The organism is Sphingopyxis sp. NJF-3, from assembly GCF_053514865.1.
This window is the reverse complement of record NZ_CM130726.1, coordinates 2,607,659-2,664,366: the sequence shown is the minus strand read 5'-3', so window position 1 is coordinate 2,664,366 and position 56,708 is coordinate 2,607,659. Positions and strand designations below refer to the sequence as shown.

50 protein-coding genes, 1 tRNA gene and 1 other RNA gene (2 of these 52 running past the window's edge) are annotated in these 56,708 nt (G+C 67.2%); 29 read left to right on the top strand and 23 right to left on the bottom strand.

Annotation, left to right across the window (positions count from 1 at the left end):
• The 4 genes from ACOTSS_RS12865 to ACOTSS_RS12850 form a co-directional block, all read left to right on the top strand.
• Window positions 1-1,644 carry the 3' portion of a hypothetical protein gene (locus tag ACOTSS_RS12865; RefSeq protein ID WP_448688527.1) on the top strand. Its footprint begins 174 nt before the window's first position, so 1,644 of the gene's 1,818 nt are visible here — the last part of the coding sequence; the start codon falls outside the window, past its left edge; it ends in the stop codon at window positions 1,642-1,644.
• A 13-nt stretch (window positions 1,645-1,657) separates the two neighbouring features.
• Complete coding sequence (locus tag ACOTSS_RS12860) at window positions 1,658-2,587, top strand: tyrosine recombinase (RefSeq protein ID WP_448688526.1); 930 nt, start codon at window positions 1,658-1,660, stop codon at window positions 2,585-2,587.
• 9 nt (window positions 2,588-2,596) lie between these two features.
• The gene (locus ACOTSS_RS12855) at window positions 2,597-3,544 is read left to right on the top strand and encodes an acetyl-CoA carboxylase carboxyltransferase subunit alpha (protein WP_448688525.1); all 948 of its coding nucleotides are present in this window, start codon (window positions 2,597-2,599) and stop codon (window positions 3,542-3,544) included.
• A gap of 106 nt (window positions 3,545-3,650) precedes the next feature.
• Window positions 3,651-5,144: a M48 family metalloprotease gene (locus ACOTSS_RS12850; RefSeq protein WP_448691350.1), complete on the top strand. Its 1,494-nt coding sequence runs from the start codon at window positions 3,651-3,653 to the stop codon at window positions 5,142-5,144.
• Between the two features lie 130 nt (window positions 5,145-5,274).
• On the opposite strand, the gene ACOTSS_RS12845 is transcribed toward ACOTSS_RS12850, so the two are convergent.
• Both ACOTSS_RS12845 and ACOTSS_RS12840 read right to left on the bottom strand, forming a co-directional pair.
• Entirely contained in the window at window positions 5,275-5,439 is a 165-nt protein-coding gene (locus ACOTSS_RS12845; protein ID WP_448688524.1) for a Flp family type IVb pilin, read from the bottom strand.
• Window positions 5,440-5,566: 127 nt separating this feature from the next.
• On the bottom strand, window positions 5,567-5,737 hold the full coding sequence (locus ACOTSS_RS12840) for a Flp family type IVb pilin (RefSeq protein ID WP_448688523.1): 171 nt from the start codon (window positions 5,735-5,737) through the stop codon (window positions 5,567-5,569).
• Between the two features lie 109 nt (window positions 5,738-5,846).
• On the opposite strand from ACOTSS_RS12840, the gene ACOTSS_RS12835 reads away from it, so the two are divergent.
• A complete protein-coding gene (locus tag ACOTSS_RS12835; protein WP_448691349.1) occupies window positions 5,847-6,230 on the top strand; it encodes a (deoxy)nucleoside triphosphate pyrophosphohydrolase in 384 nt (127 codons plus the stop codon).
• Between the two features lies 1 nt (window position 6,231).
• Here the strand turns inward: ACOTSS_RS12835 and ACOTSS_RS12830 are convergent, their stop codons facing one another.
• Window positions 6,232-7,083, bottom strand: coding sequence for a methyltransferase domain-containing protein (locus ACOTSS_RS12830; protein WP_448688522.1), 852 nt, complete (start codon window positions 7,081-7,083; stop codon window positions 6,232-6,234).
• Window positions 7,084-7,158: 75 nt separating this feature from the next.
• Here ACOTSS_RS12830 and ACOTSS_RS12825 point away from each other — a divergent pair, with 75 nt between their 5' ends.
• The 6 genes from ACOTSS_RS12825 (at window position 7,159) to ACOTSS_RS12800 (ending at window position 11,378) form a co-directional block, all read left to right on the top strand.
• Window positions 7,159-7,986, top strand: a complete 828-nt coding sequence (locus ACOTSS_RS12825; RefSeq protein WP_448691348.1) for a double zinc ribbon domain-containing protein — start codon at window positions 7,159-7,161, stop codon at window positions 7,984-7,986.
• Window positions 7,987-7,990: 4 nt separating this feature from the next.
• On the top strand, window positions 7,991-8,251 hold the full coding sequence (gene grxC / locus ACOTSS_RS12820; RefSeq protein ID WP_448688521.1) for a glutaredoxin 3: 261 nt from the start codon (window positions 7,991-7,993) through the stop codon (window positions 8,249-8,251).
• A gap of 1 nt (window position 8,252) precedes the next feature.
• Complete coding sequence (locus ACOTSS_RS12815; RefSeq protein WP_448688520.1) at window positions 8,253-8,723, top strand: DUF1178 family protein; 471 nt, start codon at window positions 8,253-8,255, stop codon at window positions 8,721-8,723.
• Window positions 8,724-8,772: 49 nt separating this feature from the next.
• Window positions 8,773-8,849 (top strand) — tRNA-Arg (locus tag ACOTSS_RS12810).
• 52 nt (window positions 8,850-8,901) lie between these two features.
• Entirely contained in the window at window positions 8,902-9,372 is a 471-nt protein-coding gene (locus ACOTSS_RS12805) for an MgtC/SapB family protein (protein ID WP_448691347.1), read from the top strand.
• A 608-nt stretch (window positions 9,373-9,980) separates the two neighbouring features.
• Complete coding sequence (locus tag ACOTSS_RS12800) at window positions 9,981-11,378, top strand: methyl-accepting chemotaxis protein (protein WP_448688519.1); 1,398 nt, start codon at window positions 9,981-9,983, stop codon at window positions 11,376-11,378.
• A 143-nt stretch (window positions 11,379-11,521) separates the two neighbouring features.
• Here ACOTSS_RS12800 and ACOTSS_RS12795 read toward each other — a convergent pair whose 3' ends face one another.
• The 7 genes from ACOTSS_RS12795 to ACOTSS_RS12765 all read right to left on the bottom strand — a co-directional run bounded on the left by ACOTSS_RS12795 (window position 11,522) and on the right by ACOTSS_RS12765 (window position 18,912).
• Window positions 11,522-12,367 (bottom strand): AAA family ATPase, encoded by an 846-nt coding sequence (locus tag ACOTSS_RS12795; RefSeq protein WP_448688518.1) that lies wholly within the window; start codon window positions 12,365-12,367, stop codon window positions 11,522-11,524.
• A gap of 107 nt (window positions 12,368-12,474) precedes the next feature.
• Window positions 12,475-13,146 carry a DUF6975 family protein gene (locus tag ACOTSS_RS12790; RefSeq protein ID WP_448688517.1) on the bottom strand — a complete coding sequence of 224 codons (672 nt, stop codon included), beginning with the start codon at window positions 13,144-13,146 and terminating at the stop codon, window positions 12,475-12,477.
• Between the two features lie 272 nt (window positions 13,147-13,418).
• Window positions 13,419-13,703 carry a PspC domain-containing protein gene (locus tag ACOTSS_RS12785; RefSeq protein ID WP_448688516.1) on the bottom strand — a complete coding sequence of 95 codons (285 nt, stop codon included), beginning with the start codon at window positions 13,701-13,703 and terminating at the stop codon, window positions 13,419-13,421.
• A gap of 338 nt (window positions 13,704-14,041) precedes the next feature.
• The gene (gene rpoD, locus ACOTSS_RS12780; protein WP_448688515.1) at window positions 14,042-16,051 is read right to left on the bottom strand and encodes an RNA polymerase sigma factor RpoD; all 2,010 of its coding nucleotides are present in this window, start codon (window positions 16,049-16,051) and stop codon (window positions 14,042-14,044) included.
• Between the two features lie 34 nt (window positions 16,052-16,085).
• Window positions 16,086-17,966, bottom strand: coding sequence for a DNA primase (dnaG, locus tag ACOTSS_RS12775; RefSeq protein ID WP_448688514.1), 1,881 nt, complete (start codon window positions 17,964-17,966; stop codon window positions 16,086-16,088).
• Window positions 17,966-18,352, bottom strand: coding sequence for an endonuclease domain-containing protein (locus ACOTSS_RS12770; RefSeq protein ID WP_448688513.1), 387 nt, complete (start codon window positions 18,350-18,352; stop codon window positions 17,966-17,968). The genes dnaG and ACOTSS_RS12770 overlap by 1 nt, the downstream gene beginning before the upstream one ends.
• A gap of 107 nt (window positions 18,353-18,459) precedes the next feature.
• A complete protein-coding gene (locus tag ACOTSS_RS12765) occupies window positions 18,460-18,912 on the bottom strand; it encodes a GatB/YqeY domain-containing protein (protein WP_448688512.1) in 453 nt (150 codons plus the stop codon).
• A gap of 132 nt (window positions 18,913-19,044) precedes the next feature.
• On the opposite strand from ACOTSS_RS12765, the gene carA reads away from it, so the two are divergent.
• The 5 genes from carA to ACOTSS_RS12740 all read left to right on the top strand — a co-directional run bounded on the left by carA (window position 19,045) and on the right by ACOTSS_RS12740 (window position 25,425).
• Entirely contained in the window at window positions 19,045-20,316 is a 1,272-nt protein-coding gene (gene carA, locus ACOTSS_RS12760; RefSeq protein ID WP_448688511.1) for a glutamine-hydrolyzing carbamoyl-phosphate synthase small subunit, read from the top strand.
• Complete coding sequence (locus ACOTSS_RS12755) at window positions 20,313-20,876, top strand: hypothetical protein (protein ID WP_448688510.1); 564 nt, start codon at window positions 20,313-20,315, stop codon at window positions 20,874-20,876. The genes carA and ACOTSS_RS12755 overlap by 4 nt, the downstream gene beginning before the upstream one ends.
• A complete protein-coding gene (gene carB / locus ACOTSS_RS12750) occupies window positions 20,876-24,196 on the top strand; it encodes a carbamoyl-phosphate synthase large subunit (protein ID WP_448688509.1) in 3,321 nt (1,106 codons plus the stop codon). The genes ACOTSS_RS12755 and carB overlap by 1 nt, the downstream gene beginning before the upstream one ends.
• Window positions 24,197-24,292: 96 nt before the next feature.
• The gene (greA, locus tag ACOTSS_RS12745) at window positions 24,293-24,769 is read left to right on the top strand and encodes a transcription elongation factor GreA (RefSeq protein ID WP_095385434.1); all 477 of its coding nucleotides are present in this window, start codon (window positions 24,293-24,295) and stop codon (window positions 24,767-24,769) included.
• Between the two features lie 20 nt (window positions 24,770-24,789).
• On the top strand, window positions 24,790-25,425 hold the full coding sequence (locus tag ACOTSS_RS12740) for a rhomboid family intramembrane serine protease (protein WP_448688508.1): 636 nt from the start codon (window positions 24,790-24,792) through the stop codon (window positions 25,423-25,425).
• A 115-nt stretch (window positions 25,426-25,540) separates the two neighbouring features.
• Here the strand turns inward: ACOTSS_RS12740 and ACOTSS_RS12735 are convergent, their stop codons facing one another.
• The 5 genes from ACOTSS_RS12735 to ACOTSS_RS12715 form a co-directional block, all read right to left on the bottom strand.
• Window positions 25,541-26,086 carry an NUDIX hydrolase gene (locus ACOTSS_RS12735; RefSeq protein ID WP_448688507.1) on the bottom strand — a complete coding sequence of 182 codons (546 nt, stop codon included), beginning with the start codon at window positions 26,084-26,086 and terminating at the stop codon, window positions 25,541-25,543.
• A 109-nt stretch (window positions 26,087-26,195) separates the two neighbouring features.
• On the bottom strand, window positions 26,196-26,876 hold the full coding sequence (locus ACOTSS_RS12730; RefSeq protein ID WP_448688506.1) for a TPM domain-containing protein: 681 nt from the start codon (window positions 26,874-26,876) through the stop codon (window positions 26,196-26,198).
• A gap of 12 nt (window positions 26,877-26,888) precedes the next feature.
• A complete protein-coding gene (locus ACOTSS_RS12725) occupies window positions 26,889-27,707 on the bottom strand; it encodes a TPM domain-containing protein (RefSeq protein ID WP_448688505.1) in 819 nt (272 codons plus the stop codon).
• Window positions 27,704-28,216, bottom strand: a complete 513-nt coding sequence (locus tag ACOTSS_RS12720; RefSeq protein ID WP_448688504.1) for a TPM domain-containing protein — start codon at window positions 28,214-28,216, stop codon at window positions 27,704-27,706. The genes ACOTSS_RS12725 and ACOTSS_RS12720 overlap by 4 nt, the downstream gene beginning before the upstream one ends.
• Before the next feature lie 2 nt (window positions 28,217-28,218).
• Complete coding sequence (locus tag ACOTSS_RS12715) at window positions 28,219-28,815, bottom strand: LemA family protein (RefSeq protein ID WP_448688503.1); 597 nt, start codon at window positions 28,813-28,815, stop codon at window positions 28,219-28,221.
• A gap of 121 nt (window positions 28,816-28,936) precedes the next feature.
• Between ACOTSS_RS12715 and mscL the strand changes: the two genes are divergently transcribed.
• From mscL to ACOTSS_RS12700, 3 genes are all read left to right on the top strand, one after another.
• Window positions 28,937-29,353 (top strand): large conductance mechanosensitive channel protein MscL, encoded by a 417-nt coding sequence (gene mscL / locus ACOTSS_RS12710; RefSeq protein WP_448688502.1) that lies wholly within the window; start codon window positions 28,937-28,939, stop codon window positions 29,351-29,353.
• 38 nt (window positions 29,354-29,391) lie between these two features.
• Window positions 29,392-29,749: a transfer-messenger RNA gene (gene ssrA, locus ACOTSS_RS12705) on the top strand.
• 235 nt (window positions 29,750-29,984) lie between these two features.
• A complete protein-coding gene (locus ACOTSS_RS12700; RefSeq protein WP_448688501.1) occupies window positions 29,985-32,831 on the top strand; it encodes a TonB-dependent receptor in 2,847 nt (948 codons plus the stop codon).
• Between the two features lie 73 nt (window positions 32,832-32,904).
• Here the strand turns inward: ACOTSS_RS12700 and ACOTSS_RS12695 are convergent, their stop codons facing one another.
• On the bottom strand, window positions 32,905-33,177 hold the full coding sequence (locus tag ACOTSS_RS12695; RefSeq protein ID WP_448688500.1) for a hypothetical protein: 273 nt from the start codon (window positions 33,175-33,177) through the stop codon (window positions 32,905-32,907).
• A gap of 57 nt (window positions 33,178-33,234) precedes the next feature.
• Window positions 33,235-34,443 carry a glycosyltransferase family 4 protein gene (locus ACOTSS_RS12690; protein WP_448688499.1) on the bottom strand — a complete coding sequence of 403 codons (1,209 nt, stop codon included), beginning with the start codon at window positions 34,441-34,443 and terminating at the stop codon, window positions 33,235-33,237.
• Between the two features lie 80 nt (window positions 34,444-34,523).
• Between ACOTSS_RS12690 and asnB the strand changes: the two genes are divergently transcribed.
• The 4 genes from asnB to ACOTSS_RS12670 all read left to right on the top strand — a co-directional run bounded on the left by asnB (window position 34,524) and on the right by ACOTSS_RS12670 (window position 42,603).
• Window positions 34,524-36,527: an asparagine synthase (glutamine-hydrolyzing) gene (gene asnB / locus ACOTSS_RS12685; protein ID WP_448688498.1), complete on the top strand. Its 2,004-nt coding sequence runs from the start codon at window positions 34,524-34,526 to the stop codon at window positions 36,525-36,527.
• Between the two features lie 146 nt (window positions 36,528-36,673).
• Window positions 36,674-38,413 (top strand): class I adenylate-forming enzyme family protein, encoded by a 1,740-nt coding sequence (locus ACOTSS_RS12680; protein ID WP_448691346.1) that lies wholly within the window; start codon window positions 36,674-36,676, stop codon window positions 38,411-38,413.
• A gap of 186 nt (window positions 38,414-38,599) precedes the next feature.
• Entirely contained in the window at window positions 38,600-41,584 is a 2,985-nt protein-coding gene (locus ACOTSS_RS12675; protein WP_448688497.1) for a DUF2339 domain-containing protein, read from the top strand.
• Window positions 41,581-42,603 (top strand): formylglycine-generating enzyme family protein, encoded by a 1,023-nt coding sequence (locus ACOTSS_RS12670; protein ID WP_448688496.1) that lies wholly within the window; start codon window positions 41,581-41,583, stop codon window positions 42,601-42,603. The genes ACOTSS_RS12675 and ACOTSS_RS12670 overlap by 4 nt, the downstream gene beginning before the upstream one ends.
• Here the strand turns inward: ACOTSS_RS12670 and hutU are convergent.
• The 4 genes from hutU to hutI are packed head-to-tail and all read right to left on the bottom strand — an operon-like array spanning window position 42,593 to window position 47,773.
• Window positions 42,593-44,251, bottom strand: a complete 1,659-nt coding sequence (hutU, locus tag ACOTSS_RS12665) for a urocanate hydratase (RefSeq protein WP_448688495.1) — start codon at window positions 44,249-44,251, stop codon at window positions 42,593-42,595. The genes ACOTSS_RS12670 and hutU overlap by 11 nt on opposite strands.
• Window positions 44,248-45,051 carry an N-formylglutamate deformylase gene (hutG, locus tag ACOTSS_RS12660; protein ID WP_448688494.1) on the bottom strand — a complete coding sequence of 268 codons (804 nt, stop codon included), beginning with the start codon at window positions 45,049-45,051 and terminating at the stop codon, window positions 44,248-44,250. The genes hutU and hutG overlap by 4 nt, the downstream gene beginning before the upstream one ends.
• The gene (hutH, locus tag ACOTSS_RS12655) at window positions 45,048-46,565 is read right to left on the bottom strand and encodes a histidine ammonia-lyase (protein ID WP_448688493.1); all 1,518 of its coding nucleotides are present in this window, start codon (window positions 46,563-46,565) and stop codon (window positions 45,048-45,050) included. The genes hutG and hutH overlap by 4 nt, the downstream gene beginning before the upstream one ends.
• Window positions 46,562-47,773 (bottom strand): imidazolonepropionase, encoded by a 1,212-nt coding sequence (gene hutI, locus ACOTSS_RS12650; RefSeq protein WP_448688492.1) that lies wholly within the window; start codon window positions 47,771-47,773, stop codon window positions 46,562-46,564. Before hutI ends, hutH begins: the two co-directional genes overlap by 4 nt.
• 202 nt (window positions 47,774-47,975) lie before the next feature.
• Between hutI and ACOTSS_RS12645 the strand changes: the two genes are divergently transcribed.
• The 5 genes from ACOTSS_RS12645 (at window position 47,976) to ACOTSS_RS12625 (ending at window position 53,403) form a co-directional block, all read left to right on the top strand.
• A complete protein-coding gene (locus ACOTSS_RS12645; protein WP_448688491.1) occupies window positions 47,976-49,325 on the top strand; it encodes a formimidoylglutamate deiminase in 1,350 nt (449 codons plus the stop codon).
• Window positions 49,322-50,020: a UTRA domain-containing protein gene (locus tag ACOTSS_RS12640; RefSeq protein WP_448688490.1), complete on the top strand. Its 699-nt coding sequence runs from the start codon at window positions 49,322-49,324 to the stop codon at window positions 50,018-50,020. Before ACOTSS_RS12645 ends, ACOTSS_RS12640 begins: the two co-directional genes overlap by 4 nt.
• A 119-nt stretch (window positions 50,021-50,139) precedes the next feature.
• Window positions 50,140-51,540: an FAD/NAD(P)-binding protein gene (locus tag ACOTSS_RS12635; protein WP_448688489.1), complete on the top strand. Its 1,401-nt coding sequence runs from the start codon at window positions 50,140-50,142 to the stop codon at window positions 51,538-51,540.
• A 298-nt stretch (window positions 51,541-51,838) separates the two neighbouring features.
• Window positions 51,839-52,615, top strand: coding sequence for an SDR family oxidoreductase (locus ACOTSS_RS12630; RefSeq protein ID WP_448688488.1), 777 nt, complete (start codon window positions 51,839-51,841; stop codon window positions 52,613-52,615).
• Window positions 52,612-53,403: an enoyl-CoA hydratase/isomerase family protein gene (locus ACOTSS_RS12625; protein WP_448688487.1), complete on the top strand. Its 792-nt coding sequence runs from the start codon at window positions 52,612-52,614 to the stop codon at window positions 53,401-53,403. The genes ACOTSS_RS12630 and ACOTSS_RS12625 overlap by 4 nt, the downstream gene beginning before the upstream one ends.
• 9 nt (window positions 53,404-53,412) lie before the next feature.
• Here the strand turns inward: ACOTSS_RS12625 and ACOTSS_RS12620 are convergent, their stop codons facing one another.
• Window positions 53,413-54,258, bottom strand: coding sequence for an FAS1-like dehydratase domain-containing protein (locus ACOTSS_RS12620; RefSeq protein ID WP_448688486.1), 846 nt, complete (start codon window positions 54,256-54,258; stop codon window positions 53,413-53,415).
• A gap of 122 nt (window positions 54,259-54,380) precedes the next feature.
• Here ACOTSS_RS12620 and ACOTSS_RS12615 point away from each other — a divergent pair, with 122 nt between their 5' ends.
• The gene (locus ACOTSS_RS12615; RefSeq protein WP_448688485.1) at window positions 54,381-56,216 is read left to right on the top strand and encodes an arylsulfatase; all 1,836 of its coding nucleotides are present in this window, start codon (window positions 54,381-54,383) and stop codon (window positions 56,214-56,216) included.
• Here the strand turns inward: ACOTSS_RS12615 and ACOTSS_RS12610 are convergent.
• Window positions 56,213-56,708, bottom strand: the 3' portion of a protein-coding gene (locus ACOTSS_RS12610) for a TetR/AcrR family transcriptional regulator (RefSeq protein WP_448688484.1). It continues 119 nt past the right edge of the window; the window shows 496 of its 615 coding nt (coding positions 120-615); its start codon lies off the right edge, out of view; the stop codon is at window positions 56,213-56,215. The two genes, ACOTSS_RS12615 and ACOTSS_RS12610, sit on opposite strands and share 4 nt — an antisense overlap.

Here is a 56,708-nt window from a genome sequence, read left to right as displayed (position 1 = left end):
GCCGGCACCCCCGCGGCACCGAAAGGCGCGTCGCCGATCGCGCCGCCCGTCGCCGCGACGCTGCCGGGCACCGATGTCGCCGACGCCGATTCCGAAGAGGGCGAAACGGAAGAGGGCGCCTCGGGCCAGCTCAAATACGACCTGCCGCCCGGAGCGCGGCGCCTGCTGACGCGCATCGGTCCGCTGACGCCCGAAACCGGCGGCCTCGCGCCTGACGCCTTCGGGGCGCGCGGCCAATATGCCGCCGCGATCATGCGCAACACGAGCGGTCGGCTTGCCTCGCGCTGGGGGCAGATATTGCTGCGCCGCGCGCTGGTGTCGGCGATCGACACGCCGGCGACGATCAACGGCGCCGATCTCGCCGCCGACCGCGCGGCGCTCCTCCTGCGCATGGGCGAATCGATCGCGGCGCGCCGGATCGTCCAGTCGGTCGACTATGATCGCGCGAGCCAGCGCCTCGTCGCGGTCGCGCAGCAGGCCTATCTCGCCACCGCCGATCCGGCAGGCCTGTGCCCCTATGTCCCCGCGGGGCTGGCGCATGGCGACGAACAGACGTGGCGGCTGTCAGCGGCGATCTGCGCCGGCCTGTCGGGTGAGGCCGGTCCCGCGGGCTGGGCGATCGGCCGCGTGCGGTCGAGCGGAAAGATCGCCAATTTCGACATATTGCTTGCCGAGCGCGTGCTCGGCGCGACCGGCGCCGGCCGCCGTTCGACGACGATCGAATGGGACAATATCGACCGGCTGACGAACTGGCGCTTCGGCATGGCGACCGCGACGGCGATTCCGGTTCCTGCCGAGCTTCGCGCGTCCGAGCCCGCCTATATGCGCGGCTGGACGGTGCTCGCGCCGATGACCGACATGGCCGATCGCGTCGCGGCGGCACCCGAGGCTGCGGCGCGCGGCGTGCTGTCGGGCGATGCCTATGTATCGCTGCTCAGCGCCGCTGCGAGCGAGGCCGAGCCGCCCGCTGCGCTCGCAGCGCAGACCGAGGCGTTGCGCAGCGCCTTTCGGGCGGCGAATGCCGTCGATCGCTACACGGCGATGGGGAGTTTGTGGAACGGGGCGGGAAGCGCCGCGCAGCGCTATGCGGCGCTGATCGCGACCGCGCGCGCCGCGGCGGCGCTGCCGACCGGCACCGAGGTCGGCGACGATCCGTGGCAGCTTATCGGTTCGATGTTCGCGGGCGGTTATGATCGCAACGCGATGGCGTGGGTGCCAGAGGTCAATGTCGGGACGCGCGCCTGGGGCGTACTCGCCGTCGGGTCGCCGCGTCCGCTCAATGGGACCAGCGCCGGCCGCGTCGGCCGGTTCGCGGACAGTGACGACAGCCCCGACCAGCTTCGGTCGAAATTGCTGCTCGCCGGCCTTGCGGGACTCGGGCGCATCGATGTGGGAGACGCCGCATCGGCGGCGCAGGATATGGGTACCGACCTCGGGCGCCAGACCCGCTGGACACGCGCGATCGACCTCGCCGCCGAGCGCCGCGAGCCGGGCATGGTCGCGCTGCTCGCCGCGACCGGTATGCAGGGCGAATGGGCGAAGATGCCGCCCTATCACCTTTACCATATCGTGCGCGCGCTGCGCGATGTCGGGCTCGAGGCCGAGGCGCGGATGATCGCCGCCGAAGCGCTGGTGCGGGTCTGATCCCGCGCGACCGATGGACGCGACCGACAGCGCGACGATCGAGCGGTTTCTGGAGATGATGGCGGCCGAGCGCGGTGCCGCGCGCAACACGCTCGTCGCCTATCGCCGCGATCTCGACCAGGCGTCGGCGCTCGCGGGCGGGCGCCTCGCCGCGGCAACCCCGGCGGTGCTGCGGAAGATCATGGCCGGTTACGCTTCGCTGGCGGCGAGCAGCGCGGCGCGCAAACTGTCGGCGCTCCGCCAATATTTCGCCTTCCTTCAGGACGAGGGCGAGCGGGGTGACAATCCCGCGCTTGACATCGCGCGCCCGGCGACGCGGCGGCCGCTGCCGCGCATCCTGACCCATGATGACGTCGAAAGGCTGTTCGCGCAGGCGGGGGAGGAAGCCGAAGGCGAGGCGCCCCCCGCGGCCGCGATCCGCCTGCTGCTGCTGCTCGAACTGCTCTACGGTTCGGGGCTGCGCGCGAGTGAACTCGTGTCGCTGCCGCGCCGCGCGATCGCGGGCGAGCGGGCGTTTCTGATCGTACGCGGCAAGGGCGACAAGGAAAGGCTGGTGCCGCTGTCGCAACGCGCTCGCGTCGCGCTCGACCGCTGGCTGCCGCTGCTCGCCGAGGGGTCGGCTTGGCTGTTTCCGTCGGGCAAGGGGCATGTGTCGCGGGTGCGTCTGTTCCAGATGCTGCGCGACCTCGCGGGCCGCGCGGGGGTCAACCCGCAATCGGTCAGCCCGCATGTGCTGCGCCACGCTTTTGCCACCCATCTGCTGGAGGGCGGTGCCGACCTGCGCGCGTTGCAACTGATGCTCGGTCATGCCGACATCGCGACGACCGAAATCTACACCCATGTCGACAGCCGCCGCCTCGTCGAGCTGGTCAACCGCCGCCACCCGCTCGCACGGATGGATGTCGATGCGGCGAGCGTTGACGTCGAAGCGCCATCCGCCTAGCGATTCGGCATGACAGCCTTTCTGGATTTCGAAAAACAGGTCGCCGCGCTCGATCGGCAGATCGCCGAACTGCGTGACATGGGGGACGACCCCACGCTCAACATCGACAATGATATCGCGCGGCTCGAGGCAAAATCCTCGAAAATGCTGCGTGAAATCTATGCGAAGCTGACGCCGTGGCAAAAGACGCAGGTCGCGCGCCACCCCGACCGGCCGCATTTCAAACATTATGTCGCGGGGCTGTTCGACGATTGGATGCCGCTCGCCGGCGACCGCAATTTCGGCGACGACCAGGCGATCCTCGGCGGGCTCGCGCGCTTCCGCGGCCGCCGGGTCATGGTGATCGGGCACGAAAAGGGCGACGATATCCCGTCGCGCATGAAGCATAATTTCGGCATGGCAAAGCCCGAGGGCTACCGGAAGGCGATCCGCCTGATGCAGCTCGCCGACCGCTTCGGGCTGCCGGTGGTGACGCTGGTCGACACCTCGGGCGCCTTTCCCGGCATCCAGGCCGAGGAGCGCGGACAGGCCGAAGCGATCGCACGCTCGACCGAGCAGTGTCTCGCGCTCGGTGTGCCGATGGTCGCCGCGGTGGTCGGCGAGGGCGGATCGGGCGGCGCGATCGCGCTTGCCGCCGCAAACCGGGTGCTGATGTTCGAACATGCCGTCTATTCGGTGATCTCGCCCGAAGGCTGCGCGTCGATCCTCTGGCGCACCTCGGACAAGGCGCCCGAAGCCGCGGCGGCGATGAAGATGTCGGCGGAGGATCTGCTCGCGCTCGGCGTGATCGACCGCATCGTTCCCGAACCGGTCGGCGGCGCCCACCGCGCGCCCGACGTGGCGATCAAGGCGCTCGGCGACGCGATTGCGGCCGAACTCGATGCGCTTTCGGGCCTGCCGCGTGATGCGCTCTTGTCGGCGCGTGAAGAGAAATTCCTTGCGATGGGGCGGGCTTAGGGCGGGAACCCAATCTTATGCGATGGCGTTTTCCAGATATGACTCCTCCCCTGAAGGGAAGGGGAGGGAGTAGAAAAAGGGAGGCGCGCCGATGGCCCGCATGACGATGACTATGGCGCTGGCGATGGTGCTGGCGGGATGTGCGATGGCGGGTGGCGGCGTGAGCGGCCCCGCCGACGCCAAGACCAAGACGATCAAGACCGCGAGCAGCATCACCGCGTCGGAACGCCAGCAGGGCGCCGAGGCGCATCCGCAGCTCTTGCAGGAATTCGGCGGCGCCTATGCGGGACCGCAGGCCGCTTATGTCACCCGCGTCGGACAGAATATCGCCGTCCAGTCGGGGATGTCGAACGCGCGCGGCGATTTCACCGTCACGCTGCTCAATTCGCCGGTGAACAACGCCTTCGCGATCCCCGGCGGCTACATCTATGTCACCCGCCAGTTGATGGCGCTGATGAACGACGAGGCCGAACTCGCCGGCGTGCTCGGACACGAGGTCGGGCACGTCGCCGCGCAGCACAGCAAGAAGCGCCAGTCGGCGGCGACGCGCAACACGATTCTCGGGGTGCTGGGGGCCGTGCTCGGCGGCGCGATCGGCGATAATGGCGGTCTGCTCGGATCGCTCGGCGGCCTGCTGCAGAACAACGCGATGCAGGTCGCCCAGCTCGCGACGCTGGGCTTTTCGCGCAGTCAGGAACTTCAGGCCGACCAGCTCGGCGTCCAGTATCTGAAGAGCGCGGGCTATGATCCGATGGCGCTGTCGACCGTCCTCGCAAGCCTCGCCAATCAGACCAATCTCGAAGCTCGGCTGGCCGGGGGCGACGCCCGCGCGATCCCCGAATGGGCGAGCACCCACCCCGATCCTGCTTCGCGCGTGCGCAACGCCCAGACGCTCGCCAGCCGCGCCGGCACTGGCGGGGTGCGCAACGCCGACGCCTTCATGGCCTCGGTCGACGGCGTCCTCTATGGCGACGACCCGGCGCAGGGGGTGGTCGAGGGACGCCAGTTCCTCCATCCCGACCTCCGCCTCGCCTTCACCGTGCCGAACGGCTACGGGATGCAGAACGGGACGAGCGCGGTCAGCGTCAGCGGCAATGGCGGACAGGCGCAATTTTCGACCGGCCCCTATAATGGCGACATGAATGCCTATATCGCGGCGGTCTTCAAGGCGGTGGGCGGCGACGCCAATCTGACGCCGGGCAATATCCAGCGCACGACGGTGAACGGCATTCCGGCTTATTATTCGACGGCGCGCGCGAACAGCCAGTCGGGGCAGGTCGACGTCACCGTGTTCGCCTATGAATTCGCGCGGAACAGCGCCTTCCATTTCGTCGCGTTGACCAAGGCAGGCGGCGCGGGGACCTTCAACCCGATGTTCACCAGTCTGCGCCGGCTGAGCGCGAGCGAGGCGGCGGCGATCCGGCCGCGCCGGGTGGACGTGGTGACGGTGAAGAGCGGCGACACGGTCGCCAGCCTCGCGCAGCGCATGGCCTATAGCAGCTATCAAGCCGAGCGGTTCCAGGTGCTCAATCGTCTGGCCGCGAACAGCCGCCTGATGCCGGGCCAGAAGGTCAAGCTGGTCGTCTACGCGAACCGTTGATGCGCCGCAGGCAATCGAAAGCCGGCGCAAGCGGGTTTGCAGATACATAATTGCCAATAGAAAAGGGGCGGTGGATGCCACCGCCCCTTTCCTTGTGCCTTGTCTTCCGGAAAACCGGGAGAAAAGTCTCTTACTTTTTGAGGTTGTCCGAGACGTTGTTGAACGTCTTGCTGACGCCCTGGCCAACCGAGGTCATCGCGGTGATGCCGGCGACGGCGATCAGAGCGGCGATCAGGCCATATTCGATGGCGGTCGCGGCCTTGGTGTCGCGAACGAATTTCTTGATGAACTTCATGTCTGGTCTCCTGATAAGTCACTTACCCTGTTGACGGTCTGGTCGTGGTCAACATCGGCGTTCTACGGGGAATTGGTTTTGAATTTCTTAATGCCGCGCCCCGGTTTTCGGGGGATTCGGAGTCCCGTTAAAGGACAGCGCCCGTCGTCGTCGCGACATTGTTCCACATGCCGCTGGTCTTGGTTCCGACGGCCGTGATCGCCACGCTGGCCGCCAGAAAGATCAGGGCCAGGATCAGCCCATATTCGACGGCTGTCGCGGCCCTGGTCGACCGCATCAGCCCTGCCATGATCTCCATTGCTCCGCCCCTGTTGAAGTTATAGTTCCCGAGGTGCCGATCGTCGCACAGGAAGGTTAACAATTTGGCCGCGCTGCCCCTCTCGAAACCCGCAGAAAACTGTCTCATTGTGGTCGCCGTGGCGCTGGTTGACGGTGACGGCCGGCTGCTCGTCCAGCAGCGGCCCGAGGGCAAATCCATGGCCGGATTGTGGGAATTTCCCGGCGGCAAGCTCGAACCCGGCGAAACGCCCGAAGCGGCGCTGGTGCGCGAACTCGGCGAAGAATTGGCGATCGACGTGGAGACAGCCTGCCTCGCTCCCGCCTGCTTCGCGAGCGACGCGCTGGGCGATCGGCACCTGCTGCTGCTGCTTTACGTCTGCCGCAAATGGCGGGGCACGCCGCAAGCCATCCACGCGAGCGCGTTGCGCTGGGTGCGGCCGGTCGAGCTCCACGGACTCGCGATGCCCCCCGCCGACAAGCCGCTGATCGGGCTGCTGGAGGCGTTGCTTTAGCTTATCCGCGCGGTTTGAGCGCCTCACGGAGCGATGCGGTGCCGCTGCCGCGCCGGGCGGGGCGCGGCTGGTCGGGGTGCGGTGCCCAGCCGCTGAAATGGATCAGGCGAAACTGCTCGGCGACGCGTCCGTCGGGATCGGCCTGCGCCGCGAACGCGGCGGCGATCCGCGCCGCCTCCTCGCGCGTCAGCGGCGGCGGCGCTGGGGTAAGGCGGCTCGTCAATCCGGCGGCGCGCAGGTCGCGCACCAGCGCGAACCAATCCCCATAGCGCACCGTCAGCGCCTCGACATCGACCACCGGCATAGTGAAGCCGGTGCGCTGGAGCAGATTGCCCATCGCCGCGAGGTCGATCTGCGGATGCAGCCGCGCGATCGGGCGCACGCCCTCGGCCATCACCGCGCGGCGCTGGCGCTGGAGGCTGCCGTCGCCGACGAAGGCGCCGAGCAGCAGCCCGTCGGGCGCGAGCAGCGCCCGTAGCCGGACGAGCGCGCCAGGTACATCGTTGACGCTGTCGAGCCCGCCCGGCCAGACGATCAGGTCGAAGCTGGCGAAGGGAAAGTCGATCGTATCGGCCTCGCCCCAGATCGCACCGCTGTCCGCCGCGAGGCGCGGTCCTGCTTCGAATATGGTCAATCGGGTGCCGGCGGCGCGCAGATGATCGGCGAGCGCGGCATCGTGCGCGCCGATCAGCAGGGTGCGCGGAAAATCGCGCGTCACCATCGACAGCCGGTCGAGCAATGTCTCGGCGATGATCGGCGCGAGGAAATTGGCCTCGGCGGGCAGGCGGGCGAGCCGGTCGCGCTGGGCGCGGTGGCGCGCGGAGGAGAAGAGGGGGGCGGGGGTTTCCGGCATCGGGCGCTTGTGCCGCCTCGCGCCTTGCTTCACAAGTCCGGCATGGCGACCGAAGGGGAGGAAGCGGGCAGTCGGATGCCGCCCGGCGCGCGGCTGCGACGCGGTCTGCGACAGGCAGGCCGGGCGATCGTCGATTATGCGCTGCCGCCGCGCTGCCCCGCATGCGGAACGATCGTCGGCGCCGACCGGCAATTCTGCCTCGATTGCTGGTCATCGCTCGATTTTCTGGGCGGGCCGGCCTGCGCGCGCTGCTCGATTCCGCTGCCGTCCGCGGTGCCCGGCGGCGATCTCGCATGCGGCGCCTGCCTCGCCGATCCGCCGCCCTTCGACGGCGCGCCCGCCGCGGTCGCCTATGGCCCCGCGGCACGTACCGTCGCGCTGCGGTTGAAATATGGGCGCCGCGTCGGTCACGCGCGACTGATGGCGGGACTGATGTTGCCGCCGCTCCGCGCGCTGATGGGCGAGGATGAAGCGCTGCTCGTCCCGGTGCCGCTCCATCGCTGGCGGCTCTGGTCGCGCGGCTTCAACCAGGCCGCGCTGGTCGCGGATGCGCTGACGCGGCTGAGCGGGGTGCCGCACGATCATGACCTGCTGCTCCGCGTGAAGGCCACGCCGCCGATGCGCGGCAAGGGAAAACGCGAGCGGGCGCGCATCGTCGCGGGCGCCTTCGCGCTCGCGCCCGGCGCGAAGGAAAGGGCGCAGGGTCGTCACCTGATCCTGATCGACGACGTCCACGCGAGCGGCGCGACGCTGCGTGCCGCGGCGCGGGTTCTGCGGCGCAGCGGCGCCGCGCGGGTCTCGGCGCTCTGCTGGGCGCGGGTGGTTCCGGGCGCGGCAACCGGCAACCTATTTGACTTTGCCGCGCTGGATTCCGATATGCAGAACGAAAGGATGACAGGATAGCCGCATGTCGACGATCGAAGTCTATACGAAATTCCTCTGCCCCTATTGCACGCGCGCGAAGGCGCTGCTCGACCGCAAGGGGGCGGAGTATCGCGAGATCGACGTGACGATGGACCGCGCGGGCTTCGACGCGATGGTCGAGCGCGCGAACGGTCGTCGCACCGTTCCGCAGATTTTCATCGACGATCGGCATATCGGCGGCAGCGACGACCTCGCGGCGCTCGACGCGCGCGGCGGGCTCGATCCGTTGCTCGGGCTCGGTTGAGATGATCGTCTTCGACCTCAGTTGCGCGGCCGGCGACCACCGGTTCGAAGCGTGGTTCGCGAGCAGCGATAGCTTCGCCGACCAGCAGGCGCGCGGGCTGATCGCCTGTCCCGTGTGCGGGGATGCCGAGGTGAGCAAGGCGGTGATGGCGCCGCGTGTCGGGGCGAAATCGAACCGGCAGACGGATGGCGCGACCCAGCCCGCGGCGACCACCGAAACGAGCGAGCCGTCGCCCGAGACGGTGCGCAAGCTGCTCGCCGACATCGCGGCCAAGCAAGCGGAAATGCTGCCGCAATCGCGCTGGGTCGGCCGCGATTTCGCCGATGCCGCGCGCGCGATGCACGAGGGCCGGGCGGCGGAGGACCTGATCCACGGTCAGGCCTCGCCCGAGGAGGCGCGGGCGCTGCGCGACGACGGCATTGCGGCGATGCCGCTCCTTGTCCCGATCGTCCCGCCCGATGCCGTGAATTGATCGACGCCGATTGACGCTCGACCGCCCGCCCCGCTACACGAGCCGCGGCGCGCCCGTAGCTCAGCAGGATAGAGCATCGGATTCCTAATCCGGGGGCCGTGGGTTCGAATCCCGCCGGGCGCACCATCGTCTCGTCTTCCCGCTGGAACCCTTTTCCATCCCCGGCGCTATGAGGGCGATGGAACTCAACCCGCCGATATTGGTGCATTGGGTCGATCTCGACCTGCTGTCGCGGCTCGGCGTCGCGGCGCTGCTCGGTTTGCTGCTCGGGCTTGATCGCGAGATTCGCGGTCATGCCGCCGGCTTGCGGACTCATGGGCTCATCTGTTTTTCCGCCGCGATGATGACGGTGTCGGTCGTCGCGCTCTACGGCCAGCTCGGCGGCGGCGACCGGATGGATCCGCTCCGCATCTTCGAGGCGACCGGGGCCTTCATCGGCATCATCGGCGCCGGGCTGATCGTGTTCAGCAAGGGCGAAGTGCACAATCTGACCACCGCTGCGCATCTGTGGCTCGCGGCGGTGATCGGCATCGCGTGCGGCGCGGCGCAGTGGCCGCTGGTGGCGATCGGCTGCGTCATCAGCCTCGTCATGCTGACCCTGCTGCGCATCGCGGAGCGCCGATGGGAGGGGGATGGCGGCGAGCCCTGACGCGCGCTTGGCCAAAAGCGGATTATTTTCAGTATCTAGGGTCAGGACCCCTTCATTCCACGTTCGAGGCGTCGAAATGGCGAAGATATCGGGCCTGGGTGGGTGCAGCGGGTAGCATCGCTACCCGCAAGGCCGCACGGGCCCGATATCTTCGCCATTTCGGCGTCCCTGCGGGATTTGACCGATTTTGCCCAAGGCTTCGTCGAAAAGCCTTGAAATATATCCCATATTCCTACGCCTTTTCTCCTCGCCTTGAGCAAAATCGCTTCAAACCTCGAGCGCGGAATGAAGGGGTCCTGACCCTAGGATTTCAAACGCGACGAGCCGCGGAAATCCAAGCGTTCCCGCTTGCAGCCGCGTCGCGGTCATCTTATAATCGCGGCACTGCGAAGCGGGGGGAAGCGCACCACGGATGCGCTTGAAAATAGCCGCACGCACCGGGTCGCGCGTCGGAAACGGACGTTTGCTTGGGGCTTTCCATCCACGGCATCAAGCGTCGCGCGATTTGCACCGATCTCCTTCTCCGCCGTCCCGGCGCGGACACCCATTGACACCGCATTAACCAATGTCGGGCATAGCCCTGCAATCAACAGGATGTGGGTGCGCCGATGAAACATGATCCGATCCGTCCTGCCGGCCAAATGGTCGACCAGTCGGTCGCAAGCGACTGCGGCGAACTCGCCGTCGGGTGCAGCGACGCGGCGGGCCGTATCAAACGCGCGACCGATCAGATGGATCGCCAGATCGTCGAACTCGGCCGGCTCGAGGAATATGTCGTCGGCCTCGAAGCCGACCAGCGCCAGATCGCCGATTCGACCGACGAGGCAAAGCTGCTTTCGGCGCGCGCGTGCGAACAGCTCGACACCGGCGCCGAGCGCGTCAACGCGGCGGTCACCGAATTCCGATCGGTCATCGACCTCGTCGCGCGGCTCGGCCAGCACGTCACCAATTTCGCCGCGGTGATGGAGCAGGTGCAGCAGGTCAGCCAGTCGATCGAGTCGATCGCCAAGACCACCAACATGCTCGCACTGAACGCCGCGATCGAAGCCGAGCGCGCGGGCGACGCCGGGCGCACCTTCGCGGTGGTCGCCGCCGAGGTGAAGAAGCTCGCCCAGAACACGCGCGGCGCGACCGACGAGATCCGCCGCTCGATCGGCAGTCTCGCGACCGAAGCGAGCGGGCTGGTCACCGAAATCCAGTCGGGGGTCGAACAATCGAGCCGCGCCGAGGCGCAGTTCGAAACGATCACCGATGCGCTGCACGACGCGACGCACCTCGTCGCGCTGCTCGACGACCAGAGCGACCGCATCGCGCAATCGAGCGCGATGGTGCATGCCAACGGGGCCCGTGTTCGCGAGGCGCTCGACCGGGTCGTGACGTCGGTGCGCGATAATAGCTCGACGCTGGAGGGCACGCGCGATTCGATCCTGTCGATGGAGAATGTGTCGAACCGCATGTTCAACGCGGTGATTTCGGCGGGGGTGTCTCCGCGCGATTCCGCCGTCGTCGAGCTGGCGGCGAAGGTGCGCGACGAATTCGTCGGGCTTGCCGAGGCGGCGGTCGCGCGCGGCGAACTGACGATGGAGCAATTGTTCGACACCGATTATGTCCGCGTGCCGGGGTCGAACCCCGAACGCTTCCGCACCAGCCTGTGCGACTGGGCCGACCGCAACTGGCGCCCGCTGTTCGATCGTATCGTCGCCGATCATCCCGAAGTGCGCATGTCGTCGGCGGGCGACATGAACGGCTTTCTTCCGACCCACATCACCGACTGCTCGCGCGCGCCGACCGGCGAGGTCGAGCACGACACCGCGCACTGCCGCAACGGTCGCATCCTCTATGACGAAACCGACGCCGCGGCGAAACGCAGCAACGCGCCCTTCTTCATGGCGGTGTATCGCCAGGAAGGCGACGGCACCAACTATGTGACCGTGCGCAACGTCTATATGCCCGCGGTGATCAACGGCCGCCGCTGGGGCGACGTCGAGGTCGCGTACCAGCTTTAGACCATTCCTTCATTTCCGTTCGTGTCGAGCCGACGTCATCATACTCCAAATGCCGTCATTGCGAGCGTAGCGAAGCAATCCAGGGCGGTTTATGCGGGCTCTGGATTGCTTCGCTACGCTCGCAATGACGATGTGTCTTGGCCTCAGCTGCCCTGCCGCCGCGCCATGAAGGCGAGTTTTTCGAACAGCATCACGTCCTGCTCGTTCTTGAGCAACGCGCCGTGCAGCGGCGGGATTGCCTTGCCGACGTCGCGGTTCTGCAGAACCTCCAGCGGCATGTCCTCGGCGAGGAGCAGCTTCAGCCAGTCGATGAGTTCGCTCGTCGAAGGCTTCTTCTTGAGTCCCGGCACGTCGCGCACGTCGTAGAAGATGTCCATCGCGCGGCTGACCAGCGTCTTCTGGATGCCGGGGAAATGGACGTCGACGATGTCGGCCATCGTGTCGCGGTCGGGGAATTTGATATAGTGGAAGAAACAGCGGCGCAGGAATGCGTCGGGCAGTTCCTTCTCGTTGTTCGAGGTGATGACGACGATCGGGCGCTCCTTCGCGGTGATCGTCTCGTCGGTTTCATAGACGTGGAAGGCCATGCGATCGAGTTCCTGAAGCAGGTCGTTCGGGAATTCGATGTCGGCCTTGTCGATCTCGTCGATCAGAAGGACGGGGAGCTTGGGGCTGGTGAACGCCTCCCACAGCTTGCCCTTCCTGATATAGTTGCGAATGTCGTGGACGCGTTCCTCGCCGAGTTGGCCGTCGCGCAGCCGCGCGACCGCGTCATATTCGTAGAGGCCCTGTTGCGCCTTGGTCGTCGACTTGATGTTCCAGGTGATCAGCGGCGCGTCGAAGGCCTTGGCGATCTCCTCCGCCAGCACGGTCTTGCCGGTGCCGGGTTCGCCCTTCACGAGCAGCGGACGGCGCAGCATCGTCGCGGCGTTGACCGCGACCTTCAGGTCATCGGTCGCGATATAGGCGCTGGTTCCCTCGAAACGCATCGGCGCGCAGCCTTTCCCTTAACGTGAACGTCAACTGGGATTGGCATAGCGGGGGCGGGAAGAGGGTGCAACCGAATCTCCCTTCCCGCTCGCGGGAGGGGAGAAGGCTAGCCGTGCCCCCGGCTTTCCGCGCGCGCGGCGAGCAGGTCCCACAGCCCGCCGTGCTGGGTGATGAGCTGCTGCGCGCCAAAGACGGTCGCGCGCTCGACCGCGGGGGTGTCGGCCACGGTGATCGCGAGCCGCGCGGTCTCGCGCAGGTCGGGCAGGGTGCAGCGGACGGCGGGCAGATCGAGCCGCTGGGCGCTGATGTCGAGGAGGACGCGGATCGTCCGCCAGTCGAGCGTCAGCGCGATCGCGGCGCCGACCGCGCAGCCGTGGCGATCGGATTCGGCGAGCATGTCGAGCGCGCGGCGCTGCGCGGCGACCGCGGCCTCGCACTGGTCCTGGCCATGCGTGCTGGGCATTGGGCCGGCCGCGGCGGCGATCGTCGAGAGAAAGGCGCGCTCTTCGGCAAAGGCCTGCGCGGCCTCGTCCATCCAGCGGCGCGATGCGGGGTCGACCGCCTTGCGCGCGGCGCTGTCGATCACGCCCGGATAGCGGCCGTGGAGCAGGCAGAGGAAATGCACCGCGTCGGCAAGATTGCGCATCGCCTCTGCGCCGCTCGATAACGCCCCTGACTTGACGTAGGGATGCGCACCGGTGCCTTCGCTCGCGACCAGCGAATCGAGCAGGTCAGCGACGCTTCGCGTCTGGATGCGGGGCTGGGTCGACTGGCTCAACGCTTCATCCTTGTCTGTCGCGGCGAGGCCATCCCCCGCGATTCCGTTGCAACGGCCAGCCATAGGATAACGTCGTAAACGGAGCGTTTATGAGCGTCGCGGAATGCGATGAAGCGTTGGCCGTTCCCCGTCCGAAAGCGGGACGGAAATATAAAGGACCGGCAAGCCGGGAAAGGCTTGCCGGTCCTTGTCGCGCGGCCCGTGGATGGCGGGGCCGCGAGGCCGGAGCGGGCGAGGCGGGGAGAGGGAGGCCCGCCGCGCCCCGGCTACGGTCAGGCCGCGAGCGCCAGTTCCTCGCGCGTGTCGGCCGGGCTATCTGCCTCGACCCGCGCGGAAGCCGGCTCCACTGCCTTGCGCGGGTGAATAAGCCGCGAAGCAAGCACGACCCCGCCAAGCAGGAAATAGGCCGCGAAGGTCTGGGCCGGGAAGAAGAAGAGCGGCGCGACGAACGCCAGGCGGAGCCACAGCGGGTTGAAGCCGAAGTCCTGGCCCACGGCCTCGCAGATCCCGAAAAAGGTATCGCGGCGGCGGAAGAGATTGGTGGTTTCGCTGTCCATTTTTTCGTCTTTCCTCTTGGCTGCGGGCGTCGCCCCATGCTCGTGCCCCCAGCTTCGCAAAGGGCGTGCCAAATTCGCCGATGCCTGATTTTCCGCCCGATTCACCGTGAATTGCCAGTTGGGAGCGAAATCGTGCTGGGGATTTTTCCCATCGAACGGGAAACTACGCCATCAGCCTTGGTGTTTCTTCATGACAGGAGTCTCGGGAGGTGGGAGAGGGAACGCCGCCCCGTCGGGCGAACGCGGTTTTCCTACCAGCGCCGCATGACAAAGCGGCGACCGGTTAGACCGGCCGCCGTTGCTGTTCGATGAATGGGCGAGGGGCGGACCCCGGCCGCTTACTGGTCGAGGAAGCTGCGCATCTTGCGGCTGCGCGACGGGTGCTTGAGCTTCCGCAGGGCCTTCGCCTCGATCTGGCGGATGCGCTCGCGGGTCACGCTGAACTGCTGCCCGACTTCCTCGAGCGTATGGTCGGTGTTCATCCCGATGCCGAAGCGCATGCGCAAAACACGCTCTTCACGAGGCGTAAGCGAAGCCAAAACTCGCGTAACCGTTTCCTTGAGGTTCGACTGCACCGCGGCGTCGACCGGGATGACGGCGTTCTTGTCCTCGATGAAATCGCCGAGGTGACTATCCTCCTCGTCGCCGATCGGCGTTTCGAGGCTGATCGGCTCCTTGGCGATCTTCATCACCTTGCGGACCTTTTCGAGCGGCATCGACAGGCGCTCGGCCATTTCCTCGGGCGTCGGCTCACGTCCGCTTTCGTGGAGGAACTGGCGGCTGCAGCGCACCAGCTTGTTGATCGTCTCGATCATGTGGACCGGGATGCGGATCGTGCGTGCCTGGTCGGCGATCGAGCGGGTGATCGCCTGGCGGATCCACCAGGTCGCATAGGTCGAGAATTTGTAGCCGCGACGATACTCGAACTTGTCGACCGCCTTCATCAGGCCGATGTTGCCTTCCTGGATCAGGTCGAGGAACTGCAGCCCGCGGTTCGTGTATTTCTTGGCGATCGAGATGACGAGGCGCAGGTTCGCCTCGACCATTTCCTTCTTGGCGATGCGCGCCTCGCGCTCGCCCTTCTGGACCATGTTCACGACGCGGCGGAATTCGACGAGGCTCATGCCCGCCGCCTGCGCGATTTCCGAAATCTCGACGCGGATGCGGTCGACCGCCGCCGCTTCATTCTCGGCAAAGGCGGCCCATTTCTTGTCGAGCTTGCCGACTTCGTCGAGCCAATTTTCTTCGAGCTCGCGCCCGACATAATGGTCGAGGAACGACTTGCGCGGCACTTTGTGGCGCTCGGCGAGGCGCAGCATCTGGCCGCCGAGCGCGGTCAGGCGGCGGTTATAGCTGTAGAGCTGGTCGACGAGATATTCGATCTTGGTGCCGTGGAACTGCACGCTCTCGACCTGCGCGGTGAGTTCCTCGCGCAGCTTGTGATATTTCTTCTCCGACGCCGCGGGGAATTCCTCGCCGCCCGACAGCGATTCGAGCCGCGCATCCTGCAACTTCTGGAACGCCTTGAAGCTCTTGGTGATCGCGGCGAATTTCTCCAGCGCGTCGGGCTTCAGCAATTCCTCCATCGCCGCGAGGCTCAGCGTATTGTCTTCCTCGTCGTCCTCGAAGCTCTCGCGCTTCTTGGCCGAGCCGCCCTCTTCGTCATCCTCGTCGGCTTCGGGCTCTTCCTCGACCTCATCCTCGTCCTTGAACGAGACGCCGGCGGTCTTCTCACTGATCTCGCCGTCGTCCTCTTCCTCATTCTCGAGACTTTCGGGGGCGGGGTCCTTGGTCAGCATCGCCTCCAGGTCGACGATCTCGCGCAGCTGCATGTCGCCGTTGTTGAGCGCGTTCGACCATTCGATGATCGCGTTGAAGGTCAGCGGGCTTTCGCACAGACCGAGGATCATCGTATCGCGGCCCGCTTCGATGCGCTTGGCGATCGCGATCTCGCCCTCGCGGCTCAGAAGCTCGACCGCGCCCATCTCGCGCAGATACATGCGAACGGGATCGTCGGTGCGATCGACCGTTTCCTTCTTCTTCTTCTCGATCGCGGGGTTGGAGACCGAACCCGTGCCGGCGCTGACGTCGACCTCGTCGTCGGCTTCCTGCTCGGCCTCTTCCTGCACATCCTCGTCGCTCTCGACGATGTTGATGCCCATGTCGGAGATCGCCGACATGATGTCCTCGATCTGCTCCGACGACATCTCGTCCTGCGGCAGCGCCGCATTGAGTTCGTCATAGGTGAGGTAGCCGCGCTTCTTGCCGCGCGCGATCAGCTTTTTGACGTCGGCCTCGTTGAGGTCGATCAGCGGCGCGTCGGTTTCGGCGGTGTTCTTGGTGGCCATCTATCCATCCTGCCTGCGGGCAAATAAGGGGTCGTCAGTCCTGGCTGCTGTCGGACAGCGCGGCCAGGCGGCGGGTCAGTTCTTTGTCCATGGCGTACAGCTTTTGCTGACGCGCAAATCCTTCATCATCCATCGTGCGCTGGAAATCCGCGGTCGCCTCGGCCAGCCGGGCACGGATTTCGGGCTGGGTCACCAGCACGCCGATATATTCGTCCAGGTCGCGAAGCGCGGTTTCGCGCGCCTCCGCGGCCCCTTCGCCGTCTTCCAGCCGTCGATTGAACGAGAAGTGCATTCCGTCGGCTCTGAGCAGCGTCGTCGCCCTATTATACACTTTCATCGGCTCCAATATGGCAAGCAACCCCTCGCAATCAAGCCCTTCCTGGGCATTTGCGATGTCAAGCATCGCGCCCAGCAGTTCGGCGTCGGCGGGATTGCCGATCGCGACCCGCGCCAGCGCCTCCTCGTGGCGCCGCAGCGCCGCGGGATAGCGCAGCAATCCCCCGAGAAGCGCCGCGACATAGGGCGCGCCGATCCCGGCTTCCCCGATCGAACGCGTCTCGGCGCCCGGAGGTTGCAATCGGGGGTCGGGCGTAAAGCGCCGCCCGCCGCGCTGTGCCATCGGCGCCCAGGGGACGCGCGGCCCGCGTTCGGGCCGGGCGCGCGCGAACAGCGCGTCGAGCCGCTCGCGGAACGCCTCGCGGTAATGGTGGCGCACGTCGGCGTCCTCGATCGCGTCGGCGTGGTTCAGCAGCCGTGTCTTGAGCGCCGCGCGCTCCTCGGGCGTCGCGAGCGGCCCCGCCGCCACTTCGTGCGCCCAGAGGCGCTCAACGAGCGGCTGGGCCTCTTTCAGCAGCGCCGCGAAACCTTCGGCGCCCTTCGCACGGACGATGTCGTCGGGGTCCTGTCCCGCGGGCAGCGTCGCGAAGGCGAGGCTGAAGCCGGGACGGAGCAGCGGCAGCGCGCGCGTCGCGGCGCGCATCGCCGCCTTCTGCCCCGCCGCGTCGCCGTCGAAGCAGAGCAGCGGCACCGGCACCATCCGCCACAACATGGCAAGCTGGTTCTCGGTGAGCGCGGTGCCGAGCGGGGCGACCGCGTCGGCGACCCCCGCCTCGGCGAGCGCGATCACGTCCATATAGCCCTCGACGACGATGATCCGGTTCGTCTGCCGCGACGCGGGGCTGGCCTTGTCGAGATTGTAGAGCATCCGCCCCTTGTCGAACAAAGGCGTGTCGGGCGAGTTCAGATATTTGGGTTCGCCGTCGCCGAGGATGCGTCCCCCGAATGCGATCACCCGCCCGCGCGCGTCGCGGATCGGGATCATCAGCCGCCCGCGGAAGCGGTCGTAGGGCTCCTTGTCGTCGACCGAAATCAGCATGCCCGATTCGACGAGCATCGCGGTCGGGAATTTCTTGAGCGCCTCCTTCAATGCGCTGCGGCTGTCGGGCGCGAGGCCGAAGCCGAAGGCGGCACGGGTGGCGTCCGAAATGCCGCGCTTCGCAAGATAATCGCGCGCCGGCGCGCCGTTGCTGCTGCCCAGTTGCTGGGTGAACCAGTCGGCCGCCGCCTGCGTCACGTCGCGCAGGCTCGCCTGCTCCTCGGCCTTTTTCGCCGCGCGCGGATCGGGAGCGGGGACCTCCATGCCGGCTTCGGCAGCGAGTTCCTTGACCGCGTCCATGAAGCTGAGCCCGCGCTGGTCGGTCATCCAGCGGATCGCATCGCCATGCGCGCCGCAGCCGAAGCAGTGATAGAAGCCCTTTTCGTCGTTGATCGTGAAGCTGGGCGTCTTCTCGTTATGGAACGGGCAGCAGGCCTTGTACTCGCGGCCGGCGCGAGTGATCTTCACCGTGCGACCGATGAGGGTCGAGAGGGTGACGCGCGCGCGCAGTTCATCCAGCCATTGGGGAGTGAGGGCCATCAGTTCTCCTCCCGCTTGCGGGAGGGGTTAGGGGAGGGCATGTCCGCAAGAACGCGTTCGATCTCGCTCACGACACCCTCGATCCGTTCCAACACATCATTGTTCCAGAACCGGATCACCCGATAACCCCGTGCTTCCAGATAGGCCGTGCGCGCTTCGTCCTTCGCTACATCAACCGCGTGCTGCCCGCCATCGACTTCGATGACGAGCTTGGCTGTTCGCGAGACGAAATCGCAGATGAAGGGTCCGATGGGGAACTGGCGATTGAAACGGACGCCTGCAAGTCTTCGGGCGCTGATCTGCTGCCAAAACTTTCGTTCGGCGTCGGTGGCGTTCAGCCGGAGTTCGCGGGAGCGTGCGGTCGGTCGTTTGTAGCCCTTGTCCAACAGGCCCTCCCCCGACCCCTCCCGCAAGCGGGAAGGGAGAATATGCGCTCGCGGCCCGACCAGTTCCCCTCCCATTTATGGGAGGGGTTAGGGGAGGGCATGTCTCGTTACGACAAAGCCGCCTTCACCCACCCGCTCGCCTTGCTCATATCGAGCTCGGATCCGTGACGTTCCTTCACCGCCGCCATCACGCGGCCCATATCCTTGAGGCTCGCCGCGCCGAGTTCGGCAACGATCGCCTTGATCGCGGCGGTCGCATCGGCTTCCGAAAGCTGCGCGGGCAGGAAATCCTCGATCACCGCGACCTCGGCCGCCTCGACGTCCGCGAGTTCCTGGCGGCCGCCCTGTTCGAACATGGCGATCGATTCGCGGCGCTGCTTGACCATTTTCTGGAGCACGTCGGTGACGAGCACATCGTCGTCGGCGGGCGCGGTGCCGGTGCGAAGTTCGATGTCGCGGTCCTTGATCTTGGCCAGCATCAGCCGGATCGTGCCCAAACGCGCCTTGTCGCCCGCCTTCATCGCGGCAACCTGCGCAGCCTTGATGTCATCGCGAATCATGCGTGTCCTCTTTGCGCTGCAATGTGGGAAAGAAGCACTCTTAGCGGGAAGATTCCAAATCCGATAGCTTGTGAATCACTTTTTTGCCGCCTACTTGGTCGGCCGTTTAGCCTTCCGTCCGGAGCAGATTAAATGGCACCAGCCAACCCATCCGTCGCGTCCAAAACCCAGCCTTCCGGGGCGACGGGCGTTCTCGTTCTCGCCGATGGAACGATCCTGTGGGGTATCGGCTATGGCGCGGCGGGCGCGGGGGTGGGCGAGATCTGCTTCAACACCTCTATGACCGGCTATCAGGAAATCCTGACCGACCCGAGCTATGCCGGGCAGATCATCACCTTCACCTTTCCCCACATCGGCAACGTCGGCGCGAACCCCGAGGATATGGAACGCGGCGTCCATGGCGCGCTCGGCTGCATCACGCGCGAGCTGCCGACCCAGCCGAGCAATTTCCGCAGCGTGCAGACGCTGCCCGAATGGATGATCGAGCAGGGCGTGATCGGGCTCGCGGGGCTGGACACGCGCGCGCTGACGCGCCGCATCCGTGGGCTCGGCGCGCCGAACGGGGTGATCGCGCATAGCCCCGACGGCAAGTTCGACATCGACGAACTGCTCGCCATGGCGCGCGGCTGGTCGGGGCTCGAAGGGCTGGACCTCGCGAAGGAGGTCAGCCGGACGGATACGGGCGAGTGGGATGCGGGGACGTGGGAATTGGGCAAGGGCTACCAGTCCCCCTCCCGCTTGCGGGAGGGGCTAGGGGAGGGCATGTCGACCTCCGCTTCGACCGAAACAGGCCCTCCCCCGACCCCTCCCGCAAGCGGGAGGGGAGATGATAGACCCCATGTCGTCGCGATCGATTATGGCGCGAAGGACAATATCTTCCGCAATCTCGTGAAAGCCGGCGCGCGCGTCACCGTGGTGCCCGCGACCGCGAGCCTCGACGAGGTGCTGGGGCATCAGCCCGACGGTGTATTCCTGTCGAACGGCCCCGGCGACCCCGCGGCGACGGGCGACTATGCGGTGCCGGTGATCCAGGGATTGCTCGAACGTGACGTGCCGATCTTCGGCATCTGCCTCGGCCACCAGATGCTCGGCATCGCGGTCGGCGCGAAGACGATCAAGATGCACCAGGGCCACCGTGGCGCCAACCACCCCGTGCAGCGCGTCGGCGGCGATTTCGGGGACGGCGTGGTCGAGATCACCAGCATGAACCACGGCTTCGCGGTCGACGCCGCGACGCTTCCCGAAGGCGTGGTCGAGACGCACAGGAGCCTGTTCGACGGATCGAACTGCGGCATCGCGATCACGGGGAAGAAGGCGTTCAGCGTGCAATATCACCCCGAGGCGAGCCCGGGGCCGCAGGACAGCTTTTATCTGTTCGAGAAGTTCGTGGGTGGGTTGAAGTGATCGACGCGCCGCCCGAAATGCCCGTGATTCAGGATCTGGTTCGCTGTGGACTCGATCGATCAGGCCTTTCCATTTCCTTTGACGATCTATTGCAAGGCAACGTCGTCACAGTAGCTCGCAAAGCTGGCGGTGAAGCATCACAATTCACCTGCATCCGCTCTGCGGTTTGGGGCAAAGTAGACATATCGTTCGATGATGAAAAGTTGCAGTCTGACTATCGCTCATTTGAAGCTGTAGTCGGCTTGGCGGAGGTTCGCTGGGAAGCGCGTCACTGGCTCGCCGAACGAGGCATGCTTGGAAAGTTGCCCGATTTTTCGGTCGGAACGCCGCCGGACAAGATTGTCAGGGGAATAGAGGAATTTTGTTCGATTGAGCCAGGCAAGGCGCTTTCGCTCTATTCGCCGACATCTATCACCTTTCGACCAGATTTTCTGAAAATACCCGCCAGTCCTGAATTTGAGTGTTTGATCCGCGCCCTGACAGCGATCGATCTCGAAAAACATGGGCTGGAATTTGTTATCATCGGCAACGAAGCCGTCGCCCAAGAAGAGCAGAAATAATGCCCAAAAGAACTGACATAAAATCCATCCTCGTCATCGGCGCGGGCCCGATCGTTATCGGTCAGGCGTGCGAGTTCGACTATTCGGGGACGCAGGCGATCAAGGCGCTGAAGGAAGAGGGCTATCGCATCGTCCTCGTCAACTCCAACCCGGCGACGATCATGACCGATCCCGACCTTGCCGACGCCACTTATGTCGAGCCGATCACGCCCGAGATCGTCGCCAAGATCATCGAAAAGGAGCGCCCCGACGCGGTGCTGCCGACGATGGGCGGGCAGACCGCGCTCAACACCGCGCTCGCGCTCGCGCAGGACGGGACGCTCGCCAAGTTCGGCGTCGAGATGATCGGCGCCGATGCCGAAGCGATCGACAAGGCCGAGGACCGGCAGAAGTTCCGCGACGCGATGGACAAGATCGGGCTCGAAAGCGCGCGCAGCGGCGTCGCGCACACGCTCGAGGAAGCGACGGCGGTGCTCGAACGCACCGGGCTGCCCGCGATCATCCGCCCGTCGTTCACCTTGGGCGGCACCGGCGGCGGCATCGCCTATAACCGCGAGGAGTTCGAGCATATCGTCCGCGGCGGCCTGATCGCCTCGCCCACCACCGAAGTCCTGATCGAGGAATCGCTCCTCGGCTGGAAAGAATATGAGATGGAGGTGGTGCGCGACCGCAAGGACAATTGCATCATCATCTGCTCGATCGAGAATGTCGATCCGATGGGCGTCCATACCGGCGACAGCATCACCGTCGCCCCCGCGCTGACGCTGACCGACAAGGAATATCAGATCATGCGCAACGCGAGCATCGCGGTGCTGCGCGAGATCGGCGTCGAGACGGGCGGGTCGAACGTGCAGTTCGCGGTCAATCCAAAGGACGGCCGCCTGATCGTGATCGAGATGAACCCGCGCGTGTCGCGCTCGTCGGCGCTCGCGTCGAAGGCGACGGGCTTTCCGATCGCCAAGGTCGCGGCGAAGCTCGCGGTCGGCTATACGCTCGATGAGATCATGAACGACATCACCGGCGTGACCCCGGCGTCGTTCGAACCGACGATCGATTATGTCGTTACCAAGATTCCGCGCTTCGCGTTCGAAAAATTCAAGGGCGCCGAGGCGACGCTGTCGACCGCGATGAAGTCGGTCGGCGAGGTGATGGCGATCGGCCGCACGATCCACGAGAGCCTGCAAAAGGCGCTGCGTGGGCTCGAAACCGGGCTTTCGGGCTTCAACTTCGTCGACCGCCTCGTCGGCGCGAGCCACGAGCAGCTTCGCAGCGAACTCGCCCAGCGCACCCCCGACCGGCTGCTCAACACCGCGCAGGCGATCCGCGAGGGGCTGCCGCTCGCCGAGATCAACCGCATCGCGGGCTATGACATGTGGTTCCTCGAACGCATCGCAGAGATCGTCGCGGCCGAAAATGCGGTCATCGCGAACGGCCTGCCGCGCGAGGCCGAGGGGCTGCGGGGGCTGAAGGCGATGGGCTTTTCGGACAAGCGGCTCGCCTATCTGGCGCTGCAGTCGGCGAACCTCCACCCCGGCACGCGCCGCGCGACCGCGCGCGGCAGCGGACTGATCCACGATACGGTCAAGGCGATGACCGGCGGCGTCACCGAGGCCGAGGTGCGGAGCTTGCGCCACAAACTCGGCGTGCGCCCGGTGTTCAAGACGATCGACACCTGCGCCGGCGAGTTCTCTGCACAGACCCCTTATCTCTATTCGACCTACGAAGCCCCGACCTTCGGCGAGCCCGAGAATGAGGCGAACCCGTCGGATCGCAGAAAGATCGTCATCCTCGGCGGCGGGCCGAACCGGATCGGGCAGGGGATCGAGTTCGACTATTGCTGCTGCCACGCCTGCTTCGCGCTCGAAGAGGCGGGCTATGAAACGATCATGATCAACTGCAACCCGGAGACGGTGTCGACCGATTACGACACCTCGGACCGCCTCTATTTCGAGCCGCTGACCGCCGAGGACGTCCTCGAAATCCTGCACGTCGAGCAGTCGAAGGGCGAGCTCGTCGGCGTGATCGTCCAGTTCGGCGGCCAGACCCCGCTCAAGCTCGCACAGGCGCTGGAGGAGGCGGGCATCCCGATCCTCGGCACTTCGCCCGATGCAATCGACCTCGCCGAGGATCGCGAGCGCTTCGCGGCGCTGGTCAACAAGCTCGGGCTCAAGCAGCCCGCCAACGGCATCGCGCGCAGCCGCGAGGAAGCGGTCGCGGTCGCGGCGCGCATCGGCTATCCGGTGCTGACGCGCCCCTCCTATGTGCTCGGCGGCCGCGCGATGGAGATCGTCGACGACCAGGCGCAGCTCGAACATTATATCGAGACCGCGGTGCAGGTGTCGGGCGATTCGCCGGTGCTGATCGACCGCTATCTGCGCGACGCGATCGAGGTCGACGTCGACGCGCTGTGCGACGGCACCGATGTTGTCGTCGCGGGCGTGCTCCAGCATATCGAGGAGGCGGGGGTCCATTCGGGCGACAGCGCCTGCTCGATCCCGCCCTACAGCCTGCCGGCGTCGATCGTCGCCGAGATCGAGCGGCAGGCGGACCTGCTCGCCCGCGCGCTCGAGGTGCGGGGCCTGATGAACATCCAGTTCGCGGTGCAGGGGGACGAGGTCTATCTGATCGAGGTCAACCCGCGCGCCAGCCGCACCGTGCCCTTCGTCGCCAAGGCGGTGGGCTCGCCGATCGCCAAGATCGCGGCGCGGGTGATGGCGGGCGAGCGCCTCGCCGACCTGCCGAAGATCAACCGCGACATCGCGCATGTCGCGGTGAAGGAGGCGGTCTTCCCCTTCGCGCGCTTCCCCGGCACCGATCCGGTGCTCAGTCCCGAGATGAAGTCCACCGGCGAAGTCATGGGAATCGATGGTGATTTCAATCTGGCCTTCGCCAAGGCGCAGCTCGGTGCGGGCGATCGCCTGCCGACCGAAGGGCGCCTGTTCGTGTCGGTCAAGGACAGCGACAAGCCGCGCATCATCGAACCGGTGCGGCGCCTCGCCGGCTGGGGGTGGCAGGTGATCGCGACCGGCGGCACCGCCGACTATCTGGCGGGGCAGGGGATCGCGGTCGAGCGCGTCAACAAGGTCGCCGAGGGCCGCCCGCATATCGTCGACCGGATCAAGGACGGCGACGTGCAGCTGATCTTCAACACCACCGAAGGGTGGCAGAGCCTGCAGGATTCGCAATCGATCCGGGCCTCGGCGCTCGCGGCCGATGTCGCCTACTACACGACCGCGGCCGGAAGCGATGCCGCGACCCACGCGATCGGGGCTCTCCGCGCGCATAGTCTTGAAGTGAAGCCCCTTCAGGACTATTATTGAGGCACCGCTCCACTCCCCGACATTGACGGAAACAGCGGCGCAGCCGCCCGGCGAAACTTCGCTGGCGCTGGATTATTGACGAAGGACAACAGGATAATGGCAAGCGTTGAAAAGGTGCCGATGCTGGCGGAAGGCTATGAGAAGCTGAGCGCGCAACTCGCCGCTCTCAAGGCCGAGCGACCGCAGATCGTCGACGCGATCGAGGAAGCGCGCGCGCATGGCGACCTTTCGGAAAATGCCGAATATCACGCCGCCAAGGAACGCCAGGGCCAGGTCGAGGCCTCGATCGGCGACCTCGAAGACCGGCTGTCGCGCGCCCAGATCATCGACCCGACGACGCTGTCGGGCGACCGCATCGTGTTCGGAGCGACCGTCACCCTCGCCGACGAGGACGACAAGCCGGTGAAGTATCAGATCGTCGGCCAGGCCGAAGCGGACGCCAAGGACGGCAAGATCAGCTATAATTCGCCGCTCGGCCGCGCGCTGATCGGCCGCCGCGTCGACGACGAGATCGAGGTGACCGTGCCGGCGGGCGACAAATATTATCTGGTGACCAAGATCGAATTCGTCTGAGCAGCGGCGGGTCCCGCGCGATGAACCGGCAACCGGCGCCGCTGACGACGGGCTTCGCACTGCTCTGCGTCGTCGTTTTCGTCATCCTGGCGATCACCGGATACCAGCATCAGGCGTTCGTCGGCGCGGGTTTCATTCCCGCGCGCTTCGGCGCCGATCTGATCGCGCCGCCGGGGACGATGCTGCCCTTCGCGCTGACCCCGCTCAGCTCGGCCTTCCTGCACAGCGGGGTGCTGCACCTCGTCTTCAACATGGCCGTGCTGCTGTTCATCGGCCGCCAGCTCGAGGCACCGCTGGGTTCGGCGGCGACCGCGGTGCTGCTCGTCGCGGGCGCCTATGCCGGCGCCTTCGCACAATGGATCGCCGATCCCGGATCGACCGCGGTCGTCGTCGGTGCGAGCGGCGCCATTTCGGCGCTGATCGCGGTTTTCGCGCTGATCTTCAGCCGCTCGCAGGCCCCGGCGATCGGGCCGATCCCGAGCCACTGGGTGCGCGCGCTCTGGCTCGCCGCGGCGTGGATCGGCGTCCAGCTCCTCCTCGGCTTCGCGGGCGGCGCGGGGTTCGGCAATATCGCGATCTGGGCGCATGTCGGCGGTTTCGTCGCCGGCCTGCTGCTCGCGCGCCCGCTGCTGCGCTGGCGCTTCGGGGGGCGGTAGAGCGACCCCCTTCTTTCGTCATCCCGGACTTGATCCGGGATCCCGCTTTTCGGCGTCGCTGAGCGGGACCCCGGATCAAGTCCGGGGTGACGATGAAATAGGGACGGAATCGGGGCTATCCGCCCAATAGCCCACCCGCCAACAGCATCGCCACGCGCACATCGATGCCGCAGCCTTCGGCGCGCTTCGCGGCGACGAAATCCTCGATCCCCGCCAGCGGCACGCGGTGGACGACGATGTCCTCGCCGTCGACCCCGCCGCCCGCGCCGACCTTCGTCAGTCCGGTGGCGACGATGAATGTGAAGCTCTCGCTCACCATGCCGGGCGAGCTGAAGAATTCGCCGACCGTGCGCCAGTGCGCGGCGCGGTAGCCGGTTTCCTCTTCGAGCTCGCGTTCCGCGGCGGTTTCGGACGCCTCGCCCGCCATGTCGTCGCCGACCAGCCCGGCGGGCAGTTCGAGGCAATTCCGCTTCAGCGGCACGCGATATTGCTCGACCAGGATCACATGCCGCCCGTCCGCCGCCTCGTCGATCGCAAGGATCACCGCGGCATGGATGCCGCGCGATCGCGAGACATATTCCCACGTCCCCTGTTGGCGCACGGTGATGAAACGGCCTTCCCAGCGCGTTTCGATGGGGGTGTCGGGGGCAGGGCGGGTCATGGGAATTCCTTTGCAGTATAGTGCCGCGTCATTGCGAGCGAAGCGAAGCAATCCAGAGCGGTTTACGCTACTCTGGATTGCTTCGCTTCGCTCGCAATGACGGAGTCAGTTAAATCTCGATCAGCCGGTCGGGCAGTTCGTTGGGATTGTCGTCGCCCTTCGGGAAATGCTCGGCTAGGACGACGCCCATCTGCCGCACCGCCTCGGCCATGCCGGCGCCCGGGTGCCCCGCGCGGACCTGCTCGACCAGCGCTTCCATCGCGTCGCCCCACACCGATGGCGCGACCTTGGCGGCTATCGCCTCGTCGGCGACGATGTCGGCGCGGTGCTCGCGCAGGCTGACGTAGAGGAGGATGCCGGTGCGCCCCAGTGTCTTCGCCTCGGTGCCGACCTTGAACAGGTCGACGGCGCGGGCGCGGACGCGCGCCGCCTTGATCGCCCGCGGGGTCAGCGCGAGCCGCAGCGGCCGCCACAGCAGGATCAGCCACACGCCGATCCATTTGAGGACGCCGATCGCGATCACCGTCCCCAGCCACTGGTTCGCGGTCAATTCGTGCCCCCAGCCGCCGGTCAGCCGGTCGTAGAGGCTTTGATAGAAATCGGGAAAGAGTGCGATCACGGACATGGCGAGGAAGGCGATGACGCTCGCCCAGACGAGCGCGACATCGTCATAATCGTTCGACTGCGCGGCGATCACCGTGACGATCTCGCCGCTGGTATGCGCCTCGGCCGCGGCGACCGCGGCGGTGACGAGGTCGTGGTCGGCTTCGCTGACGTGACTGACTTTCATGGCCCCGTTCCCCTACCAGCCGCCCGAGGCGCCGCCGCCGCCGAAGCTGCCGCCGCCGCCCGAAAAGCCGCCGAAGCCGCCGCCTCCGCCGCCGCCCCAGCTTCCGCCGCCCCACGACGATCCGCCGCTGCCGCCCCAGTCGTCGTCGCCCCAGATGATGATCGGCGCGCCGCCCCAGGGCCGGTGCCGCCGGTGCCGCTTGCCGCGCCGCCCGAAGGCGGTGAGCATCGGCAGGATGAAGAAGAAAAAGACGATGAAGCCGATGAAGATCAGCCCGCCGATGTCGCCTTTGCTCGCGTTTTCGCGCTCGACCTTGTCAGCCGCGGCGGCACGTGCGGCCGCTTCTTCGGGAGGAAGCTGGATTTGCTCGGCGATCGCATCGACCCCGGCCTGGATGCCGCCGGGATAGTCGTCTTCCCTGAACTTAGGCGTCACCTGATCGCGGATGATCCGGCCGGACAAGGCGTCGGTCAGCACGGGCTCGAGGCCATAGCCCACCGAGATGTTCATCCGCCGCTCGTTGGGCGCGATCAGGAAAACGACGCCGTCGTTCGCCTCCTTGCCGCCAATGCCCCACGCGCGGCCGAGCTTGTAGCCATAGTCGGCGACGTCATGGCCTTCGAGGCTGTTTACCGTCGCGACGACGAGCTGGTGGCCCGTCTGCTTTTGAAGGTCGAGGAGCTGGGTATTGAGCGCGGCTTCCCTGTCGGCCGGGATGATGTCGGCCTGATCGACCACGGGATTGCCCGCCAGCTTCGGAAAGGTCTGCGCGGCCGCGGGCACCGCGAGCAGCGAAAGGCCCAGCGCCCAGCCGAACAGCAGCGATCTCATGGTGTATCTCCGGTCTGCGCGGCAATGGCCTCGATCCCGATCGACAGGCCAGCTGCATAATCGGCCTTGGCGAAATAGGGCGTCATCTGGTGAATCACGGCCAAAGCCTTGTCATCGGTCAGTGTCTTTTCCATGCCGAGCCCCGTCGCGATCCGCGCCTGCCGCTCGTTCGGCGCGATCAGGACAAGAATCCCGTCGTTCCGATCCTCGCGCCCGATTCTCCAGCGGTTGCCGAGGCAGGTCCCGAAATTATCGACCCGCGCCCCGTTCAACCCCGGCGTCGTCGCGATCACCATCTGGTGCTTGGTGCGCGCTTCATAACCGGCGAGGCGCTGCGACAACCGGCCTTCCTCCTCATCGCTCAGAATATTGGCGGCGTCGGTCACTCGGCCCTGCATAGCCAGCTGCGGAACGCGATCGCACGCCGCCGATTCCGGAGGCGCTTCCGCCTTGCACCCGCCCGCGACCAGCAGGATCGCGAGCGGGACGGCAAGGGCGACCCGCAACACGCTTACGTCCCGAAGTCGACCTTCGGTGCCTCGTTGGCATTGGGGCTGATCGCCTTGTAGGGCGTCATCGGCTTGGCGCCGTGGACGATCTTGGCGCCGATGATGTCGGGGAAGGTGCGGATCGTCGTATTATAGTCCTGCACCGCGGTGTTATAGTCCTGGATCGAGATATTGATCCGGTTCTCGGTGCCTTCGAGCTGGGTCATCAGGTCGGCGAAGCGCGCCTGGCTCTTGAGTTCGGGATATTGTTCGACGGTGACGAGCAGACGGCCGAGCGCGCTCGACACATTGCCCTGCGCCTGCTGGAACGCCTGGACCTTGGCGGGGTCTTCGAGGTCGTCGGTTGAAAGTTTCACCTGCGTCGCCGAGGCCCGCGCCTGGATTACGCCTTCCAGCGTCGACTGCTCGATCTTCGCCGCGCCCTTCGCGGTTTCGACGAGGTTGGGGATCAGGTCGGCGCGCCGCTGATAGGCGGCCTCGACATTCGCCCATTTGGCCTTGGCGGCCTCTTCCTTGGTGGGGACGCTGTTGATGCCGCAGGCGGACAGGCTCATCGCGGCGACCGGCACGATCATCCAGCGGGCGGAACGAAAGCTCATGGATCAGTCTCCCTCCGGCGGCGTTTTGCCGCAACAATACACATAATAGGAAGCCGCTTGCCTTTGCGCAATCGTCGCGGCACCAATTGGCGGTCCACCCAATTTTCCGGGGAGTGTGAACATGCTGAACGAATTCAAGGAATTTATCGCCAAGGGCAATGTCATGGACCTGGCGGTCGGTGTCATCATCGGCGGAGCCTTTGCCACCATCACCACCTCGCTGACCAGCGACCTGATCATGCCCTTCGTCGGCTGGTTGTTCGGCGGGGTCGATTTCTCGAGCAAGTTCATCCTGCTCGGCAGCGTCCCCGACGGCGTCGCGGCGACCGATTATGCGAAGCTCAAGGAAGCGGGGGTGGCGATGGTCGGCTATGGCGCCTTCATCACTGCGGTGATCAATTTCCTGATCCTCGCCTTCGTCATCTTCCTGCTCGTCAAATGGGTGAACCGGGTCATGCGCCGCGCCCCCGATGCGCCCGCGGGCCCGAGCGAGGTCGACCTGCTCACCGAAATCCGCGACGAATTGCGAAAGAAATAAGGGGCTTGAGCCCTTTTCGGGACGAAAAACCCGCCTGCGCCCTTTCCAAGCGCGGGCGGGTTTCCTATATCGGATGTGCCGGTTTCGGCCGGCTATGAGGATAAATGGTGTCGTGGAATAGACACAGCGGACCCGGGGGCAGTACCCGGCGGCTCCACCACAAACCCGCGCGCTTTCGAAGGGGTGCGCGGGCTTCTGACGGGGCCGAACCAGGATCGACGTGTGTTCAAAGACGATGTTTTCTTCCGGGCTGAGTAACCCGTTAAAGGCTCAAAACCAATAAGTGCTAACGACAACGAAGCACTCGCTCTGGCTGCCTAACCGATAAGCCTCACGGCCTAAGGTTAGACAAATAGAACGCGGTTCGGACCGAACCGGGCAACAGAATCGGATACCAGCGGCTGGGGACGAGCCGGGCAACAGAATCGTCCCACCTTCCTTCCCTTTTTCTTTCCCTCACTCTCCGCCGCGCCGCGCGCGAACGGCGGATTTGCTGCGCTGCGGCAAATTCCGGTGCGCGCTGTCACGAAAGTGACGCGCCCGAGTCACGATATCGTCAAGCTCGGGACGCCATCCTGTCACCGACGCCCCCTAGCGAGCCCGCCATCGACACTCTCTGGGGGCATTATCCATGATCATGAAATCCGGCGCCGCGCGCGGTCTCGCCTTGCTGCTCGCGACCGCATCCTTCGCTTCGATCGCGCAGGCGAGCGAACTTGCCGGTACGATCGCCGACGCCTCCGGAACGCGCGCGCTGCAGGCGGTGAGCGTGCGCATCGTCGAGCTCGGCCGCGTCACCTCGACCGGCCGCGACGGCAGCTTCGTCTTCGGCGACGTCCCTGCGGGCACCTACACGATCGAGGCCGATTATGTCGGCGCCGAGCGCGTGACCCAGACGGTCGAGGTCCCCGAAACCGGCCGCATCACCGTCAACCTCGCGCTCGCGGGCGCCAATGGCGACCAGATCCTCGTCGTCGGCCAGGCCGCGAACCAGGCGAGCGCGCTGTCGCGCCAGCGCGCGGCGGACGGGGTCGAAAGCGTGCTGACCCGCGACGCGGTCGCCCAGTTCCCCGACCAGAATGTCGCTGAATCGCTGCGTCGCCTGCCCGGCATCAACATCCTCAACGACCAGGGCGAAGGCCGCTTCGTGTCGGTGCGCGGTCTCGACCCCGAACTCAACGCCACCTCGGTCAACGGCGTGCGCCTGCCCGCGCCCGAAAGCGACGTGCGCTCGGTCGCGCTCGACGTGATCTCGAGCGACAGCATCGAATCGATCGAGGTCAAGAAATCGCTGACTCCCGACATGGACGCCGACACGATCGGCGCGTCGATCGAGATCAACACGACGAGCGCCTTCGAGCGCCGCAAGAATCTGCTGACCGCGAAGGTCGAGGGCAGCTACAACGACTATTCGGAGAAGCTGACCCCCAAGGGCAGCATCGATTTCTCGCAGCGCATCTCGGACGGTTTCGGCGTGTCGGGCGGCGTGTCCTATTATCAGCGCAAGTTCGAGACCGACAATATCGAGGCCGACGGCTGGGATCGGAACGACGAAGGGCTGATCACGACCGAGGAGGTCAACTACCGCGACTATGACGTCGAACGGAAACGCCTCTCCGCCAACCTCAACTTCGATTTCCGCCTCGGCGACACGACCAAGCTCTACGCGCGCGGCGTCTACAGCCAGTTCGACGATCAGGAATATCGCCGCGAAACGAGCTTCAAGCTCGAGGATGCCGGCGAGGTCTCGGGGAGTGGCGCCGATGTCGTCTATAGCGACGCCGATGGCGAGCTGCAGGTTCAGCGCTCGCTCAAGGACCGCTTCGAACGCCAGCGTATCCGCAGCATCGTGCTCGGCGGCGAAACCGAAACCAACGGTTGGCACGCGCAATATTCGGTCAGCTTCGCCAAATCGTCGGAGCGCGAGAACGGCTCGATCGACCCCGCGAACTTCGAACGGAAATTCGAGAACGAAGGGCTGCTCCTCGGCCTCGATTTCGCCGACCCGCGCCGGCCGCTCTACACGGTGGACGGCGATGCCGATGCGGTCGACGCTTTCTCCGACCCGTCCGAATATGAACTCGACAGCGTTCAGGTGACGGCGCTGTCGGACTCGCGCGACAAGGAGTGGGCGGCCAAGTTCGACCTTGCCCGCGAATTCGCGATGACCGGCGGCAGCTTCACCGTCCAGGCGGGCGCGAAGGCCCGCTGGCGCGACAAGAGCTATAATCTCGAGACCCGATATTGGGAGATGGACGGGCTGACGATGGCGGATCTGGTCGGCGGCCAGACCTATCGCATCACCGACATTTCGCCGGTGCTGGGCAAGCCGGGCGTGCGCGATTTCTTCAATGCCAACCGCGACGCGTTCGAACTCAACGAGTTCGACACGCTGTTCGATTCGGCGGTCGAGGATTATGCGGTGAGCGAAGACGTCGCGGCGGGCTATCTGCTCGGCCGCTGGGACAGCGACACGCTGCGCGTGATCGGCGGCGTGCGGTATGAGCATACCAAGAACGACATTCGCGCCAACACCGTCACCGTCGTGACCGAAGGCGGCGAATTGCCCGATGGAACCGAGGCCGAGGACGACACGCTGCTGCCTCCGGTGCCCAACCAGTTCAAGCGCAGCTACGGCGACTGGCTGCCGAGCCTGACGCTCCGCTGGGAGCCGCAGCAAAATCTCGTGCTGCGCGCGGCGGGCTACAAGAGCCTCGTTCGTCCCAAGCTGTCGAAGCTCGCCCCCCGGTTCAGCATCGAACAGAATGAAGACGGCGAGCGCGAGGGCGAATTCGGGAACCCCGACCTCAAGCCATACGAGGCGTGGAACTTCGATGCGGGGGTCGAATATTATCTGCCGGGCAACGGCGCGCTGTCGGCGGGGCTCTTCTACAAGGATGTGAAGAATTTCATCGTCGACACCAACCGCGAGAATCCGGGCGAATATCTGGGCATCGCCTATGACGAGGCGACCGTTCCGATCAACGGCGACAGCGCCAGGATATGGGGTCTGGAACTCAGCTACACCCAGGCGCTGCGCTTCCTGCCGTCGCCGCTCGACGGCTTCCTCGTCCAGGCGAACTACACCTATACCGACGCGACCGGCAACGTGCCGATCGATGGCGACATCACCGATCTGCGCAAGATCGACCTGCCGGCCTCGTCGAAGCACACGTTCAACGCGGTGCTCGGATACGAAAAGGGCCCGGTCTCGCTGCGCCTCGCGGGCACCTATCGCTCCAAATATCTCGACGAACTCGGCGACGTCGCCGAGGAGGACCGGATCGTCGACAACCACTTCCAGCTCGACCTCTCGGCGAAATATGACGTCACCAAGCAGGTCCAGGTCTTCTACGAGTGGATCAACATCAACAACGCCAAATATTTCGCCTACAACAATGTCGGCGCCCGCCAGAACCTCCTGCAATTCGAGGAATATAGCTGGACCATGAAGTTCGGCGCGCGCGTGAAATTCTGATCATCCCCCTCCCGCGCGTCCCATGGGCGGCCGCCGCAGTCCCTTGCGGCGGCCGTTTCTTTTTCGCGTTCGATCAATAGGCGGGCGGGTCGCTCGCCGGGAAGGATTCGTCGCTCGCCTGATCGACGTCGTCCCAGAGCCGCCGCGCCGGGTCGCGCATCGCATCGGGGCCGGCGGAGCGCGTCTGAGCGAAATTCTCGGGATCGGTTTCGGCGTTCGAAAAGGCGGCGGCATGGCCTTTATGCTGCGCACCCCGCCGCCTGCGCCATAGCGCGAAAACGCCCGCGCCCGCGGCGAGCGTCGCGGCAATGGCGGGCAGGGCGAAGCGGCGGACGGCTGGCGGCATGGTCGGACCCTTTCGTCAAAGGTAACGGCGGATTATCGCGCCGGTTCCCGCACGCGGTCAATCCGTTCCGCGCGCGCGGCCCGCCGTGATGCCGTCGAACAAGGCGATGAGGCGCGGCGCGTTGGCCCGAAGCGAATAGAGCGCCTCGCACCGCTCGCGGCCCGCACGCCCCATGATGGTGCGAAGCTCCGGGTCGGCCGCGAGCCGCCCGATCGCGTCGATCCAATCGCGATCATTTTCCGCAAGGTATCCCACCTCGGGCGTCACGATCTCGCCGTTCACGCCGACGTTCGACGCGATCACCGGCTTGGCGAGCGCCATGTACTGGATCAGCTTGTACCCGCATTTGCCGCGCTCGAACGGCGAATCGGTAAGCGGCATGATGCCGACGTCGATTCCATTGAGCAGCGCGACTTCGGTATCCGCGGTCCAAGGCTGGCTGTCGATGGGGAAATCGGCGCCCGACAAGGGGGCGATGCCGATCGTGCGGAGCGAAAAGGGGCTCGAGCGCGATGCCGCGTTCAATATCGGGACGATGGTCTGAAGCAGGCGCGCTGTCGCGGGCGACCCGATCCAGCCGATGACGAACTTTCCGGAACAGGATCGGGCGGGGAGGGGCGTCGCCGCCGCGTCATATCGATCGGTGTCGACCACGGTCGGCAGGATCATCACCTTTGCGGCGCCGTGGCTGTTTGCATAGTCGGCAAGATAGCGATTGCCGGCGGTGATCGCGGCCGATCTTTTCAGTAGCGGATCGAATTTGTTCGACAACAGCCCCCGGATCAGGGGATTCCCGCTTTGATCATAATTGTGGAAGACGGCGTCGTCGAAATCGACGACATAGGGCACGCCGGCAAGGCCGGCCAGCCGCTCAAAAAGACCGGGCGCGAAGGGGAGAAGGTCCTTCTCGATCCACAGAAGATCGAAGTTGCGCGCCTTGCGCAGCGCGGCGAGACGCCGTCCGAAGGCGCCGGCGACGTGGCGGAGGGGGCGTCCGCCCCCTGCGTACAGGTTTTGAAGATAGGCGTCGTCGAAGAAGGGAGAGGATGTGAGAGTGTAGCCGCCCTCTCGAAGCAAATCTTCATAGAGCGCAAAGCGCACCCGGCTGCTCGCTCCCATCGGGCCGTAGCGCGTCAGCGCGAGGATCGTTTTCACAGGCTCATCTTTCGCTTCCGATGCCAACGAAACCGACCACAGCGCGACGATGATGTCGAGATCCGCCGTTTCGGCGCGCCAGCCTGCCGACGGGTAGGCGCGAACGGCCATTAGCCATATCGAAAAGACTGGCAAATTCAATTTTTTGGCCTAGACGACCCTTCTGACTGTCAGCCGGGGGGGTGACTGCAATGTGCGGGATAGCGGGATTCTGGCGTCCATCGGGTCTGAGCGCGGACGCGCCGTCGATCGTCCAGGCCATGACGGGAGCAATTCGGTGGCGCGGCCCCGATGCCGACGGAATCTGGATCGATCCCGAAAAGGGCATCGCGCTCGGGCATCGCCGTCTGTCGATCATAGATCTGTCGCCGGGCGGAGCGCAGCCGATGAAATCGGCCGATGGGCGCTATATGATCGCCTACAATGGCGAAATCTATAATTTCGAGGATATTCGCACCCGGCTCGAAGCCGCAGGACAGGCGCCGGCATGGCGCGGGCACTCGGACACCGAGGTTCTGCTCGCCGCTCTCTCGGCATGGGGGCTCGATGCTACGCTCGACGCGCTGAACGGCATGTTCGCCTTTGCCCTATGGGATCGGCAGAGGGACGAACTGTCGCTCGCGCGCGACCGGATGGGCGAAAAGCCGCTCTATTATGGTTGGACCGGACATGGCGACGCGCGAACGCTGATGTTCGCGTCGGACCTGGCGGCGTTGCACGCGCATCCAAATTTCAGGCCGGTGGTCGATCCCGATGCAGTGGCCCTCTTGCTGCGTTACGGGCATATTCCCGACCCGCATTCAATCTATCGGGGCGTCGCCAAACTGCGGCCAGGCAGCCGCTTGGTGATCGACCGCGAAGGGACGGAGGCGGCCCGGGCATATTGGGACAGCCTAGGGGAATATGCCGAGGCGGCCGGAAGCAGGCGGTTCCGCGGTGATGCGGAGGAGGCGGTCGATCAGCTCGAAAAGCTTCTGGGTGCGGCGATCGCGCGTCAGTCGGTGGCCGACGTGCCGCTTGGCACCTTCCTGTCGGGCGGGGTGGACTCGTCCGCGGTGACCGCGCTGCTGCAGGCGCACAGCAGCCGCCCGGTCAAGAGCTTTTCGATTGGCTTTTCCGAAAGCGCCTACGACGAATCGCCGCACGCGCGGGCGGTTGCGGCGCATTTGGGCACCGATCACCAGCAATTGATCGTCGTGCCCGCCGATGCGCAGGCGGTGATCCCCTCGCTGCCCGAAATCTACAGCGAACCGTTCGCAGATTCATCGCAGATTCCCACATATCTCGTGGCGCGCATGGCGCGAGAACAGGTTTCGGTGGCGCTTTCCGGCGATGGGGGCGACGAATTGTTCGCGGGCTATAACCGCCATGTCCATGCGCAACGGAACTGGCCGCGGATCGCGCGCGTGCCGCGCATGTTGCGCCGCATGGCGGGCGGCATGATAAGCTCGGTTCCCCCCAGCACATGGGACGCCACCTTGGGCCGTCTGCTGGCGAAGCGTATGCGGGGCGTCGGCGACAAGCTGCACAAGACGGCAGGGGCGATCTCGGCGCCGGATGGCGATGCGCTCTATTCGGCGCTGATCAGCCTGAATCGCGATACCGCCCGCCTTTTGCCGGACGGCGGTGCGAGCGACGGTTTTGAAGGCCACGACCTTTCCAGGATCGCGCATCTGCCGCTCGCGGATCGGATGATGGCGAGGGACGCCATCCATTATTTGCCCGGCGATATCCTGACGAAGGTCGACCGCGCCGCAATGGCCGTTTCGCTGGAAACGCGCGTGCCGATGCTGGACGTCGACGTCATCCGCTTTGCCTGGAGCCTGCCGCTCGAAATGAAGCTGCGCGACGGCACCAGCAAATGGCCGCTCCGCGAATTGCTCTACCGCCATGTTCCGCGCCATTTGATCGAGCGCCCCAAGCAGGGCTTCGGCGTACCCATCCAGGACTGGCTGCGCGGTCCGCTGCGGCCATGGGCCGAAGCGCTGCTGTTCGATGCCAGCAATGCGATCGACGATTATTTCGACCGGCGCGCGGTCCGGGCGCTTTGGCAGCGGCATTTGTCGGGGACCAGCAACCTCCAGCACCAGCTTTGGCCGATCCTGATGTTCCAGGGATGGCGAGCCGCCGGCGCCGGATGGTCCCGGTCGAGGGGCACGGTGCCGGACAACCCCGTTTCCGATATGGTGGCCTGACCGCGCCGCCGCGGCTTCGCATTTTCTCCGCGGTGCTTCGCTCACCTTGTGCGGCGTCCGAATCGATCCTAGCCTTGCGCGGGTCCGGCAGCCGGGACTGCGGACGCGAACTGTGGAGAGGATGGTTGGTGGCGAACGACAAGATGATGGACGCGGTGGTGCCGCTCGACCCCGCCTGGCCGAAGATGTCGCTCGCCGACGCGACTGCCGCGCTGACCGCGCCCGGCGCGCGGTTCGAGATGGACATAGCGGAGATCGGCGGTATCCCGACCCGCGTCTGGAAGAATGCGCCCCATGACCTCGGCGTCCTGCTCGACCTGTCGCGCACCCACGGCGAGCGGCTGTTCACCATCCTCGACGACGAGCGCGTGAGCTTCGAGGCGAACTATCGCGCCACCGCCGCGCTTGCGCGGGCGCTGCAGGACCTCGGAGTGGGCAAGGGCGACCGCGTCGCCTTCGCGATGCGCAACCTGCCCGAATGGCCGATGATCTTCTTCGCGATCACCTCGATCGGCGCGATCGCGGTGCCGCTCAATGCCTGGTGGACCGGCGGCGAGCTCGCCTATGGCATCCGGGATTCGGGGGCGAAGCTGCTGATCGTCGACGGCGAGCGCCACGAGCGGCTCCGTGAGCATCTGGGCGCGATGCCCGACGTCGAGCGGCTGATCGTCGCGCGCGCCGGCGCGGCGATCGCGGGCACGACGGCGCTCGAGGATATCGTCGGCACGCCGCATGGCTGGGCCCGGCTCCCGGACGGCGACCGTCCCCGCGTCGAGCTCGCCAGCGACGATGACGCCGCGATCTTCTACACCAGCGGAACGACGGGCCAGCCCAAGGGCGCGCTGGGCACGCACCGCAACATGGCGACCAACATCCTGTCGGGCGGCTTTTCGGCGGCGCGCAGCTTCCTGCGCCGCGGCGAGCCGGTGCCCGAACCCGCGCCGCGCACGACGCTGACCGTCATCCCCATGTTCCACGTCACCGCCTGTTCGGCGATGCTGATGGGGGCGATGGCGGCGGGCAACACCACCATCTTCATGCGCAAATGGGATGCGGCGCGCGCGATGGAGATCATCGAGCGCGAGAAGGTCAATGTGACCGGCGGCGTCCCGACGATCGCGTGGCAGCTCCTCGAGCATCCCGACCGCGCGAAATATGATCTCTCTTCGCTGGAAGCGATCGCCTATGGCGGTGCGCCCTCGGCGCCCGAACTGGTGAAGCGCATCTACGAAGAGTTCGGCGCGCTCCCCGGCAACGGCTGGGGGATGACCGAGACGATGGCGACGGTGACCTCGCACGGCGCCGAGGATTATCTCGCGCGCCCGACCAGCGCCGGGCCGCCGGTCGCGGTCGCCGACCTCGAGATCCGGGCCGAAGACGGAGTGACCGTGCTGCCGGCGGGCGCAGTGGGCGAGCTTTGGGCGCGCGGGCCGATGATCGTGAAGGGCTATTGGAACAAGGCGCAAGCCACCGCCGAAACCTTCGTCGACGGCTGGGTGCGCACCGGCGACCTCGCGCGGCTCGACGAGGAGGGCTTTGTTTATATCGTCGACCGCGCCAAGGACATGGTGCTGCGCGGCGGCGAAAATATCTATTCGTCGGAGGTCGAGAATGTCCTCTACGAGCATCCCGCGGTGACCGACTGCGCGGTCATCGGCATCCCGCACCGGACGCTGGGCGAGGAGCCCGCCGCGGTCGTCCACCTCGCCCCCGGCATGACCGCGACCGAGGCCGAACTGCAGGACTGGGTGCGCGCGCGGCTGGCGGCGTTCAAGGTGCCGGTCGCGATCCGCTTCGTCGCCGAGACGCTGCCGCGTAACGCCAATGGCAAGATTCTGAAGAAGGATCTGAAGCCGCTGTTCGCGGATCGGGAGATGGCGGCTTAGACGAGCTGACCTTGCTAGTCTCGTCACCCTGAACTTGTTTTCAGGGTCCATGGCCTGCCCGCTGATGAAACACGGCGTTGACCGAGAGCACAGGCCATGGATGCTGAAACAAGTTCGGCATGACGAAGTCGGGGTATGATTCATCCCCTCGCTTGATAAAAGCGGCCGGGAGTTGAAGGGATCGGCGTGTTCGAATTTCTGGCGTTTCTGGCGCTTATCATCCTCTTCGTCCTGTTGATGGACGCGCGAAGCCGCCTGAAGCGCGCCGAGGCGACGTTGCAGGAAGCGGCGAAACGGATCGGGGCTCTGCAGCGCCACGCCGGCCTGCTGCCGCCGAAAGCCGGCGAGGCGCCGCTTCCTGAAGCACCCCGCGAACCGATCGCCGAGCCCGCGCCCGTGCGCAAGGCAGCTGCCGCCGCGAGCGTGCCGATGCCGTCGGTCGCGAAGGATATCCGCGAAGAGGCTCCCGGGGCTCCTCCACCGGACAGGATTGAGCCCGCCGCGCCGCGCCCGTCCAAAGTCGAAACCCAACCCAAACCCGCGCCATCGCGCAGCATGGCGTCGCGGTTCGAGGATCTGTTCGGCAAGACGCTGCCGATCTGGGCCGGCGGGATCACGCTCGCGATCGCCGGGGTGCTGATCGTCCGCTACGCGATCGACGCGGGCTTCTTCGCGCGCGTCTTCACCCCCGGGGTGCAGATCGTGACCGGGCTGCTCTTCGGCCTCGCGCTGATCGGCGGCGCCGAATATGCGTGGCGGAACGAGGCGCGGCTGCGCGACGTGCGCGTGCCGCAGGCGCTCGCGGGGGCGGGTATCGCGACGCTCTATGCGGCGATCATGGTCGCCGCCAACGTCTATCAGCTCATCGGGCCGCTGCTCGCCTTCGCGGCGCTCGCGCTCGTCACCGCCTCGGCGCTCGGACTGTCGCTCCGTTTCGGCCCGCCGAGCGCGCTGCTCGGCCTCGCGGGCGGCCTTGCCGCGCCGGCGCTGGTCGGGGCGGTCGCGCCCGACGTGCCGCTGATCGCCGTCTATCTGGCGCTGACCATCGCGGGGCTCGCCGGGGTCGCGCGGATGCGGCGCTGGCCGTGGCTCGCGCTCGCCGCGCTCGTCGGCGGCGCGGGCTGGGGGCTGTGGATGGTGCTGACCCACCGCGCGCTCGACGCGCTGGGGTCGCTGTCGATCGGCGGCTTCGTTCTGCTGCTCGCGATCGCGGTGCCGATGCTGTCGTTCGACGGGCCGCGCGCGGCGCTGCTGCGCACGGCGTCGGCGATCGTCGGCGCGCTGCAGCTCGCGCTGCTCGTCGGCTATGGCGGCTTCGCGCCGCTCCATTGGGGCCTGTTCGCGTTGATCGCCGCTGCGGGGCAGTGGCTCGCGTGGCGCGAGCGCGGCTTCGCGATCGTCCCGACGATCAGCGCCGCGCTGTCGGTGCTGCTGCTCGCGGCGTGGCCCGATGCGACGCCCTTCTGGTTCGGCCTGATCGCCTTGGCGCTCGCCGCGATCCACGCGCTGCCGCTTCTCGCGCGGCTGTGGGACGAGCCCAGGGCGCTGCGGCGCGTGCTCGAGCTGTGCGCGATCGCGATCGTGATGCCGCCGCTGACCAAATGGCAGGTCTGGGATATCGGTGACCCGGTGCTGGCGCTCGTCGCGCTCGGCGGTGCGGCGCTGGCGGGGGCGGGGATCGCGCGCGGCTGGCGGGTCGAGGCGCGCGCTGCCGACGGCCGCTTCGCGTGGCTGATCGCGACCGCCGGCGCGCTGCTCGCGCTCGCGATCCTCCTCATCCTGCCGCGCTGGATGGCGCCGCTCGCCGTCGGTCTCGTCGCGGCGGCGATGCTCTTCTTCGGCAAGGCGGCGGGTGACCGGCGGATCGAGCCCGTCGCGGCGGGCTTCGTCGGCGCCGCGATCCTCGCGCTCGTCGCGCCGCCGCTGGCGCTCGCCGAACTGCCGCGCCTTGTCGAAGGGGCTGGCGGAGTGACAGGGCAAGCTTTCTTGCGCTGGGCGGGCCTCGCGGCGATTGCCGCGCTGTTCGCGCTGCGCGCCGAAGGGCGGATCGTCCGGCGCCTCGGCCAGTTCGCCGCGGCGCTGCTCGTCTATGGCGCTTTCGCCCAGATCGTTCCTGCCGACGGGCTGATGCTGATCCCCGCGCTCGGCGGTGCGGCGGCGCTGCTCGCGGCGCGGCGCATCCCGCTGGCGCGCGTCGATGCCGCGGCCGCTGGCTTCGTCGCCCTCAGCCTGGGCTGGGCGGCATGGCCGATCGGCGCCTGGTCGTCGGCGGCGCTGCTCTCGCTCGCCGGGATGCCGATGCCGATCGAGGCCGCGATGCTCCCGGTCGACCGGCTGCTGCTGCGGCTGCTGCTCCCGGCTCTCCTGTTCGGCGCGCCGCTGTGGTTCATCCGCGGCGCGCTGCCCCGCTGGCTTCTCCTCGCCGGGCTCGGCGTCGCGGGGATCGTCGGCGGCATCGCGGTCCACGGCCTCTACCGCTTCGGCTTTGCGGCGCTTGCGGGCAGCGATTTCGTCGCGACCGGCATCGCGCAGCGGCTGGTGTGGGAGGCGCTGCTCATCGGCGCGGGCTGGCTCGCGATGCGGCGCGGCGGGCTCGCGCTCGCGCGGCCGCTCGTCGTCGCGGGCACGCTCCACGCGCTCGTCTACGGTATCCTCCTCCACAATCCGCTGTGGGCGCAGCAGGCGGTCGGCGGCTGGCCGATCGCCAATCTGCTCGCGCCGCTGTTCCTGCTCGCCGGGACCGGCGCGATCCTGGCGCGGCGGTTGTTCCCCGCGGCGCCCGCGCTGCTCGGGCGCGCGGTCCAGATCGTCCTGATGCTGCTCGTCGCGGGCTTCGCCTGGGCGACGCTGCGCCAGCTCTTCCACGGCAGCCTGCTCGTCGAGCCGGGGGTCGCGCCGGCCGAGAATATCCTGCGCTCGCTGCTGATCCTCGCGCTCGCGATCGGCTTCCTGCTCTGGGGCATCCGCACCGGGCGCCACGACTGGCGCATCGCCTCGTTGCTCTTGATGCTCGGCGCGGTGGGCAAGGTGTTCCTGTTCGACGCCTCGGGGCTCGAGGGTCTGCTCCGCATCGGATCGTTCGTCGCGCTCGGTTTCAGCCTGATCGGAATCGGCTGGCTCTACAGCCGCCAGCTGGCGGGTTCCGCGTCGCCGCAGAAGGAAAAGCCGTGATCCGTTCCTCCCTGTTCCCTGTGCTTGGTGCCGCGCTGCTGGCGACCGTTGCGGCGTGCAGCGACGGCGATGCGCCGGCGGAGCGGCAGGCCGCGGCCGCGCCGCGTTCTTGCCCGGCGATCGGCGACGCGCCGGTTCACCTCGCCGGCGGCAGTTTCGCGATGGGCGAGGACGACGTCTACGCCGAGGAGGGGCCGGTGCGGGAAACCACCGTCGGCGCATTCTGGATCGACCCGCACGAGGTCACCAACCGCCAGTTCGCCGCCTTCGTGAAGGCGACGGGCTATGTCACCGTCGCGGAAAAGCCGGTCGACCCCAAACAGTTCCAGGTCCCCGCCGACCAGATCCCGCCCGACATGCTGAAACCGGGATCGGCGGTCTTCACCCCGCCCGATTTCCCGTCGAACAATTACAACGACTGGTGGAAATATGTCCCCGGCGCGAACTGGAGGAAGCCCCACGGCCCGGCCGGCCCCGACGACGTCGCGAACGAGCCCGTCGTCCACCTCGCCTGGGACGATATGGTCGCTTATGCAAAATGGGCGGGCGGGCGCATCCCGACCGAGGCCGAGTGGGAATATGCCGCGAGCGCGGGCGAGCCCTCGCGCAACGTCCAGCCCGCCGAAGCGAACAGCTGGCAGGGCGCCTTCCCCAATTACAATGCCGAAACCGACGGCTTCAAGGGCGTCGCCCCGGTCGGCTGCTACCGGCCGAACGCCAACGGCCTCTACGACATGGTCGGCAATGTCTGGGAGGTGACGTCCGATTTCTTCCGCCCCGGCCACGATCCCGACGACAGGGACAATCCGAAGGGCCCCGACGAAAACCACGCCTATGATCCCTTCAATCCCGGCATGCCGTCGCGCACCGTGAAGGGCGGCAGCTATCTCTGCGCCCCCAATTATTGCCAGCGCTACCGCCCGGCCTCGCGCCAGGGCCGCGATCCCGGCCTCGGCACCAGCAACGTCGGCTTCCGCCTCGTCTACGACCGGCCGCCGGCCCGGAACCTCACCCCGTGATCGCGGGCAGGTCGAGCTCCTGTTCGCGCGCGCAGGCGATCGCCTCGTCATAACCGGCGTCGGCGTGGCGCATGACCCCGGTGGCGGGGTCGTTCCACAGCACGCGGCCGAGCCGCTCGGCCGCCTCGTCGCTGCCGTCGGCGACGATCACCATGCCGCTATGCTGCGAATAGCCCATGCCGACCCCGCCGCCGTGATGCAACGATACCCAGGTCGCGCCGCTCGCGGTGTTGAGCAGCGCGTTCAGGAGCGGCCAGTCGCTGACCGCGTCGCTACCGTCCTGCATCGCCTCGGTCTCGCGATTGGGACTCGCGACGGATCCTGAATCGAGATGGTCGCGCCCGATCACGACGGGCGCCTTGAGCTCGCCCGATGCCACCATCTCGTTGAACGCGAGGCCGAGCCGGTGACGGTCGCCGAGCCCGACCCAGCAGATGCGCGCGGGCAGTCCCTGAAAGTGGATGCGCTCGCGCGCCATGTCGAGCCAGCGGTGAAGGTGTGCATTGTCGGGGAGCAGTTCCTTCACCTTGGCGTCGGTTTTATAGATGTCCTCGGGGTCGCCCGACAGCGCCGCCCAGCGAAAGGGCCCGACGCCGCGGCAGAAGAGCGGACGGATATAGGCGGGGACGAAGCCGGGGAAGGCGAAGGCGTCGGCGACCCCCTCGTCGAAGGCGACCTGGCGGATGTTGTTGCCGTAATCGACCGTCGGCACCCCGGCCTTCCAAAAATCGAGCATCGCGCGGACGTGCACCGCCATCGACGCGCGCGCCGCGCGGTCGACCGCCTGCGGGTCGCTCTCGCGCTTGGCGAACCATTGGTCGAGGCTCCAGCCCTGCGGCAGATAGCCGTTGACCGGGTCGTGCGCGGAGGTCTGGTCGGTGACCAGAGCGGGGCGCACCCCGCGGCGGACGAGTTCGGGATAGACGTCGGCGGCGTTGGCGCAGAGTCCGACCGAGATCGGCTCCTTCGCTTGCCCCACCATCGCCAGCGCTTCGTCGAGGCTTTTCGCCTCGACGTCGAGATAGCCGGTGTCGAGCCGCATCGCGATCCGGCTCGGCTGGCATTCGATCGCGAGGCACGAGGCGCCCGCCATCGTCGCCGCGAGCGGCTGCGCGCCGCCCATGCCGCCGAGCCCGGCGGTCAGGATCCAGCGGCCCGAAAGGTCGCCGCCATAATGCTGGCGCCCCGCCTCGACGAAGGTTTCGTAGGTGCCCTGAACGATGCCCTGGCTGCCGATGTAGATCCAGCTGCCCGCGGTCATCTGGCCGTACATCATCAGGCCCTTCTTATCGAGCTCGTGGAAATGCTCCCACGTCGCCCATTTGGGGACGAGGTTGGAATTGGCGAGCAGCACGCGCGGAGCGTTGCGGTGCGTCCTGAACACCCCCACCGGCTTGCCCGACTGGACGAGCAACGTCTCGTCGTCCTCGAGGCGCTTCAGCACTTCGGCGATGCGGTCGAAACTCTCCCAGTCGCGCGCCGCGCGGCCGATGCCGCCATAGACGACCAGCTCGTGCGGCGCCTCGGCGACGCGCGGGTCGAGGTTGTTCATCAGCATGCGCAGCGGCGCCTCGGTGAGCCAGCTCTTCGCGTTGAGGTCGGGGCCGGTCGGCGCGGCGATGCGGCGCTGGTTGTCGAGGCGGGTCATGGGCGTCCTTTCGCAAAGTCGAGCGCGGCGGCGATCGCCTGGCGCAGCACGGGGCGGATCGGGGGATCGGGGTCGATCGGGGTCGGCCAATCGGCCTCGGAGAGTGTTTCCGGTTCGGCCATGTAGCCGCGCATCGCGAGCTCCATCTGGATCGCATGGACACCGGCTTCGGGACGGCCGTAATGGCGCGTCGTCCAGCCGCCCTTGAAGCGGCCGTTGACGACATGGCTCTCGCCGCTCGCCGCGCAGAGGTTGGTGATCGCCGCCTCGAGCTCGTCGGCGCAGGTCGCGCCGCCGTTGGTGCCGATGTTGAACTGCGGCAGTTCGCCGTCGAACAGGCGCGGCACGCGGCTGCGGATCGAATGCGCGTCATAGAGGACGACGCGGCCGTGCGCGTCCCGCAGGCGGGCGAGTTCGGCCGAGAGCGCCTCGTGATACGGGCGGTGATATTGGTGAAGCCGCCGGGTGATCTCGGCCTCGTCGGGCTCGCCGAAGCGATAGAGAGGCGCGCCGTCGAAGGTCGTCGTCGGGCATAGCTCGGTCGTCGCCTGCCCCGGATAGAGCGACGCGCCCGACGGGTCGCGGTTCATGTCGATGACGCTGCGCGAGATGTCGGTCGCGACCAGCGTCGCGCCCATGTCGGCGGCGAAGGCATAAAGGTCGGCGATCCACCAGTCGGTGTCGAGCCGCGCGCGCGCGGGCGAGACGAACTGGTCGCCCGTCCCGCCAAGGTCGGTGCCGCCGTGCGGAAAGGCGACGACCAGCGGCTCGGTGCCGCGCCGGACCGTCAGCCAGTTCATGGCGCGACGCCGGGAAGGTCGAGCGCGGCGATCAGCGCGCCCGAACGGACGAGCGCGATCGCGGCCTCCATGTCGGGCGCCATATGGCGGTCGCCCTGCAGCGTCGGTACCGCGGCGCGCAGGCGGCCGCGCGCCGCCTCGATCGGCGCGCTCGACGCGAGCCCGGCGTGGAAGTCGCAGCCCTGCGCGCCCGCGAGCAGCTCGATGCCGAGGATCGCGTCGACATTCGCCGCCATCGCCTCCAGGCGCCGCGCGCCGTGCGCCGCCATGCTGACATGATCCTCCTGATTGGCCGAGGTCGGGATCGAATCGACGCTCGCGGGCATCGCGCGCTGCTTGTTCTCGGACACCAGCGCGGCAGCGGTGACCTGCGGGATCATGAAGCCCGAGTTGAGCCCCGGCTCGGGGGTCAGGAAGGCGGGGAGGCCCGATAGCGCCGGGTCGACGAGCATCGCGATGCGCCGTTCGGCGAGGCTGCCGATCTCGCACAGCGTCAGCGCGATCATGTCGGCGGCGAAGGCGACGGGCTCGGCGTGGAAATTGCCGCCCGACAACGCCTCATCGGTTTCGGCGAAGATCAGCGGATTGTCCGACACGCCATTGGCCTCGATCGCGAGCGTGGTCGCCGCCTGCCGCAGCAGGTCGAGCACCGCGCCCATCACCTGCGGCTGGCAGCGCAGGCAATAGGGGTCCTGAACGCGAAGGTCGTCAACGCGGTGCGAGGCGCGGATCGCCGATCCCTCCATCAGCCCACGCAGCGCCGCCGCGGTCTCGATCTGGCCCTTGTGGCCGCGCAATTCGTGGATGCGCGCGTCGAAGGGCGCGTCGGACCCTTTGGCGGCCTCGGTCGAGAGGATGCCAGTGACGAGCGCGCTGCGGTAGAGCCGTTCGGCCTCGATCAGCGCGTGGAGAGCGTATGCGCAGGAGAATTGCGTGCCGTTGAGGAGCGCGAGCCCTTCCTTCGGGCCGAGTTCGATGGGCGCGAGCCCCACGGCGGCGAGCGCCGCTTCGGCGGGCCGGCGCTCGCCCTTCACGAAGATCTCGCCGACCCCGATCATCGCCGCGGTCATGTGCGCGAGCGGGGCGAGGTCGCCCGAGGCGCCGACCGAGCCCTGCGCCGGGACGACGGGAACGAGATCCCGGTGCAGCATCGCCTCGAGCAGCGCGACCGTCGCGGGCCGAACGCCCGAGGCGCCGCGCGCAAGGCTCGCGAGCTTCAGTCCCATCATCAGCCGCGCGATGGGAACCGGCATCGGTTCGCCGACGCCCGCGGCGTGGCTCAGCACGATATTGCGCTGGAGCGCGGTCAGGTCGGCATCGTCGATCCGCACGCTCGCCAGCTTCCCGAAGCCGGTGTTGATGCCATAGACGGGCGTGTGCTGCGCGAGGATGCGGGTCACCGCGGCGGCGCTTTCGGCGATCCGCGGCGCGGTCGCGGGGTCGAGCGTCGCGGGCGTCCCGTCGCGCAGGTCGCGCCAGCCGGCGATCGTCATATGCCCGGGCTCGATGATCATTGTCCGTCCTTGATGCGTTGATGAAGCGGGTTGAAGCCGATGCGGTAGACGAGCTCGGCGGGACCCTCGGCGTTCCAGATCGCGAGGTCGCACGCCTTGCCGGCTTCGAGCGTCCCGATCTCGGCCGAGAGGCCGAGCGCGGCGGCGGCGTGGACCGTGACCGCGCGCAGCGCCTCGGCCACCGTCAGCCCGAACAGGGTCGCGCTCATGTTGAGCATCAGGAGCAGCGAGGTCGTCGGCGAGGTGCCGGGGTTGCAGTCGGTCGCGATCGCGATCCGCGCGCCGTGGCGTCGCATCGCCTCGACCGGCGGCAGTTTCGTCTCGCGCATGAAATAATAGGCGCCGGGCAGCAGCACCGCGACCGTTCCCGCCGCCGCCATCGCGCGGACGTCGTCGTCGGTCGCATGTTCGAGATGGTCGGCCGACAGCGCGCCACGCCGCGCGGCGAGCGCGCTGCCGTGGAGCGCCGACAATTGCTCGGCGTGGAGCTTGACCGCGAGACCGTGCGCTTCGGCCGCCGCGAACACCCGTTCGCATTGCACGGGCGAGAAGCCGATGCCCTCGCAAAAAGCGTCGACCGCGCTCGCGAGCGGGGCGGCGGCGGGGATCATTTCGCGCACGACGAGGTCGATATAGGCGCCGCTGTCGCCTTGATATTCGGGGGGCAGCGCGTGGGCGCCGAGGAAGGTCGGTTCGACGCGAATGCGGCGCTCAGCGGCGAGCGCGCGCGCCGCGCGGAGCATCTTGAGCTCATTCGCGGTGTCGAGACCATAGCCCGATTTGATCTCGATCGTCGTCACCCCCTCGGCGATCAGCGCGTCGAGGCGGGAGAGGGCGGTCTCGACCAGCTCGGCCTCGCTCGCCGCGCGCGTCGCGCGCATCGTCGAGACGATGCCGCCGCCCGCGCGCGCGATCTCCTCATAGCTCGCGCCGTCGAGCCGCATCGCCCATTCGTTCGCGCGGCTGCCGGCGTGGACCAGATGGGTGTGGCAGTCGATCAGCCCGGGGGTGATCAGCCGTCCCTCGCAATCGGTGGTCCGCGAGGCCCCCGAAGGCGCGCCCGCGGCGGGCCCGGCATAGACGATGCGGCCGCCCTTCGCCGCGACGACGCCATCGTCGATCAGGCCGAGGCCATCGCCGGTCATGGTCGCGAGTCGGGCGTTCGTCCAGCACTGGTCCATCTGGACAGTCTCGTCCGAATGCGTCATTATGTCTAGACATAATATGAAGGCGTGGTGACGTGGTTCGGCTTTGGAAGGCTCGCTTACCCTCCTCGTCACCCCGGACTTGATCCGGGGTCCCGCTCGGCAACGCGCGAAAAGCGGGACCCCGGATCAAGTCCGGGGTGACGAAGCAGGTAAAATCACGCCTCGCGCTCCAAACTGCGCCACCGCATAGGAAGGACCCGAAATGGCGGCTTACTGGTTCGAACGCGCCTGGATCGACGATCGCTGGCAAGGCGATGTGCGGCTGACCGTCGCCGAAGGCCGTATCGCGTCGATCGAGACCGGCGTCGCGGCGTCGCGCGGCGACGAGCGCCACCGCGCGGTCCTGCCGGGGCTCTGCAACGTTCACAGCCACGGCTTCCAGCGCGGCATGGCGGGTCTGTCCGAACGGCGCAGCCGCCCGGACGACAATTTCTGGAGCTGGCGCGAGATCATGTACCGCTTCCTCGACCGGCTGACGCCCGAGGATGTCGCGGCGATCACCGCGCAGGCCTATGCCGAGATGCTCGAAACCGGCTTCACGCGTGTCGGCGAGTTCCATTATCTGCACCACGACCCCGCTGGCGCGCCCTATGCCGATCCCGCCGAGATGGCGGGCGCGATCGCCGCGGCGCGCGCGGCGAGCGGCATCGGGCTGACCCTGCTTCCGGTTTTCTACGCGCACGGCAATTTCGGCGGCGCCGCGCCGAGCCCGGGCCAAAGGCGCTTCCTCTGCGATGTCGACGGCTTCGCGGCGCTGTTCGATGCGGCGCGCGGCAAGCTGGCGGGCGACGATCTGATCGGCATCGCGCCGCATTCGCTGCGCGCGGTGACGCCCGATGAACTCGCGGCGCTGCTAACGCTGTCGCCGACGGGCCCCGTGCATATCCATGCCGCCGAGCAGGTGAAGGAGGTCGAGGATTGCCTCGCGTGGAGCGGCGCACGGCCGGTCGAATGGCTGCTCGCCAACGTCGGGATCGATGCGCGCTGGTGCCTCATTCATTCGACGCATCTGACCGGCGGCGAAACCAGCGCGCTCGCGGCGAGCGGCGCGGTCGCGGGGCTGTGCCCGGTGACCGAGGCGAACCTCGGCGACGGTATCTTTCCCGCCGTCGATTATCTCTCCGCGGGCGGGCGCTTCGGGGTCGGCACCGACAGCAATATCCTGATCGACGTGGCGCAGGAGTTGCGCGCGCTCGAATATTCGCAGCGCCTCGCCCACCGCGCGCGCGCCTTGCTTGCGGATGAGGATGCGCCCTTCGTCGGCGCGCATCTCTTCGCCCGGGCGCAGCGCGGCGGCGCGCAGGCGCTCGGCGTGCCCGCGGGGCTTGCGGTGGGGCAGGCGGCCGACATGGTGTCGCTCGACCTCGATCACCCCGCCTTCGCCGGCACCGACGACGCGACGCTGCTCGACCGCTGGATCTTCGCCGCGCGCGCCGGGTCGATCGACTGCGTCTGGCGCGCCGGCGTCAAGCGCGTCGAAGCGGGCCGCCACCTCGCCGCCGCCCCGATCGCCGCCGCCTACCGCGCCTGCCTGACACGGTTGCTCGCATGAACCCCGCCCGCCGCATCCGCGACGAAATTGCGGCGTCGATCCAGTCGGGTGCGTGGCGGCCCGGCCATCGCATCCCGACCGAACAGGAGCTCGCCGCGCGCTACGGCTGCGCGCGCGCGACGGTCAGCAAGGCGCTCGGCGAGCTGGCGGCGTTGGGGCTGATCGAACGCCGCCGCAAGGCGGGATCGTTCGTCGCGCATCCCCCGGTCCATTCGGCGGTGATGACCGTCCCCGATCTCTCTGAACTGATCGCCACGCGCGGTGAGGTCTATCGTTGGCAGGCGTCGGCGGTTGCGCGGAGGGCCGGGGGCGACGATGCCTTTGCAGGACCGGCGCTGGCGATCGAGGGGGTGCATTTCGCCGCCGGCGAACCTTTCGCCCTCGAGCAAAGGCGGATCGCACTCGACGAAGTTCCCGACGCCGCCGCGGCCGATTTCCAGGAACAGGCCCCGGGAACCTGGCTTCTCGCGCATATTCCATGGACCGAGGGACGCCATGTCATCCGAGCGGTGACCCCGACGCGCAAGGAGGCGGGGCTGCTCGGCATCAGCCCTTCCGCCGCCTGCCTCGAACTCGATCGCACGACCTGGCGGGCGGGGCGTGTCGTGACGCATGTCCGGCAGCTCTTCCGCGGCGATCGCTTCGATCTGGTCGCCGAATTCCGCTCGGGCCTCGAAAGCGCACGGTCCGGCTGATTGCTTTTTGCATTCTCAAGTAATTTGCTTATCTTAAACTGCGCCCGTCGGGACGCCACGAGTCGACCGGTGATGGTTCGGACGGTCGCGGGCTGCGACTGGAGAATGGTAAGCCGCCGATGATAATCGACTCGCAGCTTCATGCGCCCCGCCCGCGCTTCCGCACCGCGACGCGCGTCGCGATCGTCGGCGCGGGCTTTTCGGGCACCATGCTCGCGCTCAACCTGCTCGAACAGCCGCATGTTGAAGTGCTGCTGATCGAGCGCGACCGGCACCGCATGGGCGCGGGGGTCGCCTACAGCAGCTCTGAAAGCTCGCACCTGCTGAACGTCCGCGCCGGCAATATGAGCGCTTTCGCCGATCGTCCCGACCATTTCTGCGACTGGCTCGCCGCGCATGGGCTTGGTTGCGACAGCGCCTTCGTCACCCGCGCGACCTATGGCCGCTATCTGCGCGAGGCGCTGGCGGCGGCGATGGAGCGCTATGGCCGGCGGCTGAAGCTGGTCGACGATGAAGTGCTCGATATCGAGGAGCGCGGCGGACGGGTGACGCTCGGCCTCGTCAACGGCGGGCTGATCGAGGCCGACCGCGCGGTGCTCGCGATCGGGAACCTGCCGCCGCATGACCCGCCATCGGTCGCGGGCGCCCACCTTCCCGCGCGCCTCTATATCGGCGACCCCTGGGCGACGCCCTTCGAGGAGGGACTGGCGCGCGATGCCGCGGTGCTGGTGATCGGTACCGGCCTGACCGCGGTTGACGTGATCCTGCGTCTCGTCGCGCACGGCTTTGCGGGGCCGATCGTCGCGCTGTCGCGCCGAGGCCTGCGGCCGCATCGGCATGTCGACGGTCTGCCGCGCCCCAGGCCGATCCTTGCCAGGCCCGCGCCCGAACTGTCCGAACTCGTCCGCTGGGCACGGCGCGCGGCGCGCGACGCCGACTGGCGGCAGGTCGTCGATTCGCTGCGCCCGATCACCCAGATGATGTGGGCTTCGGCCGACGCCGGAAAGCGCGCGCGCTTCCTGCGGCACTTGCGTCCCTTCTGGGACGTCCATCGCCACCGCCTCGCGCCACCGGTCGCCGATCGTATCGACGCGCTCGTCGCCTCGGGCCAGCTATGCTTCCGCGCCGGGAAGATCGCGAAGGTGTCGGCGGGGCGGGAAGGGCTCGCCGTCGACTGGCGCCCGCGCGGCGCCGACCATCTCGAGACGCTGCATGCGGCGCGCATGATCAATTGCACCGGCCCGCAGGGCGATCTGCTGCGGTCGTCCGATCCGCTCGTCCGGCGGATGCTCGCGGCGCGGCGGATCCGTCCTGACGCGCTGCGGCTCGGGCTCGACATCGATCGTGACAGCCATGTCATCGACGGGCACGGCCGCGCGTCAGACCATATCCTTGCCATTGGTCCGATGACGCGCGGCGATTTGTGGGAAGTGGTCGCGGTCCCCGACATCCGTGTTCAGGTGAGCGCGCTCGCGCGGCGGCTGGTCAACGCGCACTGGGTGGCGGGCGAGGGGTTGTAGGTCCGAATTCCTGTTCGGAAAACAGCGCACTGCGCTGAAACCCTTTGTCCCCCGTCCGCCGCACTCGGCAGCCGCGACGGGGGACGAGGTTGTGTGTGCACAAGAAGAACATTAGGGGAACAAAATGCTCTTGTCAACTCATTGCGGCCAATTTGCGCAAAACCCTTAGATAGAAAAGTTTTGCCCGCCGCTCGATTGACCTAAGGGTAAACTCGTCTATCCGATTTCGACGAGGATCGGGGTGCCCTATCCTGCCGAATGTGCGCGCAGCGCGTTCCAACCGAACGGAGCCAGGGATATGAGCAACGCCCCCCAATTCGACCTCACCGGCCGCGTCGCGCTGGTTACCGGCGCCTCTTCGGGGCTCGGCGCGGGGTTCGCGAAGGCGCTCGCCGCGGCGGGCGCGAAGGTCGTCCTCGCCGCGCGCCGCGCCGACAAGCTCGCCGAACAGGTGGCGGCGATCGAGGCCGCGGGCGGTCAGGCGATCGCGGTGTCGCTCGACGTCACCGACGAAGCCTCGGCCAAGGCTGCCTATGACGCCGCCGAAGCCGCTTTCGGAACCGTCGATACGATCGTCGCCAACGCCGGCGTCGCGACCGAGAAAGTGGCGCTGGGGCTGTCGGTGGACGAGGTCGACGGCCTGTTCGCCGCCAACGTCCGCGGCGTTTTCCTGACCGTGACCGAGGGCGCGCGGCGGCTCGAAGCTGCGGGCAGCCGCGAAAAGCAGCACGGCCGCGTCGTCATCATCGGCTCGATCACCGCCGAGAAGGTCTTTCCCGCGACCTCGGTCTATGGCGCGACCAAGGCGGCGGTGCGCCATATGGGCAAGGCGTTTGCGCGCGAATGGGCGCGGCGCGGGATCAATGTGAACATCATCCAGCCGGGCTATTTCGAGTCCGAGATGACCGCCGAGCTGTTCAACAGCGAGGCGGGAAACAAGTTCGTCGCCAGCTTCCCGCGCCAGCGTCTGCGCCCGCCGAGCGACCTTCACGCGCCGCTGCTCATGCTCTGCTCGGATGCGGCGCAGGGCATCACGGGGGCGGTGATTACCGTCGACGACGGGCAGACGCTGTGAGCGGCGAACTGCTCGTCGAGACGCGCGGGCAGGTCGAGATCGCGACGCTCAACCGTCCCGAGCGGCTGAACGCGCTCAGTGAGGGGCTGGTCGACGAGCTCAATGCCTATTTCGGCGGGCTCGTCGAGCGCAAGGAGGTGCGCGTCGCGATCCTGCGCGGCGCGGGACGCGGCTTCTGTGCCGGGCTCGACATTCAGGAGGACCGCGCGTCGGACGAGACGCCGGTGCTGCGCACGCTCCGCACCCAGACGAGCATCGGCAACATTTATCGCAAGATGCGCGCCTGCCCCCAGCCGATCATCGCGCTCGGCCATGGCGCGGCGGCGGGCGGCGGGCTGTCGCTGCTGCTCGCCTCCGACGTGCGCTACGGAACCCCGTCGTTCCGCTGCAACGCTGCCTATATCCGCATCGGTCTCGGCGGCTGCGACATGGCGTCGAGCTATTTCCTGCCGCGCCTCGTCGGGGCGAGCCTCGCGTCGGAAATGATCCTGACAGGCCGCTTCATCGACGCGCAGCGCGCGCTGAGCGCGGGGCTGATCAGCGAGATCGTCGAGGAGGACAGTCTGCTCGACCGCGGCCTTGCGCTCGCCGACGAAATGCTCGCGACCAGCCCCTGGGGGCTTCGCCTGTCGAAGCAGGCGCTCAATCTCAACATCGATGCGCAGAGCCTCGACGCCGCGATGGCGATCGAGGACCGGCAGCAGGTGATCCTGTCGGCGACCGAGGATCACAAGGAGGCGCTCGCCGCTTTCCTCGGCAAACGCGCACCCGATTACCGCGAGCGTTAGGTCCGCGCGTCAGCCGGCGCTCGCCGCCATGATCGTCCGACCATCAGGGCCGATCGCCGCCATCTCCCACCCGCTTTCGGCCACCCGGCCGACGAGGTGGAGCGGTTCGCCGGCAAAAGCGGGCGCCTGCGCGCGCATGGTGAAGGAGGCGAGCGCGTTGGCGCCGAGCTCGCGCTGCGCGAGGTCGAGGAGCAGGGTCGCGGTCAGCGGGCCATGGACGACGAGGCCGCGATAGGCTTCGGCCTCGGTCGCATAGGGCCGGTCGTAATGGATGCGGTGGCTGTTGAAGGTCAGCGCCGAGTAGCGGAACAGCATCGCCTCCGACGGGACGAGCGTCCGCCGCCAACTCCAGTCCGACAGGTCGGGTGCGCCGGTGGCCGGTGCGGGCGGGGAAGGCGGAGCGGCAGCGGTGGCGGCCTCGCGAAACACGATGGTCTGCCTTTCGTGCACCGCGAGCACGTCATCGGCATGCGTGTCATGGTCGACTTCGACGAAGACGAGCTGACCGGAGCTCCCCGTCTTTTCCCGGATCGCGGCGATCGTCGAGCGCCGGGTGACCAACGCCCCCGCGCGGATCGGGGCGAGGAAGCGCACGTCGCTCGCCGCCCACATCCGGCGCGGCAGCGGGATCGGCGGCATGAAGCTGTCCTCGGCATCGGCGCGCAGCGGATGGCCATCGGCGCCGAGCGTCGCGGTCGGCGCGTCGGGCAGGCACAGGCACCAGTGGATCGCTTGCGCGGCAACCGCGCCGGTCTCCGCGCTGTCGATCGTCGCGCGGAATCGCGCCAGCGCCCCCGGCGTCAGCAGGTCCTGCTGCTCGGCTGTCCGCCCGATCCATGTGTCCCAGCCGCTCATCCTGCCCTCATCGCCGTCATTCCGTCGTGGCAAAGCATGACGCGGCGCCGCTGCCAAGGCGTGATTGACTTAGGATTATATTGACATATCCTGTGCCAATATATCTAGAGGGGATGCAGACTATGCCGTCGACGTTCGCATGGGGGGTGAACCGGCGGCGGGGCGCGCGGCGGGCGGCAGCATTGGCATTGGGCACTTCGCTTCTTGTCTCGCCGCTTGCCGCCGCCCCCTCTCCGGCGCCCGCGCGCCATCCCAACATCGTGCTGCTCGTCGCCGACGACTGGGGCTTTTCCGACGTCGGCGCGTTCGGCGCCGGCTATGCGACGCCGAATATCGATGCGCTCGCCCGCGCGGGGGTGCGCTTTTCGAATTTCCATGTCTCGGGATCCTGCTCGCCGACGCGCGCGATGCTGCAGACGGGGGTGATGAACCACCGCAACGGGCTCGGCAACATGCCCGAGACGATTCCGCCCGAGCATGTCGGCAAGCCCGGTTACGACACGGTGATGAACCACCGCGTGGTGACGATCGCGGAGATGCTGCGCGCCGCGGGCTATCGCACCTATCTGACCGGAAAATGGCATCTGGGCAGCGATCCGACCCGCCTGCCTGGCGCGCGCGGCTATGATCGCGCCTTCAGCCTCGCCGATGCGGGCGCCGACAATTTCGACCAGCGGCCGATCGAGGGCATGTACGACACCGCGCGCTGGACCGAGGACGGCAAGCCCGCGACGCTGCCCCGCGATTATTATTCGTCGCGCTTCGTCGTCGACAAGATGATCGATTATGTCGACAGCGGCGCGGCGAGCGGCAAGCCCTTCCTCGCCTCGGTCAATTTCCTCGCCAACCATATTCCGGTGCAGGCGCCCGATAGCGACATCGCGCGTTATGCGGCGATGTATCGCGACGGCTGGACCGCGCTCAGGGAAGCGCGGGCGAAGCGCGCGGCGGCGCTCGGCATCATGCCCGAAAACGCCCCGATGGTGAAAATGGCGACCACCCCCGACTGGTCGAAGCTGAGCGCCGACGAACGCAAGGCGGCGGCGCGGGTGATGCAGGCCTATGCCGGCATGGCGACCGCGATGGACCGCGAGATCGGGCGGCTGGTCGCGCATCTGAAGGCGACGGGGCAATATGAGAATACGGTCTTCGTCTTCCTCTCCGACAACGGGCCCGAGCCGACAGATCCTTACAACCGGCTGCGCAACCGCATCTTCCTGAACATGGAATATGACACCTCGTTCGCGAACATCGGCCGCCGCAACAGCCTGAGCGCGATCGGGCCCGGCTGGGCGAGCGCCGCGGCGTCGCCGTTGTCGGGCTACAAGTTCAGCGCCGCCGAGGGCGGGCTGCGCGTGCCGCTGATCATCGCCTGGCCGGGCAATGCGAAGGTCCGCGCCAGCGTGATCAGCAACGGCTTCGCGCATGTCACCGACATCGTGCCGACGCTCGCCGACCTTGCCGGCGTGCCCCTCCACGGCGGGACGTGGCAGGGGCGGGCGGTCGAGCCGGTCGCGGGGCGCAGCCTCGTCCCGATGCTCGAGGGGATGGAAGGCAGCGTCCACGGCGACGCCCCGCTCGGCTATGAACTGTCGGGCAATGCAGCGCTGTTCCGGGGCGACTATAAGCTGGTGCGCAACCTGCCGCCGACCGGCGACGGCGAATGGCGGCTCTACGACATTCGCACCGACCCCGGCGAGACGCGCGACCTCGCGGCCGCCATGCCCGACCGCTTCGCCGCGATGCAGGCCGATTACCGCAGCTTCGCGCAGAAGAATGGCGTGCTCGACATGCCGCCGGGCTATACCGCCGACGAGCAGATCAACGCCTATGCGTGGGAACATCAGGGCCGAAAGCGCGCGATCAAGGCCGGCGCGGTCCTGGGCGGCATATTGGTAGCGCTGATCGCGCTGGTCTGGGCGTGGCGCCGGCGGCGGAAGGGCCTGGCTGGGCGCTAACGCCCCGGCATCGTCGCGACGAGCGCCGCGACCATGTGGGCCAGGACCGATCCCGCATCCTCAACCGTCAACGCCTGATCACGGCGCAGCGCGCGCCAGGTCTGGAAGGACAGCATCGCGATCAGCGCTTCGACGCGTGTCCGGTCGGCGCGCACCCCGTCGGGCAGGAGCCGCAGCACCAGTTCGCGCTCGAGCCGAACCACGCGCGTATATTCGGCCATCAGGAAGGGCGATTGATAGCGCTTGATGTTCGCGGCGAGGCGAAAGGGCAGCATCGTTTCGAACACGCGGGCGCGCCGCTGGGTCAGATCGCGCAGGTTCGCGCGCCAGTCCTCGCCGGTATAGGGCGCGATCACGATCGGCATCACGCGCTCGGCGATCGTCGCCGAAATCTCGCTGTAGAGTGTGTCCATATCGTCGAAGTGGCGGAACACGGTGCGCAGCCCGACGCCCGCTTCCTCGGCGACGCGTGCCGCGCTCGGCATCGGGTCG

Coding starts and splice junctions, on each gene's coding strand:
- ACOTSS_RS12795 (WP_448688518.1), bottom strand. CDS start 12,367: ATGCGTTTCGAGGGAACCAGCGCCTATATCGCGACCGATGACCTGAAG.
- ACOTSS_RS12825 (WP_448691348.1), top strand. CDS start 7,159: ATGCCGCCCGGCGCGCGGCTGCGACGCGGTCTGCGACAGGCAGGCCGG.
- ACOTSS_RS12635 (WP_448688489.1), top strand. CDS start 50,140: ATGATAATCGACTCGCAGCTTCATGCGCCCCGCCCGCGCTTCCGCACC.
- ACOTSS_RS12725 (WP_448688505.1), bottom strand. CDS start 27,707: ATGAGATCGCTGCTGTTCGGCTGGGCGCTGGGCCTTTCGCTGCTCGCG.
- ACOTSS_RS12645 (WP_448688491.1), top strand. CDS start 47,976: ATGGCGGCTTACTGGTTCGAACGCGCCTGGATCGACGATCGCTGGCAA.
- ACOTSS_RS12715 (WP_448688503.1), bottom strand. CDS start 28,815: ATGAGCTTTCGTTCCGCCCGCTGGATGATCGTGCCGGTCGCCGCGATG.
- hutH (WP_448688493.1), bottom strand. CDS start 46,565: ATGATCATCGAGCCCGGGCATATGACGATCGCCGGCTGGCGCGACCTG.
- ACOTSS_RS12695 (WP_448688500.1), bottom strand. CDS start 33,177: ATGCCGCCAGCCGTCCGCCGCTTCGCCCTGCCCGCCATTGCCGCGACG.
- carB (WP_448688509.1), top strand. CDS start 20,876: ATGCCCAAAAGAACTGACATAAAATCCATCCTCGTCATCGGCGCGGGC.
- hutG (WP_448688494.1), bottom strand. CDS start 45,051: ATGAACTGGCTGACGGTCCGGCGCGGCACCGAGCCGCTGGTCGTCGCC.
- ACOTSS_RS12680 (WP_448691346.1), top strand. CDS start 36,674: ATGGACGCGGTGGTGCCGCTCGACCCCGCCTGGCCGAAGATGTCGCTC.
- ACOTSS_RS12800 (WP_448688519.1), top strand. CDS start 9,981: ATGAAACATGATCCGATCCGTCCTGCCGGCCAAATGGTCGACCAGTCG.
- ACOTSS_RS12740 (WP_448688508.1), top strand. CDS start 24,790: ATGAACCGGCAACCGGCGCCGCTGACGACGGGCTTCGCACTGCTCTGC.
- ACOTSS_RS12630 (WP_448688488.1), top strand. CDS start 51,839: ATGAGCAACGCCCCCCAATTCGACCTCACCGGCCGCGTCGCGCTGGTT.
- dnaG (WP_448688514.1), bottom strand. CDS start 17,966: ATGGCCCTCACTCCCCAATGGCTGGATGAACTGCGCGCGCGCGTCACC.
- rpoD (WP_448688515.1), bottom strand. CDS start 16,051: ATGGCCACCAAGAACACCGCCGAAACCGACGCGCCGCTGATCGACCTC.
- asnB (WP_448688498.1), top strand. CDS start 34,524: ATGTGCGGGATAGCGGGATTCTGGCGTCCATCGGGTCTGAGCGCGGAC.
- ACOTSS_RS12815 (WP_448688520.1), top strand. CDS start 8,253: ATGATCGTCTTCGACCTCAGTTGCGCGGCCGGCGACCACCGGTTCGAA.
- ACOTSS_RS12615 (WP_448688485.1), top strand. CDS start 54,381: ATGCCGTCGACGTTCGCATGGGGGGTGAACCGGCGGCGGGGCGCGCGG.
- grxC (WP_448688521.1), top strand. CDS start 7,991: ATGTCGACGATCGAAGTCTATACGAAATTCCTCTGCCCCTATTGCACG.
- ACOTSS_RS12730 (WP_448688506.1), bottom strand. CDS start 26,876: ATGAAAGTCAGTCACGTCAGCGAAGCCGACCACGACCTCGTCACCGCC.
- ACOTSS_RS12690 (WP_448688499.1), bottom strand. CDS start 34,443: ATGGCCGTTCGCGCCTACCCGTCGGCAGGCTGGCGCGCCGAAACGGCG.
- ACOTSS_RS12860 (WP_448688526.1), top strand. CDS start 1,658: ATGGACGCGACCGACAGCGCGACGATCGAGCGGTTTCTGGAGATGATG.
- mscL (WP_448688502.1), top strand. CDS start 28,937: ATGCTGAACGAATTCAAGGAATTTATCGCCAAGGGCAATGTCATGGAC.
- hutI (WP_448688492.1), bottom strand. CDS start 47,773: ATGACGCATTCGGACGAGACTGTCCAGATGGACCAGTGCTGGACGAAC.
- ACOTSS_RS12805 (WP_448691347.1), top strand. CDS start 8,902: ATGGAACTCAACCCGCCGATATTGGTGCATTGGGTCGATCTCGACCTG.
- greA (WP_095385434.1), top strand. CDS start 24,293: ATGGCAAGCGTTGAAAAGGTGCCGATGCTGGCGGAAGGCTATGAGAAG.
- ACOTSS_RS12855 (WP_448688525.1), top strand. CDS start 2,597: ATGACAGCCTTTCTGGATTTCGAAAAACAGGTCGCCGCGCTCGATCGG.
- ACOTSS_RS12845 (WP_448688524.1), bottom strand. CDS start 5,439: ATGAAGTTCATCAAGAAATTCGTTCGCGACACCAAGGCCGCGACCGCC.
- ACOTSS_RS12735 (WP_448688507.1), bottom strand. CDS start 26,086: ATGACCCGCCCTGCCCCCGACACCCCCATCGAAACGCGCTGGGAAGGC.
- ACOTSS_RS12850 (WP_448691350.1), top strand. CDS start 3,651: ATGACTATGGCGCTGGCGATGGTGCTGGCGGGATGTGCGATGGCGGGT.
- ACOTSS_RS12620 (WP_448688486.1), bottom strand. CDS start 54,258: ATGAGCGGCTGGGACACATGGATCGGGCGGACAGCCGAGCAGCAGGAC.
- ACOTSS_RS12840 (WP_448688523.1), bottom strand. CDS start 5,737: ATGGAGATCATGGCAGGGCTGATGCGGTCGACCAGGGCCGCGACAGCC.
- ACOTSS_RS12700 (WP_448688501.1), top strand. CDS start 29,985: ATGATCATGAAATCCGGCGCCGCGCGCGGTCTCGCCTTGCTGCTCGCG.
- ACOTSS_RS12765 (WP_448688512.1), bottom strand. CDS start 18,912: ATGATTCGCGATGACATCAAGGCTGCGCAGGTTGCCGCGATGAAGGCG.
- carA (WP_448688511.1), top strand. CDS start 19,045: ATGGCACCAGCCAACCCATCCGTCGCGTCCAAAACCCAGCCTTCCGGG.
- ACOTSS_RS12785 (WP_448688516.1), bottom strand. CDS start 13,703: ATGGACAGCGAAACCACCAATCTCTTCCGCCGCCGCGATACCTTTTTC.
- hutU (WP_448688495.1), bottom strand. CDS start 44,251: ATGACCCGCCTCGACAACCAGCGCCGCATCGCCGCGCCGACCGGCCCC.
- ACOTSS_RS12640 (WP_448688490.1), top strand. CDS start 49,322: ATGAACCCCGCCCGCCGCATCCGCGACGAAATTGCGGCGTCGATCCAG.
- ACOTSS_RS12830 (WP_448688522.1), bottom strand. CDS start 7,083: ATGCCGGAAACCCCCGCCCCCCTCTTCTCCTCCGCGCGCCACCGCGCC.